The sequence below is a fragment of the Amycolatopsis sp. VS8301801F10 genome (assembly GCF_046195355.1).
GTDB lineage: Bacteria > Actinomycetota > Actinomycetes > Mycobacteriales > Pseudonocardiaceae > Amycolatopsis.
In genome coordinates this window covers 396,430-451,945 of record NZ_CP176065.1, presented here as the reverse complement: position 1 = coordinate 451,945, position 55,516 = coordinate 396,430, and the positions used below count along the sequence as shown (strand labels likewise).

Genomic DNA, 55,516 nt, shown 5'->3' with positions numbered 1-55,516 from the left:
GCCGCGCCGCGGACCTGGACGCGTCGGGCCAGTTGCAGGTCGACGTCCCCGACGGGCGGCGGCTGACCGTTTTCGCCGGTGATGTGGTGCACGTTCGCCCTGCTTGACCGGAACGGGCGCGCCCGCGCGAGGTCCGCGCCGGTACGGTGGATCCACCACATCGGCACACATTCGCAGGGGAGCGCCCGCCGTGGCCTATCCGGACGATTTGCTCAGCCAGAACGAACGCGTGGTGGTGCACAGCCACCCGCACTTCAAGATGCTGATCTTCCCGTTCCTGGCGTTCGTGCTCACCGTCGGAGCGGCGGTGTGGCTGCTCGTCATCGCCAAGGACTTCGCCGGGCCGTGGAACAACATCACGATGATCGCGGTCGCCGCGATCGCGCTGATCTTCGTGGTGTGGCTGTTCCTCGCGCCGCTGGTCCGCTGGCGCACGACGCATTTCATCGTGACCACCGACCGGCTGATCGCGCGCGAGGGCGTGCTCAAGCGCACCGGCATCGACATCCCGCTGTCGCGGATCAACAGCGTCCAGTTCGAGCACGGCCTGCTCGACCGGATCTTCGGCTGCGGCACGCTGATCATCGAGTCGGCCTCGGACGAACCGCTGCGCTTCGATGACATTCCCCACGTCGAGCACGTGCATACGGTCATTTACCGCGAAGTCAACGACAATCCCTACGACGACTACCACGGCGCGCCCGGCCCGCAGGACACCGAACCTCTGCCCCCGCGCGGCCGGGAACCGCGCGGAAGGAGACGCTGACGTGGGTGCTCGAGAGGTCGGCCTGCCGGAACGGGTCCCCGCGAGCGGGTTGCCGCCGCGGGTCGAGATCTGGGAGGTCGGGGCGCGCGACGGGCTGCAGAACGAGAGCTCGGTCGTGCCGGTCGAGGTCAAGCTCGAATTCCTGGACCGGCTCGCCGGCGCCGGGCTGAGGACCCTCGAGGCGACCAGCTTCGTGCACCCGAAGTGGGTGCCGCAGCTCGCCGACGCCGAACAGCTGCTCGCCGGGCTCGACCGCCGCGACGGCGTCCGCTACCCGGTGCTGGTGCCGAACGACCGCGGCCTCAACCGCGCGCTCGACGCCGGTGTCGACCACATCGCGATCTTCGCCAGCGCCACCGAGACCTTCGCCCAGCGCAACCTGAACTCGACCTTCGACGACCAGTTCGGCATGTTCGAACCGGTGGTCACCCGGGCCCGCAAGGAGGGCCTCGAGGTCCGCGGCTACCTGTCGATGTGCTTCGGCGACCCGTGGGAGGGCGTGGTCGACGTGCAGCAGGTCGTGCGGGCGGGCAAGCGGCTGCTCGACTTCGGCTGCTCGCAGCTCTCGCTCGGCGACACCATCGGCGTGGCCACCACGAACCAGGTCACCCGGCTGATCGAGGCGTTCGGGGACACCGCCGACGTCTCCAAGCTCGCCGTGCACTTCCACGACACCTACGGCCAGGCGCTGGCCAACACCGAGGCCGCGCTCCGCGCCGGGGTGTCCACTGTGGACTCATCGGCCGGCGGGCTCGGCGGCTGCCCGTACGCCGAGTCGGCGACCGGCAACCTGGCGACCGAGGACCTGGTCTGGCTGCTGGAAGGGCTTGGCGTGGAGCACGGCGTCGATCTCGGCAAGCTCGTGGAGACCAGCTCGTGGATGGCCGGGCAGCTGGGCCGTCCGTCGCCGTCGCGGGTCGTGAACGCGCTTGCCGGATAGCACTCCCGAGTTCGTCCCGCTCAGCGCGGAGACGTGGCCGTTGTTCGAGCAGCTCTTCGGTCCCGGCGGGGTGCAGGGCGGCTGCTGGTGCACGTTCTTCCGGCTCGCCAACCAGGACTACCGGGCCGCCGGTCGAGAGGGCCGCAAGGAGCACCTCCGCGCTGAGGCGCGGGACGGGAAACCGTTGGGGCTCTTGGGCATTGTCGACGGCGAACCGCTGGGCTGGGTGGCCGTGTCGCCGCGGAAGGACAATCCGCGGCTGGCCTCTTCGCGGGTGATGGCGTCGGACGAGCCGGGCGCGGTCTGGTCGGTGACGTGCTTCTACCTCCACCGCCGCGGCCGTCGGCGCGGGCTGGCGACGGCGTTGCTGCGGGCCGCCGTGGACTACGCGGTGGAACAGGGCGCGGAAACCGTCGAGGGGTATCCGGTGGAACCCGGGCCGCGGTCGACCTCCTCGGACCTCTACCACGGCACCACCGGCATGTTCGCCGACGCCGGGTTCGAGGTGGTCGAGAAGCGCGGCGCGGCCCGCGCGTTGGTGCGGCGGCGCAGCACCGTCGCCCGATAAGGTGGGTTTCCCGCCCGCCCGGAACCTTCCGCGGCGGGCGAGCGTCCGACCCGGTGCCGGCACGACCGAGAAGAGGGTGCCAGTGTCCGACCAGCCCGAACCGGCAGACACCGACGTCGCCACCGGCCCGGTGCGCGTGCCCGCCCAGTACGGCGGGCTGCTCGAACGCGGCTTCGACGAGGTGCCCACCCCGCCGGCGGGCACCGGCGTGCTGCCCGCGCAAAGCCGTCCGCCGGTCGGTTCTCCGCGCACCGACCGGGAAAGCGTGCTGGCGTTGTTCGCCGTGCACATGTTCCCGCTCGGGCATTTGCCGGTGGCCGCGGACCGTCCGGACCGGCAGTTGCCGCTGCCCTCGGACGGGGTGGCCCGGCGGCCGTTGTTCGACCATCCGGAATCGGCGTTGCTTGACGACACCGCGGTGCTCGGATACGTCAAGCAGGGCTTCCGCCGTTCGCCCGCGCCGCCGGTGGATCCGGAGCCGCCCGAGGCCGTCGTCAACGGCTACGTGCCGCCGGAGGGTCCCGAATGGGAGCGCCGGTTCGTGGTCGGCGCCGAGTACGTGTGGCCGCCCGCGGAGGGCTGCGTCGAAGAGCCGAATCCGGTGGTACTGCCGGAAAACACGTTGCTGGACCGCTTCGGCAGCGATCACGGCCGCGTGTTCGCGCCGGACGGCACGCCGTTCGCCCAGCGCGCGTTGCCGCCCGCCGCGCTGCGTTCTGGCTACCGCCGTTACCGAGTGCTGAAGCCAATGCCGGTGTGGCAGGCCACATCGGCGGAGTGGTTCGACGGACCGGGCGGCGGAATCCGCTACCGTGCGGTGCTCTCCGCGGACGAACTGGTCACGCTGGGATTCCTGGTCGACGTCACGCGGGAGGCACGATGAACACCCAGTCGATCCGGAAGTGGCTGGACGTCATCGGGGTGCCCGGGGAAGTCGTGTCGATCGGCCGGGAAGCGGACAACACGTGGTGCCTGCTGCCGATCTCCGACGGCGGCTGGGAAGTGTTCTGGCGCGAGCAGGGCAACCGCTACGACTGGGCCGCGTTCACCTCCGAACAGGTCGCCTGCCACTACCTCTTCGGCAGGCTGACCTGGTCGCAGGTGGCGCGCGGCGCGGTCGGCGTGCTGCCCGGGGCTCACTGACGGCGCAGCACGGCCAGCGCTTCGTCGTGCAGGAGGCCGTTGGTGGACAGCGCTGAACCGCCCTCGTAGGTCTCCGCGCCGGAAAGATCGGTGAACCGGCCGCCCGCCTCGGTGACGATCACCTGCGCGGCGGCGACGTCCCACGGATTCACGATGCACTCGGCCGCGACGTCCATCGCGCCCTCGGCGACGAGGCAGTGGCTCCAGAAATCCCCGAAGGCGCGGGATTCCCAGCACGCCTCGGTGAGCGCGAGGTACTTCTCGCGGGAGTGGTACTCGGTCCAGCTGTTCAAGTCCGTCGTGGACAGATAGGCGTCGCCGAGCGTCGCCACCTTCGACACCGAAATGCGGCGTTCGCCCGCCGCGTCGCGCAGGTGGGCGCCCTCGCCGAGAGCCGCCCACCAACGCCGGCCCAGCAGCGGCGCGCTGATCATGCCGACCACCGGCGTGCCGTCCTCGACCAGCGCGATCAGCGTCGCCCACACCGGGACGCCGCGCAGGAAGTTCTTGGTCCCGTCGATCGGGTCGATCACCCAGGCCCGGCCCTCGCTGCCCGCGGAGCCGCCGCGTTCCTCGCCCGCGACCGTGTCGCCGGGCCGTTCCGTGGCGAGGATTTCGCGGATCGCGTCCTCGACGGCGGTGTCGGCGTCGGTCACCGGCGTGCGGTCCGGTTTCGCGGACACCGCGAGGTCGAGCGCACGGAAACGGGCCGTGGTCAGCGCGTCGGCGGCGTCCGCCAGCCGGGTGGCGAGAGCGAGGTCATCCGAGTAGGCAGGCACGGTCACGATGGTTTCACGCCCGTTCGCCGTAAGGTTGGCCAGGTGAGCATGGTCCTACTTGCCGAAGACGATCCGGCCATCGCCGAGCCGCTGTCGCGCGCGCTGCACCGGGAGGGGTACGAGATCGAGGTCGTCACCGACGGCCCGGCGGTGCTCGCCGCGACCGCCGCGCACCGGGTCGACCTGCTCGTGCTCGACCTCGGGCTGCCCGGGATGGACGGGCTGGAGGTGTGCCGCAGACTGCGCGCGAGCGGCACCGAACTGCCGGTGCTGATGCTCACCGCGCGCACCGACGAGGTCGATTTCGTCGTCGGCCTCGACGCGGGCGCGGACGATTACGTGGCCAAGCCGTTCCGGCTCGCCGAACTGCTGGCGCGGATCCGCGCGCTGCTGCGCCGCCGGGTCCCGGAAGTGCTGGAGGCCGGCGGCGTCCGGATGGATCTCGGCGCGCGACTGGTCACTGTGGACTCGCACGAGGTGCAGCTGGCGAACAAGGAGTTCGAGCTGCTGCGCGTGCTGATGAGCCGGGCCGGGCAGGTCGTCAGCCGCGACGAGATCCTCGCCGAGGTGTGGAACGACCTCGAGTCCAAGACGTCGAAAACGCTCGACATGCACATGTCCTGGCTGCGCCGCAAACTCGCGGTCGCCGCCGACGAGGCGGCGGGCAGGCAGGCGAAACCGGCGCACTCCGACGCCGAACGGCGCATCGCGACCGTGCGCGGCGTCGGGTTCCGGTTCAATGTCGAGTAGCCGCCGATGAGCATGCGCCGCCGGATCCTGCTGGCGATCCTCCTCGCCGTGGCGGTGACCGCGGCCGTGCTGGGCATCCCGCTCGGCGTCACCGCGTGGCGGCTGGTGGAGAACCTCAACCGGGAGAGCCTGGCCGAACGGGCGCGCAACATCGCCGCGACGGTGGACACGCAGGTCGCGAACGGCCAGGAAATCGACCTGGAGCAGTTCCGGGTCGGCGTTCCCGACGGCGGCATGCTGATCGTGCGCGCCGAGGGCTTCAGCGAAAAGCACCTCGGCGCGAACCCCGGCCCGGACCCGGTGGTCGAATCGGTGCCGACCGCTCGCAGCGGCACGGTGCTGCTGGCGATCCCGAGCGGCCCGGTGCGCACGAAGCAGACGCAGGTGACGCTGCTGGTCGTGCTGTTGGTGGTCCTGTCGGTCGGCACCGGCACGGTGGTGGCGACAGTGACCGCGCGCCGCCTGGCGAAACCGCTCCGGCACGTCGCGGACCGAGCCTCCCGCCTGGGCGGCGGCGATTTCCGCCCCGACCCGAGCCGCTACCGCGTGGCCGAGCTGGACATGGTCGCGGAAGCATTGGATACGTCGGGGTCGGCTTTGGCACAGCTCGTGCAGCGGGAACGGCAGCTGGTCGGGGATGTCTCGCACCAGCTGCGCAGCCGGTTGACCGCGCTGCAGCTGCGGCTGGAACCGTTGACCAGCCACGAGGATCCGGACGTGGTCGAGGAGTCCCGTGCCGCGCAGGAACAGGCGGACCGGCTGGCCCAGGCCCTGGACGAACTGCTGGCCGCCGCCCGAGCCGCCCGCGAGGTCGACGCCGAGCCGGTGGATCTGCCGGTGACGCTGCCCGCGGTCGCGGAGGAATGGCGACAGTTGCTGCGGGTCGAGGGCCGGAACCTGCGACTGAAGGTCGCGGACGGCTTGATGGTGCGCGTGACCCCGGCGCGACTGCGCGAGGTGATCGGGGTACTGCTGGACAACGCCCTCCGCCACGGCGCGGGAACGGTCACGCTGTCCGCCCGCCGCGGTGATGCCGAGGGAACGGTAGTGATCGAGGTCGCGGACACCGGGTCCGGGGTGCCGGACGAAATCGCGCCGCACATTTTCGAACGCGGTTTTTCCGGCGGAGGTTCGACCGGGGTCGGGTTGGCTTTGGCCCGTGCCCTGGTCGAGGCGGACGGCGGACGACTGGAACTGTCGAATAAGCGACCGGCGATTTTCAGTCTGTTTTTGAAGGTGCCGCGCCCGGGCGAGGTGGGGAAATTGCAGTGGCCCGCGGAGCCGGTTCCTCGCTGAGGATCCGGACTGCTTCCCGCAGCTCGATCGCGACGCGGTGCGGCGGTCGACCTTGCGGCCACGCTCGATGATGGCTGATCCAGAGCGTGCGCAGCCCGACGTTGTGCCCGCCTGCGATGTCGAGGTCAGGGCTGTCGCCGATGACCCAATCGCCGGGAGTCAGCGTGGTCCCGCAGTTCTGCGCAGCGAGGCGGAAGATACGAGGGTCGGGTTTGCGCAGGCCGACGGCGGCGGAAACGCAGTAACCGTCGACTGCTTTCGCGAGGCCGGTGCGATGCAGCTTCGCTAGCTGATTGTCCTGCATCCCATTAGTGACGATGCCGATTCGCCATCCGGCGGCGCGCAGGGTGCCAAGATCGGCCAGTGCGTTCGGATAGAGCTGCACCAGTTGCGGAATTCTCGCGCGATAGCTCGCCCACAACTGTTCGGCAGGCTCGGCCAGAGCGAACTTCTGCCGGACTTCGGCGAAGAACCGGTCCATCGGACCTCCCCGCCGCGCCGCGATCAGCCAGCTCGCCGCGTCGTCGGGAAGCCGGTGCCGCGCGGCGAATTCCGCCGCCCAGCGGGAAAACGCGCCGCTGAGGTCGGTCAGCGTGTCGTCGAGGTCGAACAGCGCCAGCCGGGTCACCGGGGAAGCCGGGTGACCCCGTCCTTCCGCCGTTCCCCCAGCTCGTCCGGGAACACCCACTTCTTGAAGCCCCAGAACCGGAACACCATCGCCAGCAGCATGCCGATGATCGACCCGCTCGCGAAGTCCGCGACCTCCTGCACGAACCGCGACACGTGCGGCACTTCCAGGTGCATCCAGTAGCGCGAGATCAGCAGCGGAATCAGGTTCACCACCACCGCGACGCCGCTGATCAGGAAGAACAGCGTCGCCTCGTGGGCGCGTTCGCGGCCGCCTCGGGTGCGGAACGACCATTCGCGGTTGAGCACGTACGACACGATCGTCGCGACGATGATCGCGATCGCCTTCGCGGTGGTCGGTTTCGACTCCAGCACGCTGAGCTTCAGCAGGTACCAGACGCCGTTGTCGACCAGGAAGGTCGTGCCGCCCACGATCGCGAACTTCAGCAGCTCCCGGTGCTTCACGAGCACGGAGCGCAACGGCTCGGGCGTGCGGGCGAGCACGGTTTCGACGACGGTCACGTAACGCAGTCTAGAGAATTCGAGGTCACGCCAGGTCTCAGGCGGCCTTACGGTCCGGAATATCCGGATTGTCATTCCGCGCTGATTCCGGCCGGGCGCCCTCCGTGGGGAACACCCACTTCTTGAACGCCCACCAGCGGAACAGCGTCCCCAGCAATGTGCCCAGAAGCATCCCGCTGACGAAGTCGGCGGCCTCCTGCGCGACCAGGCTCACGTGCGGCGCCTGCAGCTGCAGGACGTAGCGCGAAACCCACTGCGGCAACGCGTTCAGTCCGAGTGCGACCCCGCTGATCAGGAAAAACAGCGCCGCTTCGTGCGCCCGCTCGTGGCCGCCGCGGGTGCGGAACGCCCATTCGCGGTTCGCCACGTAGGAGAAGATCGTGGCGATCAGCACACCGACGATCAGCGCCGTGACCGGATGGGTCCGCAGCACGGTGAACTTCAGGACGTACGTGATCGTCAGCGTGATGACGAAGCTCGTGCCGCCGACCAGGGCGAAACGGACCAGTTCACGGTGCTTCGCCAGGAGTTCGCGCACCTCGCGGACGCTACTCCGTGAACCAGCCGAAGAATCCCCGGGGTTCGACCGACGGCGGACGTTTGCCGTGGTTATCGGGTTTGCCGGGCTTTCCGTCCGAGCTGGGGTCCGGCGGCGCGCTCGTGGTGGCGGCCGGGCTGCTCGACGTCGGGTCCGGCGTGTCGTCCTCGTCGGACGGCGTGGACGGCGGCGTGACGCTCGGCTTCGGGTGCTTCGTCGAACTCGGCGTGTGGCTCTTCGAGGTCGACGTCGTGGGCGGCAGCGGCACCGACGTGGACGACAGCGGTCCGATCGTCGGGTCGTGGCACATGTTCCACCAGCAGCCGAGGTCCACCGGGACCGGTTTCGCCGACGCGCTGCCGAGCGACGCGTTGACGGTGACCGTGAGCGGGCCATCGAACGGCTTGCGGTCCACCGTCACCAACAGGTCCGCTTTCTCGCCTGGAGCCAGCGGTTTGGCACTGGTGCAGCTCGTGCTCGTCGCACCGGACGTGCAATTGAACTTCTTCAACCCAAGCTGCCAGGTGGTGCTGTGGTCGAACGTGATCGTGACCGGCTTCGTGCTCTGCCCGGTGTTGTACGCCGTGGCGTGGATCTCCGGCTGCAGCTTCCACGGCAGGCCGAGCGGCCAAGCGGTCAGTGCCAGAGCGTCCTTCGGGGCCTTGACCTTCACCTGCACGCTGACGGTGACGTTCACCGAAGCACCCGCGGTGACCGAACCGGTCACCGTGCCGCCGCTCGCGTTCTCGTCCGCCTGCAGCCGGAACATCAGCACCGCCGACTGGCCGGGCTGCAGTCCGCTGCCGGTCTTGCACGTGACCGTGCCCGTGCCGCCCGGGCACGCGACCTGCATCGGCCCGGACTGCGCGGCCGCTTCGCTGGAGTACGTGCCTGCCGCGCCGCCGCCGTTCGCCGGAACGGCCCGGACTCCCCGCGGCAGGTTCAACGTCGCCTGGACCGGATCGGACACCGAACCGCCGTTGTTGCGCACGGTGATCGGCAGCTCGACCGGCCTGCCGCCCGGCTGGAGTTCGACCCCGCTCGGCGGCATGGACGCGGACAGCTGCGGCGGCGCGGCAGGCGGCGGGTTCTGGGCCGGCGGCTGAGCGGGCGGAGCAGGGGGAGCCGCCGGGGGTGCCGCAGGCGGGGGCACCGCTGGAGGCGCGGGCTGGGCAGGCGGCGGTGCCGGGGGAGCGGGCGGCGCGGCCGGGGGTGCTGGGGGAGCAGGCTTCGGCGCCGGTGCGGGCGCGGCGGCCGGCGGCGGTGCGGGTGCCTGCTGAGCAGCCGGAATGGTCTGCGTTCCGCCGCCGGCAGCCAGTGCGACCGCCACGGCGGCCACCATCGCGGCCCCGGACATGGCGACCCCGGCGAACTGCCGCGGCGCGGACGCGGCCGCGGCCGCACCCGCCTTGGCCCCGCCTGCCGCGGCGGCTCCAGCACCGACCGCGGCGGCACCGGCGGTAGCCGCGCTCGCCTTGGCCGCACCGATCGTGGCCAGGTAGCCGAGAGCGGCGCCGCCGAGGACGATCGGGGCGATGATCGCGCGCAAGCTGCCGTTGACGTCGGCCAGCTCGGCCGCCAGCACCCGGCACTTCTCGCATTCGTCGAGGTGGTTCTCCACCTGCGAGCGCTCGCGTTTGGACAGTCCGTCGCGGGTCCAGGCCCCGAGCCGGTCGGCCGTCGCCCGGCAACGGTCGGCACCGGTTTCCTGCAGGTGGACCTGCAGGTACGCCTGGCGAAGCCCTTCCCGGGCGCGGTAGGCGAGCGCGGACACGCCGTTCGCGGTCAGCCCGAGCAGCGGCGCGACTTCAGCCGGGCTCTGCTGCTCGATTTCGGTGTGCCACAGCACTGCCTGCCAGCGTTCCGGCAGCCGCGCGAACGCCTTCGCGGCCATCGTGCGCTCGAGGCCCGCGACGGCGGTGTCGGAGAACGGCACGGTGAGCGCCTCGCCGGCGGCCCCGCCGACCTCGCTCATGTCCTCGTTGAGGTCGATCCGACGGTCACGGCGCGTCTTGTCGTACGCGGTGTGCCGCAGCGCGGTAAGGAGGTACGCGCGGAAGGCGCTGTCCGGGCCCTTTCCGCCGCGCAGCGTGTCCAGCACCTTCGAAAACGCCTCCGACACGAGGTCGTCGGCCTCCGAGCTGGACCGCGCGAGCTGGCGGGCGAGGTTGTGCGCGGCGCCGCTGTGCCGCTCGTAGAGCGGACCGTAGGACGCGATCTTTCCCGCGCGCACCTCTGCGATCAGCTCGGCGTCGCTCTTACCGGAGAGATCGGCGGGAACGGTGGACACGGGGCTCCTTTTTAATGCTGTGCGCGCGGCGGACTCCACGCGCTTTACTCCCTACAACGCACACCAAGTGTGACGGATGCGGCGACACTCGTCACGCCGTGGTCCGGCAGATGCCTCAGGAGGCGCAGCAAGTTCACCTCCTCGTCTGGTGATTACGCGAAAAAGATCGGGGAAAACGCGTCACGAGGACTACGCCGCGGCGTCCCCTCCGTGATTGGGGACAAGATCGACAGGTACCGGAAGGAGCTGGGGGTTCGGTGGACGTACCGGCTACCGGGGCGCGGTTCGGCTCCGCGGGCGACTCGTCGGGGGACGAGACGCGTGCGCGGTTCGAGCGGGACCGCCATTTGCGGGCATTGCGAGCTCGCTGGCGAACAGCCAGCCTCGCGGCCGGCTGGCGTTTCCCGAGCGACTGGGCACTGCCCGAGGTGGACGCGGTGTGCGCGGCAGTCGTCCGGCACGGTTCGACGGGCGCGGAAAACGCCCTGGCCGGGCTGGGCCGGGCACGGGCCGCGGCGGGAGCGGGACTGTCGGAAACGCTGTCCGACCTGGCCGCTTTGCACGCGGTGCTCGCCGATCCGGACGCGGTCGACGGATTCGTCGCACCGGACGTCGACGCCACTCCGGCTCGCCTGCTCCGCGTGACCGCGCTGGCCTGGGCGGATGTCGCGACCGACCAGCTCGTGCACACCGAGGTCACCGACCCGCTCACCGGCCTGCCGTCCGCGGCGTACCTGCGGACCCGGCTCGGCGAGATCTACCGCGGCGAGGTCAGCGAAGCGCACGTGCTGCTGACCGTGTCGCTCGACCTCACGTCGGTGTCCGGCTGGCCCCGGCTGACCGCGATGATCCTCGCTGCGGACGCCGTGCGAGCCGTGTTCGACACCGGCGAGTGCTACGCGACGCTCGGCCCGTCCGCGGTCGCGGTGCTGGCCGAACGCAACGAACGTCTCGCCACGCGCGGGGTCGCGCTGCGAAGGGCGCTCAACGAACGCCTTTCCGTGGACCCGCAACTGCGCGACGTCGCCCGTCCGCTCGTGTCGGCCGTGCGATTGCCCGGGACGCACGACCGGGCGTGCGAGCTGCTGACGGAATTGGCGCACAGCTGAGTGCCGGTCACCCTTCCTGACCAGCATTCCCGCCCTCGTGCTTTCCTGGTGTGGTGACCAGGACCGTACCCTCCGCTGCCGACGGCGAAGCTCCGGTGAATCGATCCGGGCAGCCCCGGCTGGCTCTGCGCCGATCGCTGGCGCGGCTGTCCGTGCGCCCGCGGTCGATGCTGATCTTCGCCGTGTTCCCGCTGCTGGCGATCGCGGTCGGGTTCTGGGGCTGGACGCACGACTGGAACCTGGGCGTGGACAGCGCGGTCTACCGGGCGGGCGCGCTGCAGCTGCTGCGCGGCGACAACCTCTACGACGCGAACACGCTGCCCACCGAACCGGGCTGGGCGCTGCTCCCGTTCACCTACCCGCCGACCGCGGCGCTCCTGTTCGCCCCCCTCGCGCTGGTGCCGGTGCAGGTGGCCTGGGGTTTCCTCACCGTGGTCTCGCTGGCCGCGCTCGCGCTGTCGATCCGGATCGCGATCGGCGCCCTGCCCCGCCCGGCCGCCGACGCCCCCCGCTGGTGGGCCTCGCCCGCCCGGTCGACCATCGTGTTCTTCCTGGTCTTCCTGGGTTTCGAACCGGTGTGGCGGACGATTTTCCTCGGCCAGATCAACCTGCTGCTGATGGCGATGGTCCTGCTGGACCTGCTGGTGATCTGCGCCCGAGGCAGCCGCTGGGGCGGCGTGCTGGTCGGCCTGGCCGCGGCGATCAAGCTGACCCCCATCGTGTTCATCGGCCACCTGCTGGTGACCGGCCGCTGGAAAGACGCCCTGCGCGGACTGGCGACGTTCGTGGGCATGCAGGCGCTGCTGTTCCTGGTCAACCCGCACGATTCGTGGAAATACTGGACCAAAACGCTCCCCGACACCGGCCGCATCGGCCCGGTGCACTGGGCGGGCAACCAGTCCCTGAACGCCCTGATGAACCGCGCCACGGACCTGGCCCCGTGGGCCTCGAGCGCGGCCATCGCCATCGGCCTGGTGCTCGCCGTCCCGGCACTGTGGCTGATGCTGCGCTTCCACCGGCGCGGGCAAGCGCTGGCCGCACTCCTCGTCACGGCGTTCTGGATCCTGCTGATCTCGCCGGTTTCCTGGTCGCACCACTGGGTCTGGGTCGCGCCGCTGGTGGTGCTCCTGGTGTCCCGGCTGCCGAAAACCACCCCGGCGACGGCCTGGAAACGGTGGCTGGGGACGTTCCTGGTGGCGTTCGTGTTCGTCAGCTGCGTGCTGCTGATCTTGCCGAACGGCCGGAATGTCGAACTGCACTGGAAGGTATGGCAGAACATCCTCGGCGACGCGTACATCCTGACCCCGGTGGTGCTGGCCCTCGCCCTGGCACTGCGGTGGTGGTTCCAGCGCCGGTCTCGCATCCGGACCGTCTCTTCTTAGCTGCCTTTGCCCTGGTGAGGGGCTTCGGTGCGGTTTTTTGTCGGTGGTCGTGGTTACTGTCTGGATCGCGGTGGTTACGCGGCCGTCCTGATTCGCGGACGGGCACGGCCATCGTTCTGGTCCGGCGTTGATTCGGGCAGATCAACCGAATAGTGAGCTATGTTCGCCGAGCTGCGGTGGAGGTTGGCCAGGGCTGCCTGGTGTTTTCGCCGGGCCGGTTCGGCGGGGCGGCGGGTGACTGTGCGTTCGCTCCCGTCGGGACCTTGGCGCCGCAGTTGGTTTCGTCGACCTTCGCCTGAGGGATGCGATCGCCGTGTCGAGGAACTCGCCTGATCCTCGATTTGCCGACCTCCGGATCCGTCGTTTTCGCCAGGCTTCAACCGGGGCCTCCGGAGGATGCGCTCGCCCGGCACCACCCAGCCGGTGCTGCCGATATCCGCCGCCTTAGCCGGTTCTCGCCGACCGGCATGCGGTCGTCGGCCTGACCCTCGCCAAGCCGATCCCTAGCTGCCTGCCATGCCGTCCGACAGCCGCCGTGTCGGGCGGGAGTCCGGTGTGGGTCGAGGTCACCTCGGGCACCGCAGCCACCTGGCCTGTCGTGCCGACCGACCACCGCCGGGTCGGCCGGGAGTCCGGTGTGGATCGAGGTCGTCCCGGCGCTGCCGTGCCGGTTCCGGATCGGTGGGTGGCTCCAGCTGTCTGCCACCCCAGCCGGTGCTGCCGATATCCGCCGCCTTAGCCGGTTCCCACCGACCGGCGTCCGGTCGTCGGCTCGATCCTCGCCGGGCCGACCCCAGCCACCTGTCTCGCCGTGCCGTCCGACAGCCGCCGTGTCGGTCGGGAGTCCCGCGTGGATCGAGGCCGTCCCGCACCGCCCCGCCGGTTCCGGAGCGGTGTGGGCGGCTCCAGCTGCCAGCCCCCCAGCCGGTCCTGCCGATATCCGCCGCCTCAGCCGGTCCCCGCCGACCGGCGTCCGGCCCGGCCCGCCCCTCGCCAGGCCGATCCCAGCCGCCCGCCGCGCCCACCGGCCACCACCGCCACCTCTGCCGGGTGTCCGCTGTAGACCGAGGTCGCCCCGCCCCCGCCCCGCCGGTCCCGGAGCGGCGCGGGTAACTCCGGCTGCCGCTGCCCCTCGCCGGAAGCCCGCTATGGATCGAGCCCGCCCAGCACCACCTAAGCCCCTCCCGTCACCGGCCGTCTCCGCCGCAGGTCGCCGGTGGTCCGCCAGTTCTCGCCCAGTAACCTGGACGGCGCTATGGACAAACGAACCGGTCTTCCCATCGTCGGCATGGTGGGCGGCGGGCAGCTCGCCCGCATGACGCAGCAGGCGGCGATTTCCCTCGGCCAGTCGCTGAAGGTGCTGGCGGCCGACGAGGGCGACGCGGCGGCCCTCGTGGCCAGCGACGTCGTCATCGGCCACCACACCGACCTCGACGCGCTGATCGATTTCGCCCGCCAGGTCGACGTGGTCACCTTCGACCACGAGCACGTGCCCGGCGAGCACCTGCTGACCCTCGCCACCGAGGGCTTCGTCGTCCGTCCCGCGCCGACCGCGCTCGGGTTCGCGCAGAACAAGCTCGTGATGCGCGAGATGATGGCCGGTCTCGGCGTGCCCGGCCCCGCGTTCGCCGAAGTGTCCACAGTGGACGAAGTGGTGGCGTTCGGCGGCGAGCACGGCTGGCCGGTCGTGCTGAAGGCGTCGCGCGGCGGGTACGACGGCCGCGGCGTCTGGATGCTCGACACCGCGCAGCAGGCCCGCGAGACCGTTCCCGAACTCCTCAACGCCGGCACCGAGTTGCTGGTCGAGGAAAAGGTCGCGATGAAGCGCGAGCTGTCCGCGCTGGTCGCGCGTTCCCCGTTCGGCCAGGGCGCGGCATACCCAGTGGTCGAGACGGTGCAGACGAACGGCATCAACACCGAGGTCCTCGCCCCGGCGCCGGGGCTGGCCGAGGCGCGCGTGCAGGAGGCGCAGGAGCTGGCCCTGCGCATCGCGGCGACGCTCGACGTCACCGGGCTGCTCGCGGTCGAGCTGTTCGAGACCGAGACCGGCCTGCTGGTCAACGAGCTGGCGATGCGCCCGCACAACTCCGGCCACTGGACCATGGACGGTTCGCGCACGTCGCAGTTCGAGCAGCACCTGCGCGGCGTCCTGGACTACCCGCTCGGCCGCACCGACCTGATCGCGCCGGCGTGCGTGATGGCGAACGTGCTGGGCGCGGACGTCTCGCCGCAGATGAGCCCGGACGAGCGCGTGCACCACCTGTTCGCGCGGTTCCCCGAGGCGAAAATCCACCTCTACGGCAAGCAGGACCGGCCCGGCCGCAAGCTCGGGCACGTCAACTTCATCGGCGACCGCATGGAGGACCTGCGCGATCGCGCGCTGCTGTCCGCGCACTGGCTGTCCCACGCCGTCTGGCTCGACGGCTACGAGATCCACTGAAGGGGAACACAATGGCGCCGCAGGTGGGCGTGATCATGGGCAGCGACTCCGACTGGCCGGTGATGGAGGCCGCGGGGCAAGCGCTGGACGAGTTCGGCGTCGAGTACGAAGTCGGCGTCTACTCGGCGCATCGCACCCCGCAGCGGATGCTGGACTACGCGAAGTCCGCGGCCGACCGGGGCATCCGCACGATCATCGCGGGTGCCGGCGGTGCCGCGCACTTGCCGGGCATGGTCGCGTCGGCGACGGTGCTGCCGGTGATCGGCGTGCCGGTTCCGCTGAAGTACCTGGACGGCATGGACTCGCTGCTGTCGATCGTGCAGATGCCCGCCGGCATCCCGGTCGCCACCGTGTCCGTCGGCGGGGCGCGCAACGCCGGTCTCCTCGCGGTCCGCATCCTGGCCGCCGCCGACCTGCAGCTGCAGGCGAAGCTGACGCAATTCCAGGAGGACCTGGAGCAGCTCGTTCTCGACAAAGACGCCAAGCTTCGCGAAAAAGCGGGCAAGTAGGTGCGCGCGGATGCCGGTCCGGCCCCGGCATCCGCGCACCCCGCCAGCTCAAGCCGGGTCAGGCAGCCGCTTCCGCAGCTCGCGCTTCAGCACCTTGCCCGCCGCCGACACCGGGATCTCCTCCACGAAATGCAGTTCCCGCAGGCGCTTGTACGGCAGCACCTTCTCGTTCACCGCCGCCATCAGCTGCTCGGCATCGACTGAGGAATCCGGCTTCCGCACCACGAACGCCACCGGCAGCTCGCCGACCTCCGGACTCGGCCGTCCGACCACCGCCGCGGACAGCACGCCCGGCGACGCGCTCAGCAGCTCCTCCAGTTCGCGTGGGAAGACGTTGTATCCCTTGTACAGCAGCATGTCCTTCTTGCGATCCACAATGGACAGATAGCCGTCTTCGTCGAGCACGCCGATGTCGCCGGTGTGCAGCCATCCGTCGACCAGCGCGGCCGCGGTCTCTTCCGGACGGTTCCGGTATCCGCGCATCACCTGCGGCCCGCGCAAGCACACCTCGCCCTCCTGCCCGGGCGGCAACGGCTCCTCGCTGCCGTCCGCGACGAGCTTGACCTCGGTGTCGAAGATCGGCCTTCCGACCGACCCGACCTTGCGGACGCCGGACCGGTAACTCGGCGAGATCACCGCGCCCATCGTCACCTCGGTGAGCCCGTATCCCTCGGCGATCACGACGCCGGGGAACCGCTGGTGCAGCGCCCGGATCATCTCGTGACTCATCGGCGCCGCACCGGAGCCGATGTTGCGCACCGACGACAGGTCGGCAGTGTGGAACGCGGGCGTCGCCAGCAGTGCCGCGAACAGCGCGGGCGCGCCGCCGATGGTCGTGACCTGCAGCCGTTCCGCGTCCGCGACGTACGCCGCCGGGTCGAACCGAGCGTGCAGCACGGTCGTCCCGCCGCCCAGCAACGGCCCGTTGAGCCCCGCGATCACCCCCATCGCGTGGAACCACGGCGTCAGGTTGATCGCGGTGCCGGTGCCGAGCCGGGTCGGCCATTCGTCCGGGCTGCCGATCTGGTCGATCGTCAGGTCGCCGTTCGCGTCGAGCGCCGGTACTGACCCCGTCGACCAGCAGGTGTGCTGCAGCGTGTTCGTGACGACATTGCGATGCGTGAGTTCGACCCCCTTGGACCGCCCCGTCGTGCCACCCGTGTAGGCGAGGTGGGCGAGGTCGCGGTCCACGTCGATCGCCACCTCCGGCCTGGTCGCGGGCTGGTCCGCGAAGAACTCGCGGAACTCGACGCTCCCCTCGCCGAGCTCTCCGGTCGGCGAGACGACGATCGTCAGCCGCGCCGGAATCCGGTCGGCGACCGCCGCGAGCGTGCCCGCGACCGGCCCGAACGTCACCACCGCGGCGGCCCCGCAGTCGGTGAGCTGAAAGGCGAGGTCGTCCGGCGGGAGCAGCGGGTTCGTCGGGCTGAACGTCGCGCCCGCCAGCAGAATGCCGTGGTAGGCGATCGGATACGCGAGACAGTTCGGCAAATGCACGGCGACCACGTCGCCCCGCCCGATGCCGCGGGCGAGCAACGCCTGCGCGAACTGGCAGGCGGCCTGCCAGGTCTGAGCGAAGGTGAGCTGGTCGTCGCCCATGGCGAACGCGACGCGGTCGCCGTAGCGCGTCGCGGCGCCGGCGAGCACCGAACCGAGCGGCACCTGGGGGTAGTCAAGGGAAGCGGGCAATCCGGGCGGCGGGGTCGACGCAGTGGCAGCCATCACTTGACCATACGAACGGTGAGGCCGAGGACACAAGCAGCGAGCCGCCGCGTTCGGAGTGAACGCGGGCTAACATCGGGGGACTTTCTCCCGTTTCGCTGCAGAAGAGGTGACTGAAGGTGGCCGAGGGCCTGTATCAGCTGGCCGAAGAGCACGAGGAACTGCGCGCCGCGGTCCGGGCTCTAGCCGAAAAGGAGATCGCGCCGTACGCGGCGGAGGTCGACGAGCAGGAGCGCTACCCGGTCGAGGCCAACCAAGCGCTCGTCAAGGCGGGTTTCAACGCCGTCCACATCGGCGAGGAGTACGACGGCCAGGGCGCCGACGCCATCGGCGCGTGCATCGTGATCGAGGAAGTCGCCCGCGTCGACGCCTCCGCGTCGCTGATTCCCGCGGTCAACAAACTGGGCACCCAGCCGATCATCCTGTCCGGTTCGGAGGACCTGAAGAAGCTGGTCCTGCCGTCAATCGCCTCGGGCGAAGCCTCGGCGTCGTACGCACTGTCCGAACGAGAGGCCGGTTCGGACACCGCGTCCATGCGCACCCGCGCCCGCCTGGACGGCGACCACTGGGTCCTCAACGGAACCAAGTGCTGGATCACCAACGCAGGCGAATCGTCGTGGTACACGGTCATGGCCGTGACCGACCCGAACGCGGAAAAGAAGGCCAACGGCATTTCCGCTTTTGTCGTGCACAAGGACGACCCAGGTTTCTCGGTAGGCCCGAAGGAAAAGAAGCTGGGCATCAAGGGCTCCCCGACCCGCGAAATCTATTTCGAAAACTGCACCATTCCAGCGGACCGCATCATCGGCGAACCGGGCACCGGCCTGAAAACCGCCCTGCGCACCCTGGACCACACCCGCCCGACGATCGGCGCACAAGCCCTCGGAATCGCCCAGGGCGCCCTGGACGCGGCTGTCGCGTACGTCAAGGAACGCAAACAGTTTGGCAAGGCAATCGCGGATTTCCAAGGAATCCAGTTCATGCTGGCCGACATGGGAACGAAAATCGAAGCCGCCCGTCACCTGGTGTACGCCTCCGCCGCAGCGTCCGAACGCGGAGACAAGCGAGCCGGCTTCACGGCGTCGGCAGCCAAGGCCTACGCGTCCGATGTAGCAATGTCGGTAACCACAGATGCGGTGCAGCTGTTCGGCGGCGCAGGCTACACGCGCGACTTCCCGGTGGAACGCATGATGCGGGACGCGAAGATCACGCAGATTTATGAAGGCACGAACCAGATCCAGAAGGTCGTCATGGCCCGGGCTCTGCTCAAGGGCTGAGCCTCCGGTACTGAAGAGCCCCGCTTCCCGGATCGGGTGGTGGGGCTCTTTTGCGCGCGAACACCCCGCCTCTAGGAGAGTGACTTGGCTACTGTTGTGGCTGGAGACCGTGAAGTCGCAGGGGGAAAGACCAGCACAAGGACACACCCGCGCTCGGGACGGAATTTTAATGGCCAAAGGACGAGAGTGGTGCGCTGGTTGCCGTCCTGTAGGTGTCGAAGCTTTCGAAAGGGCTCAGCGCGGTCTAAACGCGGCAACAACGGTGACAGACCTGATCGTCGCCAATCCAAAGCAGCGGTCGGGTAAGTGACCGCGAAGGCTCGCCTTGCCGATGAGGGCGTGGCCCGGTTTGCTCTGTTCGGCGTAGTGCACGGTGGGGTGAGTTCGCCGGTTTCCGCCACCCCGCTGTGAGCAGTTGGTTACAGTGGCAGCCGGAGGGTGTTGGCGGCTGCTTGCCTGGTCGGTAGGCAGCGTGCGATGCAGGGGAGGGCGGGCGTGGCTGAGAACGACCCGGGCAAAGCGATAGAAACGACGGGCTGGCTGACCGGGTTGCCGATCACTGTGGTTGGTACGGCGATGAACGTGGCCAAGGGTGTGTCGGACGCCGCCGCGGTGGCATCCGCCGTCAAGTCGGGAGCGGGATTCACCCTGAGCCCTGACGAAGCGCGCTCGCTGCTCGAGCGGGCAAAGCGGCTTCGCGACAACGCGGCAATGATGCAACCGAGCGCGGAAGCTCTGACCAGACTTACCCCGCCGGCGGAAGACCCCGGCAGTGTCGGATTCAACCAGCAGGCGGTCAACGCGTTCGAAGCAGGGAAGAGCGCCAACGAGAACATGCAGCGGTACATGGCAGAGCTGGTCAGTCGCCTGGAAAAGGCGTTGGGCATCGTCGGCGAATCTGATGGCCAGGCAGCCGCGGACGTCAAGGCCGCAGGCAAGAGCGAACAGGGTGGAGGACTGGCGGTATGAGGGCTCGGTTATTACCGTGGGCGGCAGCTACCGGGGCCGTGATTGCGCTGGTTGCGGGGTGTTCCGGCGGTCCCGCGCCTAGTCCGGCGTCCTCCTCGGGGGGTGTTCCGGCATCTTCCGCGGGTACCGGGAAGACGTTGCCGTATGCCGGTGCGCCCAAGGTCGACAGTCCACTTCCTGATTCGGCTTTGTCGGGGCATCCGTGTGATAGCGGGCTTACGCCGGATCAACTGGGACGGATTCTGAACCAAAAACCACAGGGCGTGCATGATGATGAGGCCGCGCTTGGTGCGCAGTGTCATTGGAAAAACAGCGACGCAGGCGCGATAGTGAGTGTTTTGTACAGCACGAAGACCGCCGATGGATTGAGCGCGGTCTATGCGAACACGAAGCCGAAATCCACGGTTTGGCGCCCCCTTTCCCCAGTGCAGGGCTTTCCTGCGGTTGCGCATTCGACATACAGTGCCGAAGGGTCGAAGTCTTTTTGCCAGGTGAGCGTCGGCGTCAGTGATCAGCACACCGTCGACGTGTCGATCACGCTTGGCAAGGCAAAAGTCGGGAAAACCGATCCATGCGACGTCACTGCCCAGGTCGCGGACATGGTGGTCACCAACCTGAAGCAGAAGGCCGGTGCGTGACCCATGGGGTTCTTCGACTTCATCGGCGAAGGTGCCAAGTGGATTGGTGACCGGATCAGTGACGCGGACGACTGGGTCAACGATCGGCTCAAAGACGCGGGGAACTGGTTTTCCGATTTCTACCACGGGAACCTCGGCGATCAGGCCGTTCCGGCTCCGGTGATTGTGCAGCAGGTTCAGCAGGGGCCGGGTACGTCTTCTTGGGACAGTGGCAGTTCCACGGTTCAGAAGATGATCCAGGAACATCACCAGAACAGCGACGACGCGCAGCAGATCACCACCATGCTGGAATCTGTCTGGACTGGCGACGGTGCGGATGCGGCTCGGGCGCGGCTCAGGCCATTGTCTGACGCCTCGTCTACTTCCGCGCAGGCTTATGTGGTCAATGGGCAGAAGCTGGTCGACACTACGCATGGCTATAACGACATGAAGATCGCCTTGCAGGCCATGCCTCCGGTGCCTCCGCACAAGAATCTTTGGGACCAGGGGACTCCCTGGGACACCGACACCGAGAAGCAGATCAACGAGTACAACGCTGCCGCCAATCACAACGTCGAGCGGTATCAGAAGTACGCTGATCAGGCCAAGACCAACGGCCAGGGGCTGAACAGCAATTACGGTCAGGTCGCTGGGTTCGACGGGCAGAATCTCAAGATCGATTCGGGTGGCGATCACGTCAACGGCAAGGACGGGTCGCACGAGAAGGCTTACCGGGGGCCGGGGGCCGACAGCGGGCCGGGGGCCAGCGGGGGACTTGGGAACGGGCCTGGGGTCGGCAGCGGGCCGGGGGCCGGTGGAGGGTTCGGGAGTGGACCAGGGAGCGGGCCTGGGACCGGCGGTGGGTCTGGGAGTTGGTCGGGCACCGGTGGGCCAGGTGCTACTGGCGGGCCTGGTGCGGGGGTGTTTCCGCCGGGCAGTGTCACGGTGCCGCCGGGGGCGCGGGACACGGACGGGACTTCTACGTCTGGGTGGACTCCGCCGTCGGTTGAGCGAGGGGCGCAGTGGTCTCCGCCGGCTCCGGCTTCCTTTGGGGCTGGGGGCGGCAACAGCGGGTCTGGCACCAGCAATGGCTGGGCTCCGACGCCGGGTGGGTTTGGGCCGTTCGGTGGAGGGGGCGAAAACCCGGGACGCAGCGGGGGGATCGCGGCGCGGCTCGGTGGCGGCACAGGGGCCGGGGCAGGAGCCGGGGTTGGCGCGGGCGAGGAAGGCGCCAGGGCCGCGGCAGCCGGGAAGGGTGCGGCTGGTGCCAAGGGCAGCCCGGGGATGGGCGGCATGGCCGGCGGTGGAAAAGGCAAAGCCGAAGAAGACAAAGAACACCAGCGCAAGTACGGCATCGAAGACGACTCCGCGTTCTCGCTCGTCGACGAGAACGGCGAGCGGGCCCTCGACCCCCGTACCGGGTTGCCTCCTACGCCTCCGACGATTGGTGGTTGAGGGGCTCGATGACGATCATCGACAGACCGCTGCGGATGCCGCGGTCGGTGTTTTTGGCGCTTTGGCACGAGGAAAAGCTCGGGAAAGCACCGGTGGTGGTCGAGGACACCCCGATGTACCTCACCGAGAAAGGCGCGGCCGAGCGGGCGAAGCGGACGCGGGATCTTCTTGCGCAGCTTGGGGAAACGGCAGCAACCGCAGTGCGCGGTACGTTGAAACTGCTCGCTACCGCGCGGCATGAGGTGTACGGGTGGACTGACTTCGGCACCCATCAGGAAGACAACGGCGCGATTCTCGTCGCGGCGACCAAACCGGAAGCCGTTCGGCTGATCACTGACGCGGAGTTCGTTCAGCTCGACCCGGTGTCGCCGGACGAGCTCGCCGCGTGTTTGGTCATGGCGATGCCGGAATGCCCGCCCGCCGCGGTTCGGGCGATGCGGGTCAGCCGGGCGTATTACGACGGGGGCGGCAGTTCCGATCCGCTGGCGGAGGAGGGCGGCGACGCGGACGAGCTGCGGTATCTGATGCGGGCGCCGCGGGACGCGGTGCATCAGTTGCACGCCGCGGTCCGGGACGGGCGGGGCGAGCGGAGGTACAGCTCGCCGTTGTCCGTGCTCGACCTCAGCGGGCGGGGGCGGGTGCTGACCTTCCAGAGCACCCGGGACGACGACGCGCAGATCAGTGTTTTCCCGGGAAACCGTGCCTCCTTGATCGATGCGGTAAACCGGAAACTCGTCAGTTTGCGATAAAAACCAGTAACCGCGTTTCCCTTTCTCGTGTTCCGCGTTAACCAAGGCGTCGGGTTCACAGAGAGGTGAAACGGAATGGGCGTACGCGCGTTCGGACGGGGCATGGTCCTCCTGGCGGCGACGGTGGTCGCGCTCGGCGGCGGGACGGCGGTGGCATCGGGGACGACCGGGAAAGAACCGACCGGTCCGGTGCAGCCGAACATCATCGCCGCGGCGATCTACTCGGTCGCGCAGCCGACGATCGCGCCGCCGGGGGCCAACGACTGGAGCTGCAAACCCTCCGCGGAGCATCCGAACCCGGTGCTGCTGTCCAACGGCACCACGGCCAACGCGTACGAGAACTGGGCGAACCTGTCCCAGCGGCTCGCCGACGAGGGGTACTGCGTGTTCGCCGGGAACTTCGGCGGGTCGCCGGGGGCGTTCCTGCAGACGGTCGGGCCGGTGGCGGGGACCGCGGGCCAGCTCGCGACCTTCGGGGACAAGATCCTCCAGGCCACCGGGGCCTCGAAGCTCGACATCGTCGGGCATTCGCAGGGCGGGATGAACCCGCGGTACTGGATCAAGTACCTCGGCGGGGCCAGCAAGATCGGGAAACTGATCGGGCTGTCTCCGTCCAATTACGGCACCAGCCTGTTCGGGCTGCTGACCGCGATCCAGGCGATCCCGCCCGCGCGCGACCTCCTCGGCGTTCCCTGCCCGGCCTGCAACGAGCAGTCCACCGGGTCCGCCTTCCTCAAAGACCTCAACGCGGGCGGCGACACGGTCGCGGGCGTCGACTACACCGTGATCCAGACCAGGTACGACGACGTGGTCACCCCGTACACCAACGCCTTCCTCAAGCCCGCGCCCAACGTGAAAAACCTCGTCCTGCAGGACGTCTGCGGGCTCGACTACACCGACCACCTCGGCATCACCTACGACCCGATCGCGCAGCGCGAGGTGCTCAACGCCCTCGACCCGCAGCACGCGAAGAAGCCGAATTGCGTGTTCGTGCCCCCGGTGATCAGCTGAGATACCCCCGCGCCGGGGTACAAACGCGAACACTTTCGCCGACTCGGTTGTGCCGGCTCCGGCTCCGCTGTCACAGTCGGTGACATGTTCTGGCTGCTCCCCGACACCTGGACGCCGCACGACGAGGCCGAGCTGGTCGCCGGATGGCGGCTCTGGCTCGAGCTGAGCGACCGCGCGTGGCCCACCGCGTCGTGGGACGGCACCCCGTCCGGCGCGGTGGGTCCGCTGCGCGAGCTGCTCGACGCGTGCGACGAAATCGAGCGCACGTGCCGGGAAACGGCCGAACCGTCCGCGGAGTTCACCGACCTCGTTCAGCCGCTGGTGCTGTGCGCGAGCGCGGTGCTGTGCCTGTGGTGGGACGACCACGCGCCGCTCGATTCGGCGCGCGCGAAGGCGCTCCACGAGGACCTGCGCCGGTTTTCGGCCCTCGCGGAGCGCGTTCTCACGCTGTTGTCCGCCCACGGCGGCTGGACGGAACTCGACGTGGCCCGCCGCCGCCCGGCTTGAGCCGGTATTCGGCGAAATTCGTGACTAGCGTGCCCTCGCCTTGGGTGAGGGCGGGCAGTGCCTGTTCCAGTTCGTGTGCCGAGGCGGCCGGGAGATGACCGTCCACAGTGCACCGGTCACCGGTGAGCATTGGCTCGCCGGGCACTGCGCGCAGTTCGACGAGTTTGCGTAATACCGCGCTGACCGCGGAGGCCGGGGCTTCGAGTTCGAAGGCGTGAACTGGTTCGTACACCCGGGTTCCGGCCTGGCGAAGAGCTTCCTGCAGCACTAACCGGGTCATGCCGCGGAAATCCCCGGCGGTGCTGACTGGCGGGTAGAACGCGGTGTCGGTGAGGGTGACTACGCAGTCGATCACTTCCCGGCCGTGCAAGCCTTCGCGCAGGATCTCGTGCACGGTGTCCTCAATGGCCGTGTGGAACGAAAGCGGCAGCGAGCCGAGTTCGACCTCCAACCGGTAGTCGGTGCCGGAACCGGGCGGACCCGGTTCTACGCGAAGGCCGACGGTGGCCCAGAAGAACACGCGCTCGTCCGGGGCGGGGTGGCGCACGCGGTGTCCAGTCCCGTGCAGCCGCTCGACCAGCAGCGGCCGCGATTCCTCGAATTCGGCGGTAATGCCGAATTCTTCGGCAAGGGTGGTCCGGATTACTTCCTTCTGCACTTCGCCGTACAAGCGGACGGTGATTTCCTGGTCGCGGCGGCGAATGCTGATCAATGGGTCCTGTTCGGACAACCGGGTCAGTGCGGTGTACAGCGCGCTGGTTTGGTCCGGATTTGCCGGGTACACCAGCGTTTCCAGGCTCGGCGGGGCGAAGAACCGGTCCTGGGAAAGATCGGCGCTTTCGCCCAACCGGTCGCCGATCCGGATGTCCGGCAGGCCCCAGACCCGTGCGACATCTCCCGCCAGCGCCTCGCCGGGCACCGGGTTCGCGCCGTGCTCGAACACCCGTACGGCGGAGGGGCGGCCGACACCTTCCGCGCCCACCCGTCGGAACGGTACTGGTCGCCGTGCGGCGAGCGAGCCGGAAAACATGCGCACGTAGGCGATTTTCTCGCCCGAACGGCCGCGTTCGATTTTGAAGACGGTGGCGTCGAGCGGTCCGTCTCCGCGGCGTTCGCGGGACGGCAGCAGTTCGTAAACCCCGGCGATGAGGTCGCGAACGCCGGCGCCGGTGACCGCGGAGCCGAAGAAGACCGGATACACCGAGGCGGCGGCGACCTGCCGGGTCAACGCTTCCCGGTAATCCACTGAGGACGCGGTACCGGCCACATAGGACTCGACGAAGGCGTCGTCTCCGGCCAGTGCGTCAGCGAGTCGTTCGTCGAAGGGCAGCGGCACCGGGTGTGCGTCAGCGGTGCCGAGGTCCATCACGGTGCTCATCGCGACACAGTGCGGGGAAAGCTTGGTACGCAAGGATTCCAGCAAGGAAGCCTCGCGCGCCCCGGTGCGGTCGATCTTGTTCACGAACACCAGCACCGGAATGCCGAGCCGGACGAGCGTGCGCATCAGCACGCGGGTCTGGGCTTGCACGCCTTCCACCGCCGACACCACGAGCACCGCGCCGTCGAGCACGCCGACAGCGCGTTCGACCTCGGCGATGAAATCCGGGTGGCCGGGGGTGTCCACGAGGCTGAGCCGGTGGCCAGGCGTGCTGACCGCTACGACGGCGGACTTGATCGTGATGCCCCGCCGGCGTTCGAGGTCGAGCGAATCGGTTTGGGTGTCGCCGTCGTCGACGCGACCGGCGTGGTCGATCACGCCGGTCTCGAACAGCAGACGTTCGGTGAGGCTGGTTTTACCTGCGTCGATGTGCGCCAGGATGCCGATGGTCAGTGCTTTCATGCGAGCGGAAGTCCTCGGATGCGGGAGACAGGCCGAACTGGGGTCGATCGGACTGTCGGCGCATCGGAACTCCTCGCGGGTCGGGAACACGAAAACACGGCCGCGAGCAGCGCACACCCGCGGTCAGCGGCACGGTACCGCCGGGCGCGGCCCGGTGTACAGCGAGTTTTCGGTGCCTGTCGGTTTCCTGTCGATCACTGGCTGACACCCCCGCGGCGGTGTTCAGTGCCTTACCGTGGGCCGGGTCAGTTGAATTTTCACCTATCGGGGAGCTGTCTCCATGTTGACTCGAGTCAAGGACGTCGCGCTGCTGCTCGGCCGGATCGGCATCGCGGTGGTGTTCTTCGCCCACGGCCTGCAGAAATGGAACAGCGGCGTGGGCGCGACCGCGGACATGTTCAGCCAGATCGGCATCCCGCTGCCGACCGTCTCCGCGTTCCTCGTGATCGTGCTCGAACTGCTCGGCTCGATCGCGTTCGTCGTCGGCTTCCTGCTGCCGGTGGTCGCCATCGGCTACGCGATCAACATGGCCGGCGCGCTGATCTCGGTGCACGCCGCGCACGGCCTGACCGGCGAGGGCGGCTACGAACTGGTGCTGGTGCTCGGCCTCACCGCGCTGGCGCTGGGCTTCAACGGCGGCCGGCTGTCCCTGGACCACGTGCTGTTCCGGCGTCGTCGCCAGGGCGCGGCCGAACTGCAGAACGCCTGAGGAGAACCGCCGCTCACGCGGTCAGGTCGGCGGTGGTGCGCTCGGCCTCGCGGCGGGCGGGCAGTTTCGCCGGGTCGGCGTTCGTGACCTGGACCAGGTGCGCGCTCGCGGCGAGCGGGACGAGCAGTCCGTCCAGTACGCCGTCCGGCACCGTCCAGTCCAGTGTGGACAAAACTCGGTCTGCCGCGGTCAGGCCGAGTTTTGCCGCGCGGGCAGTGGCTTCCGCCCATACTTCGTCCACTATGGAGGAACCGAGAGCGGGCGTGTCGCCGGGGGTCGGCTGCATCGGGACGAACTGGTCGCCGGACATCCGCGCCTCGGTGAGGTAGTCGAGCGCTCCGCCGGACGGCGGGGTCGGCAGGCCGCGGCCCATCGGGTCGAGCGACACCACCGCGACGGCCGGGGCGTCGATCTCCTCGTCCGGGCTGGTGAACACCACCCGCGCGCCTTCGGTCTCGGCGACCACGCGGGCCCCGCACCACCACGCGCCGAGCAGCACGCCCACGGTCTGCCAGTGCGCGGGCAGCCGCACCGCGACGGCGTCGCCCGGCTCCACGTCGAACTCGTCGACCAGCCAGTTCGCCGTTTTCGCGGCCCAGTTCTGCGTCGTCGCCACGGACAGTTCGACGCGGCTGCCGAGCCGGTCGTCGTAGTGCGTGATCAGCGGTTTCGCCGGGGAGGCCAGAAGCGGGCGCAGCAGCTGCTCGGTGAGGCTCATGCCTCCAGGCTAGTCGCGGGGTCAGTCGACGCAGGGCACGCCCGGGATTCCGGAATCCAGGCCCTGCGGCACCGCTCCGGCCGCCGCGCCGCCGCCTCCGGTGCCCGCCGGAGCGCTGCGTCCGGCCAGTCCGGCCACGAACTTCTGCACCGCGGCCGGGTCGATCTCGACGATGCTCTGTCCGTCCTCGCTGCGGCCGTTCGTGGTGATCACCGGGATCGTCGCGAAGGTCAGGTCGCCGGACGCGACGCCCTTGACCTGCTGGGCGAATTCGAGCACGTCGAGGCTGTCGTCCAGCACGAACGACCGGTGCACCGCGTCCATCAGGCTGTTCAGCGTGCTCGGGTTGGTGAGCGTGCCCGCGGACAGCACCTTGCGCAGCGCCGAGGACAGGAACGCCTGCTGCCGCTTGATCCGGTCGAGGTCGCCGTTCGGCAGGTTCTTGCGCTGGCGCACGAACGACAGCGCCTCGCCGCCGCTCACGGTCTGCACGCCGCGGCGGAAGTTCGCCCCGGAGTCCTTGTCCGACGTCGCGTGGTTGAGGCACACCGGCACGCCGCCGACGGCCTCGGTGATCAGGTAGAACCCGAGCAGGTTGACCTCGGCGTAGTGGTCGATGCGGGCCTGGGTGAGGTCCTGCACGGTCTGGACCAGCGCCCGCCGCCCGGCGGCGTCCGAATCGCGCGCGATCTTCGCCTGGTCGTGCTCGCCCCGCGCGCGTTCCTCCTGCTCGGCGTGCGCCTTGGCTACGCCGTACGCGGAGTTGATCTTCGCTTTGCCGCGGCCCGGCACGTCGACCCAGCTGTCGCGCGGGATCGACACCGCGGACGCCTTGCCGCCGTTCTTCGGGATCCGCAGCAGGATGATGGTGTCGGTGTTGATCCCGGCCTTGTCCTCGGTGCGCAGCGACTTCAGCATGCTCAGCGGCAGCGGATTGCCCTGCTGGTCGGTGCGCGCGTCGCTGCCGACGAGCAGGATGTCGGTGCCGCCGTCGTCGGCGGGCGGGGCCGGGGGCTCTCCCTCGCGCGGCGTGAGGACGTCGGCGGTCGCGACGTTGTCCTGCAGCTTGTCCTTGGTGACGTACGCGTAGCCCGTCCCGCTCAGCGCGAGCAGCGAGACCAGGCCGATCGCGACGCGGCGGGTGACCCGGGCGACCCGGCCCGTGCGGCGCCGCGGTTCCGGCGGCGCCGGGTTCGACGGCTGGGGGAGGTCGACGCGCGGGTGCGGCGAGGGTTTCCACTCGGAAGCGGCCTCGTCCTCGGCGGCGGCACTCTGGGTTGCCGGCTCGGCGTCGGTTTCCTCGGCGGCGGCGCCCTCGGTTACCGGCTCGGCCTCGGTCTCGGCGGCTGGCTCGGTTTCCTCGGCGGCGGCGGGTTCAGCGGCGGCGTGCTTCGGCTCCGGCTTTCCGTCGGATCCCCGGTTCGAGGCGTCGGAAACCGCCGGACTGTCGGCGGAATCCGCCGTCCGGTCCGGTTTGTCCTGGTTTTCGCTCACCCCGGCTACCTCCCCGCTCACCAGCGTACGGCCTGCGGCACGCCACCACGCTGGGTGCTCGACTCTAGTTGACGCAGGGAACATCGCCCGCCGTGATGAGCGGCGCGGGTGAGTTCGAGGGGCTGGACGAGGGCGGTCCGGACGGCGCAGACGAGGGCGGGGCCGCAGGGGTCGTCGGAGTCGTCGGAGTCGCCGGGGGAGCCGAGGACGTCGTGGCCGGCGCTGCGGCGGTGTCCCGCGCGTCCTTGCCGAGGATGACCCGGACGTGCCCGGCGGCGACGTCGGCGTCCGGCTCGGCCTGTGCGCTGCCGCCGAGGGCTTGGCGGACCAGGTCGGCGGCGGTCTCGTCCGACGGGTGGTAGCGCAGCACGGTCGTGGAGCGGGTGGACAGCTTCGTGCTCGTGCCGAGCTGGAAACCCTTGCCCTGCAACAGGCCCCGCAGCTGCTCGGCGGCGCCCGAACCGGAGCCGTCGAACAGTTCGACGGTGACCTGGCCGGCTCCGGGCAACGGCGCGTCGCTGGGCGGCGGGGCGCTGCCGTCCGAGGTCAGCCGGTTGACCTCGGCGCGGACCTTCGCCGGGTCGACGCGCAGCACGTCCGCGCCGCCGATGACCGCGTTGCCCTCGGTGGGGATGGTGTGGAATTCGACGTTTCCGCCGGTCAGCCCGCGCATCTGGGCGGCGAACTCGGACAGGTCCCAGCCCGAGGACAGCACCACGGACTTCTTCACCGCCTCGATGAGCTCCGCGATCCGCACCGGGTTGGCCAGCACCTCGGACGAGAGCACCTTGTTCGCCAGCCCGGACAGGAACGCCTGCTGGCGCGCGATCCGGTCGAGGTCGCCGTTCTGCAGGCCGTAGCGCTGCCGGACGAACGCGAGCGCCTGCACGCCCTCGATGGTCTGTTTCCCGGCGGGCAGGTCGACGCCCGACTTCTTTTCCTTGACCGGGTTCTTGAGGCACACCTGCACGCCGCCGATGGCCTTCGTGACCTCGTAGAAGCTGGCCAGGTTCACCTCGGCGTAGCGGTCGATCATGCCCGGTTTGCCGATGAACTTCTCGAGCGTCGCGACGAGGTTCTTGCGCCCGGCGAGCTTGGCCTTCTCGTCGACGTCCTTGAGGTCGGCGTTGCCCTTGGCCTGCAGCGTCTTGGCGGTGTCGTTGTAGGCGTAGACGTACGCGCTGTTCAGCTTGTGCTTGCCGAAGCCGCCGGTGATCTCGACGTAGGAGTCGCGCGGGAAGGAGATGGCGATCGCGTGCTCCCCGTTCTGCGGGATGTGCACGAGAATCATCGTGTCGGTCTGCTTTTCGCCGTCCGATTCGCCGGCGTGCAGCATGTCGAGCACCTCGCGGGGCAGCGGGTTGCCCTGCGCGTCGGTGCGGCTGTCCTGGCCGACCAGGAGGATGTCGATCGCGCCGTCGAGCGGTTTCGCGTGCGCTTCCTGCTCGCCGAAGATCGCCGTGGTGGAGAAGCCAGCCCGCGGGTCGCCGATGAACTGCCAGCCGTACCAGGTCAGCGCCAGCACGACCACGGACACGACGGACAGCAGGATTTTCCCGCCGCGCCGCAGCACGACGACCGCGCCGCGACCGCGGTGCGCCGGCAGCGGCGTCCCCGGCCATTCGGCCACTTGTTCCTCCCCAGGATGCCCAGCGCGTTTCGCGCTTTGCCGAACTCTACCGAGCCTCAGGTAAGCCACCCGTAGGCTGGTGGCGAGATTGCCCGGTCGGGCGGAAGGGTGGATGAGGGATGCGGGTCCTGGTCACCGGCGGTGCCGGGTTCATCGGTTCGCACTACGTGCGCCAGGTGTTGTCGGGGGCGTATCCGACCCTGGCCGATGCCGAGGTCGTGGTGCTGGACAAGCTCACTTACGCGGGCAACGAGGCGAACCTCGCGCCGGTCGCGGACAGCCCGCGGCTGCGTTTCGTGCGCGGCGACATCTGCGACGCCGCACAGGTCGCCGAGCTGATGACCGGCGTCGATCTGGTCGTGCACTTCGCCGCGGAGTCCCATGTGGACCGCTCGATCCTCGGGTCGGCGGACTTCGTGCTCACCAACGTGCTCGGCACGCAGACCTTGCTGCAGGCCGCGCTGGAGGCGCGGGTCGGGAAGTTCGTGCACGTCTCGACGGACGAGGTGTACGGGTCCATCCAGGACGGTTCGTGGTCGGAAGACCACGTACTGGAGCCGAATTCGCCGTACTCGGCTTCGAAGGCGTCGTCGGATCTGATCGCCCGCTCGTACTTCCGGACGCACGGACTGCCGGTGTGCGTCACGCGGTGCTCGAACAACTACGGCCCGTACCAGTTCCCGGAGAAGGTCATCCCACTGTTCGCGACGAACCTGCTGGACGGCAGGAAAGTCCCGCTCTACGGCGATGGTCTGAACATCCGGGACTGGCTGCACGTGGACGACCACTGCCACGGAATCCAGCTGGTCGCCGACGGCGGCCGCCCCGGCGAGATCTACAACATCGGCGGCGGCACCGAACTGACCAACCGGGAGCTGACCGAACGCCTGCTCGCGGCGGTCGGCGCCGGCTGGGAAATGGTCGAACCGGTGGCCGACCGCAAGGGCCACGACCGGCGGTACTCGGTCGACATCACGAAGATCAGCGGCGAACTCGGTTACGCTCCGCGGGTGTCGTTCGAGGACGGTCTGGCGGAGACGGTGCGCTGGTATGCCGACAACCGCGCGTGGTGGGAGCCGCTGAAGGCCCGCGCCGCGCTCGGCACGTCCTGAAACCCTTGTCGCAGTAGTCGAAGTAGTCGCAGTAGGGAGGTACGCCGGTGCGGCTGGCAGTGCTCGTTCCCGGCGGTTCCGGCCAGGTCGGCCGGGACCTGGTGAACACCGCGGGCCCGGAAACGGAGGTGCTGGCGCCTTCGTCGGCGGAACTGGACGTCACGGCGACGGGCCAGGTGATCGCCGCGGTCGGGGAGCTGGCCGAGCGGGCCGCGGCTGCCGGTGCGGTTCCGGTGGTGATCAACGCCGCGGCTTATACGGCGGTCGACGCCGCGGAATCGGACGAGGCACGGGCGTTCGCGGTGAATGTCGACGGGCCGCGAGTGTTGGCGGCGGCTTGTACTTCGCGACGCGTGCCGTTGATTCACCTCTCCACGGATTACGTTTTTCCCGGGGACGGGGATCGGCCTTATGAAGTGGATGACGCTCTGGGGCCGAAGAATGCTTACGGGCGGACCAAGGCCGCAGGAGAGGATGCGGTACTCGGGTCGGGCGCGTCGGCTTGGGTGGTGCGGACCAGCTGGGTTTACGGGAAAACCGGGGCCAATTTCGTCGAGACCATGCGGCGGTTGGAGTCGGAGCGGGACGAGCTGTCCGTGGTGGACGACCAGGTGGGAGCGCCTACCTGGTCGGCTGATCTGGCTCGGGGGCTCTGGGAGCTTGCCGGAGCGATTGCCGCCGGCCGGGGGCCCGCGGGGAAGGTTTTGCACTGCACCGGCGGCGGCGAGACTTCCTGGTACGGATTCGCCCGCGCCATTTTCGAGGAGCTCGGCGCGGATCCGGACCGGGTCAAGCCGTGCACTACCGCGGAATTCCCGCGTCCGGCCGCTCGCCCCGCTTACTCGTTGCTTTCCAACGCTTCTTGGCGGGACGCGGGACTGACTCCGCTGCGGGAGTGGCGGACGGCCTTGACCTCGTATCTCCACGGCTGACCGGAGAATGCCCCAGCGGCATTCTCCGGCTTAAGACTCGGTTGCCTGCCGGTATGCGTCCAGAGTGCGCAACGCCGTGTTGTGCCAGGTGAAGCTCGCCGCGTGGTTTCTGCGGGCGGTGGACGTCGCCAGGCCGTGCGGGTCGGTGACGGCTTGGCGGAGTGCTTCGGCGAGGCCGGCTACGTCGTCGTAGGGGACCAGTGTGGCGCAGTCTCCCGCTACTTCGCGCAGGGCGGGGATGTCGGTGCAGACGACGGGAACATCCGACGCCATTGCTTCCAGCACCGGCAGTCCGAAGCCTTCGTCCCTGGACGGGAGAACCAGGGCAGCGGCACCGGCCACTACCGTCCGAAGGTCCACATCGGACAGATAGCCGGTCTGTCCGGACCTCGGCAGCCTCGGGAACGGGCCGGGGCCCGCGAAAACCAGCGGCGGCAGATCCGGCGCGGCGGCATGGGCGGCCGCCAGCCAGTCCAAGCCCTTGCGCGGTCCGGCAGCACCGGCGAACAGCAGGTATTTGTCCGGCAACCGCAGCTTCGCCCGCACCCCGTCGTCCGGCGGGCGGGCGGTGAACCAAGCCGGATTCACCCCGAGCGGAGTGGCGATGATCTTCGACCGGTCGACGTCCAGCTTTTCCGCGACCAAGTCCGCGACCGCCTCGGTGGGGGTGCAGATGACGTTCGCCCGGTGCGCACCCCGGCGGACCAGTTCCGGCAGCGTCCGGTCGGAGTGGGCCAGTTCCTGCGGGGCGTCAAGGAAAGCCAGGTCGTGGATCGTCAGAACTCCGGCGGCGCGGAGGCGGCCGGGGAGGACGAAGTTCGTGCCGTGTACGACATCGGTCGGCCCGGCGAACAATTCGACCGGCGGCAGCTGGGTGCGCAGCCAGGTAGCCCGCAACAGCCTCGCCGAAACCGGCATTCCCCGCGCCTGCACTCCATGCGGCAACACATGACGCAGTTTTCGCCAGCCCCGCAAGGTGAACGCGACCGCGCGAAGGTCCACTTCGGACAGGGAAGCCAGCTCTTCGCTCAGCGCGGCGGTGTACCGGCCGATTCCGGTCCGGGAACCGAGCAGGGGAGTGCCGTCTAGCAGGACGCGCAGCGGACGGTCAGCCACGGCGCAACCGCTCCCGCGCCACCTTCGTGACCCGCCCCGCCGCTCGCCTCGCCAGTTCGCCGGGGCCGCCAGCGGCGAGATATTCCCGTACCAGGGCCAAATCCCGCCGGACCATCGCGGTGCCGCGCACTGGTTCGCTGACGGTCAGGTCCGCACTCCCGGGCAGCCGGTCCGCGGCCGGACGCGGGTTGCGGCAGAACTCCACCAGCGGCTTCAGCGCCTCCGGCCAGGCGTACCGCTGCGCGACGACCCGGATTCGTTCGACACAGGCGTCGGCGAATTCCCTGTCGTACAACGACTTTTCCAGTGCGTCCGCCAGCGCGCCGGCGTCTTCGGCGGGGACGACCACGCCCAGGCCTTCCGCGCGGACCAGGTCGGCGAACGCGTCCCCGTCCGTCGTCACGATCGGCAATCCGGCCCACAGGTAGTCGAGAACCCGGGTGCGGAAAGCGAAAGTCGTCTCGACGTGTTCGTAATGCGTTGTCACCCCGCAGTCCGCGTCGAGCAGCCAGTTCTGCCGCTCCGAATACGGGACCCATTGTTCGTTGAAGAAAACGTTCTTGTCGGTGAGGCCCAGCGAATCCGCGAGCCGGATCGTCCGGGCGCCGATGTCCATCTCGGCGACCTCGGGGTTCGGGTGCTTCATGCCGAGGAACACGAGACGGGCGTCGTCGCGGCGGTGGCGGAGCAGGTCGAAGGCGCGGATCAGGGTCAGCGGGTCGAACCAGCTGTAGACGCCGCCCGCCCACAGCACGACGCGGTCGGATTCGCCGATGCCCAGCGCGGAACGCAGGCCGGGGCCGGTGCGCGTCGGGGCTTGCGGGGAGAGGCCGAACGGGACGACGGCGAGCAGCGACTGGGTGGTCGGGTCCGCGTCGTAGAGCCGAGGGGACAACCGGCCGAGCGCGGCGAGGTGGCCCAGCCAGAAATGGCGCTGGCGTTCCGAGGCGCACAGGAAGAAATCGGCGCGTTCCAGCTGGGCGTCGAGGACGCGGGTGACCCCGGCGAGGTCGAGCGCGCGCTGGTCGTCGGGGGCGTCCTTGCCCTGTTCCAGCAGCTCCAGGTGCATCGGGTCGTACACGTCCGCGACCACGATCTTGTGCTCGTGCTGCTTCTTCAGCGACGGCGCCAGCTCCAGCACGTGTCCCTGCAGGATCACGACGTCGGCCCATTCGATCGGGCCGTCGAGGTCGCGGTGTTTGCCCGAGCTGACCTGGAAGGGCGCGGGCGGCGGCGAGACCAGCGGGTTGGTGGTGATGAGGTGCACGTCGTGCTCGGCCGACAGCGTCGAGGCGATGTTCCACGCCCGGATCGCCGGGCCCGCCATCCGCTCGGTGATCGAATCGCCGGTCAGGACGAGGATCTTGCGCCGCTGTCCGAAGACGTCCTTGATGCCGAACGCTTCCACCAGGATTTCGTGCGCCCGCAGGTAGTCCGGCAGCGGGTACGCGGGCTCGAGTGCCTTGCGCAGCAAGGGAAGCAGGTCGGCATCGGTACGCACGCGCGCGGCCTGCTCGACCGCCCGGGACTCCGCCAGCGAAGGCATCATCTCCACGAACCGGTCCACCGCCAGCACTCCGGCGAGCGTGGTGCGCGGGACCGAGATATCCGAGGTGTCGACTGGGCCGACGCCCTTCTCCAGGTCCAGCTGATCCGGGTCGATGCCGCCGCGTGCGGTCGCCCGGCGGACGGCCAGCGCGAGCGCCGCGGGGAGGGCGCGCGCCAGGGATTCGTCGGAGAGGTTTTTGTACAGCGCGGCCAGCGCGTTGCGTTCCAGCAGGAAGGTCTCGCGGCCGGTGTCCGGCGCGTCGACGGCGGCCATGGTGCCGTGGTGGCGGTGGTAGGTGAGCGATTCCGGCACGTAGCGGACGCGCCAGCCGCGCAGGTTCAGCCGCCAGCCGAGGTCGACGTCCTCGTAGAACATGAAGAAGCGCTCGTCGAAACCGCCGAGTTCGGCGAACACCGACGCGCGGACGAACAGCGCCGAGCCAGTGCCGAAGAGGACGTCCTTGGCGACGTCGTGCTCGGCTTCGGGCACGTCCGCGAGGGGGCTGCCCGCGTGGCGTTTGTAGCCCATGCCGAACCAGGTCAGACCCGCGTCCACGAAGTCGGTGCCGGTGCCGTCCCAGTCGAGGACCTTGCTCGCCACCGCGGCGACGGTCGGCTGCGCGCGCAGCTCGGCGACGGCCGCCGAAACCCACGCCGGAGCGGGCCGCGCGTCGTTGTTGAGGAAGCCGAGGACGGTGCCGTTCGCGTGGTGCGCCCCGAGGTTGCAGCCGCCCGCGAATCCGGTGTTGACCGGCGATTCGATGAGCCGCACGTCGGGCACCGCGGCGCGGATGCGGGCCGCGTCGTCGCCGCCGGAAGCGTTGTCGACGCAGATCAGCTCGACATTCGCGTAGTCCAGGTCGGTTCGCAGCGCCCGCAGGCAGGTGATGGTGTCGTCGGCGCCGCGGTAATTCACCACGATCACCGAGACGAGCGGTTGCGGGTCCCCCACTGCCAAGACGAGCTCCTCCGTCGAATTTCCGCCCAGCTTAAAGGCCAGCCCAGGCATCCCAGATCGCGCCTCGGCCCAGCGCCGAGATCCGGCTTACGCGACCGCGTTCCCGCAGCGTGCGGGGGAGCCGGAGAATGACCTCCGCCAGCACCCGCAGCCGCAGCGCCGGGTCGAAGTTCGCCGCGTCCGGACGGCGCCGGCGCAGCGGAAGCACCGCGGTGAGCGCGGCGAAGCGGGCCAGCTCGCGGACCGCGACGGCGGCGGGGGCGCAGCGCAGCAGCATGAGCAACCGGTTGCGTTCGTTCCAGCGGTGAAATCGCGGTGAACCGGGCTTCGTGCTGGCCCCGTGCAGGTGCTGGACGCGTGCCTTCGGCGCGGCGGCGACGTGCCATCCGGCCAGCCGCAGCCGCCACGTGGTGTCGGTGTCCTCGTAGTAACAGAAGAAGCTCGCCGGGACCCCGCCGACCGCGCGCACGGCGTCGGTGCGCAGCAAGGCGGCACCGCCGCAGAAGCCGAACACCTCGTCGCTGGGTTCGGTGAGGTCGGCGCCGTGGCCGTCGGCGGTGAGCCGGACGCCGATGGACTGCGTGCTGCCGTCGGGCAGTTCGAGCCGGGAGGTGACGGCGGCGGCGAGCGGCTGGGCGTCGAGGGCGTCCTCGAGGTTGGCGAGCCAGTCCGGTTCGGGGGCGGCGTCGTCGTTGAGCCAGGCGACGCGCGGGGTCTCGATCCGGTCGAGGGCATGGGCCATCGCGCCGGCGTATCCGGTGTTGCGGCGCAGCCGGAGCACCTCCGGACGGCTGGGGTGCGCGGCGAGAATCCTTGCGGTGCCGTCGGTTGAGGCGTTGTCCACCACGAGTGTCCGATGTGGACGGTCCTGGGCGGCGAGCGCGTCGAGGCACGCGGCGAGGTGGTCTTCCCCACGCCAGGTCACCACGACGACGGTGGTGCCGGATTCCGCGCTGGTCACCTGCGAGAGAATAGCGGCGTGCCCGAACTGGTCGTGATCGCCGAGCAGCTGCTCGCCCCCGTTCCGGGTGGCACCGGCCGGTATACCGCCGAACTGCTGCCCGCGCTCGCCCGCACCGCGCCGCCCGGCTGGACCGTGTCCAGCGTGGTCGCGCGGCACGCGGACGTCTCCGCGGCCCGGATCGAGGGCGTCGAGGGGCCGCGCGTGCTGCCGTTGCCGCCGAGGGCGCTGGTCGCGCTGTGGCAGCTGGGCCTGCGCTGGTGGCCGGGAGGTGCCGCGGTGCACGCGCCGACCCCGTTCGCGCCGCCCCGTGCCCCGGCCGGACGAACACTGACCGTCACGGTGCACGACACGGTGCCGTGGACGCATCCGGAGACCCTGACCGCGCGCGGCGTCAGCTGGCACCGGTCGATGATCGCGCGAGCGGCGCGGCGGTCGTCCGGGCTGATCGTGCCGACCCGGGCGGTCGCCGACGAGCTGGCGGTGCTGCTGGACGTGGACGTTCCGGTGCGCGTCGTGCCGCACGGGGTGACGGTGCCGGAGGGGACCGCTGAGCTCGACCTGCCGTCGCGGTACGTGCTGGCGGTCGGGACGATCGAACCGCGCAAGGGCATGGACGTGCTGGTCGACGCGGTGGCGCAGCTCGACGGCACGGACGAGGTCGGCGACGTCGGCCTGGTGCTGGCAGGCCAGCCCGGCTGGGGCGGCATCGACCCGGTGCGGCTGGCGGCCGACCGCGGCCTGAAATCGGTGCGGGTACTGGGGAAAGTGACCGACGCGCAACTGGCGACGGCGCTGCGCGGGGCGAGTGTGCTGGCGATGCCGAGCCTCGCCGAGGGCTTCGGGCTGCCGCTGCTGGAAGCGATGGCGATCGGGGTGCCGGTGGTGCACACGGACGTCCCGGCGCTGGTGGAGGTCTCCGGCGGAGCGGGGCTGGTGGTGCCGCGCGGCGACGCGGACGCGCTGGCGTGGGCGCTGAAAGAGGTGCTGCGGTCGCCGGACAAGGCGGCGGAGCTGGCGAAACTCGGCCGGGAGCGGGCACGGACGTTCACCTGGCGGGCCGCGGCGGAGGCGGTTTGGGCAGCGCATCGGCGGTCTGGCTGACGGCGTGGTCGGGGGCGGCGGCTGGGCGGATCGCTTCGGGTGGCGCGCGAAGGGTCCGGCGGTATCGGGCAGCTGCACCGCGGGTCGAGCCGGTGGGTTCGGGCTGCGATCGAGGTGACACGGATGGGTGAACCCAGACGGGTGAGCGCAGGTGGGCGAGGGTGGCGGCGCCTGGAGTCGGCGGCAGTTTGCCGGTTCCTGACCTGTGCGGTGGGTGACCGCCGTACTCTGCACTCGTGACCGGTGATCCCCGTGTGCTGATCGACGCGACCGCGGTGCCCGCGGATCGGGGCGGGGTCGGTCGTTACGTGGACTCGCTCGTCGGTGCGCTCGACCAGGACGGGGCTCGGCTGACGGTGGTCTGCCAGCCGCGTGACCTGCCGCTTTACGGTCAGCTCGCGCCCAGTTCCCGCATTGTCGCCGCCTCGCCCGCGACCTCGACGCGCACTGCCCGGCTGACCTGGGAGCAGGCCACCTTGCCCCGGCTCGTGCGCCGGCTCGCGGCCGACGTCGTGCACTCGCCGCACTACACGATGCCGCTCGCCAGCCCGGCCGCTTCGGTGGTCACGCTGCACGACGCGACGTTCTTCACCGACGCGGTCCTGCACTCGTCGGTCAAGGCCCGGTTCTTCCGCGCGTGGACGGCCACCGCGCTGCGCCGGGCGACACTGTGCGTAGTTCCCAGTCACGCGACCGCGGTAGAGCTGGCTCGGGTGACCCCGGTGCGGCGGGCGGAGCTGGAGATCATCCACCATGGCGTCGACAGCGAGCGGTTCCATCCGCCGTCGCCGGAGGAGGTCGCGGCGGCGCGCAAGGCGATCGGGCTCGGCTCGACGCCGTACATCGCGTTCCTCGGCGCGCTCGAACCGCGGAAGAACGTGCCCGCGCTGATCCGCGGTTACGCCCGCGCGGTCGCCGGGCAGCGGGACGCTCCGGCGCTCGTACTCGCTGGTCAGCCGGGTTGGGACACTCAAGTCGAGCGTGCGCTGGACGCGGTGCCGCACCGGCTTCGCGTGATCCGCGCGGGTTACCTGCCGTTCGGCACGCTCGCCGGATTCCTCGGCGGCGCGGAACTCGTGGCGTATCCGAGCCTCGGCGAAGGCTTCGGACTGCCGGTGCTCGAAGCGATGGCCTGCGGGGCCGCGGTACTGACCACGCGCCGCCTTTCCCTGCCGGAGGTCGGCGGCGACGCGGTCGCGTACTGCGGCGTCGGCGCGGGCGATGTCGCCGCGGCGCTGACGGAATTGCTGGCCGATCCGTCGCGTCGCTCGGTGCTGGCTTCCGCGGCGCAGCGGCGGGCCAAGGAATTCTCGTGGACGACAACGGCGGATCGGCACCGCGAGGCTTACGGAAAAGCCTGGCACCAGCATTTGCGCAACCGTTAACGGAGCCGGTAAAGGGCTTCCGCGTTGGCGTGCGCGATCTTTTCCCGGTCTTCCTCGTTGGGCAATTTCTCCAGGAATTCCGTGACCGCGGTGGCGTTGACCTGATGGAACGGGTAATCGCCGGACAGCAGGATCCGGTCGGCGGTCGTGTATTCGAGTGCGTTGCGCAGCATTCGGGGCACGAGCATTCCGCTGGTCGCCAGGTGGATATTGGTGCGGAAATACTCGGAGACGCGCCGCTCGAGATGCGTGGCCGTATGCGACATTAACGCTGAGGAAGACCGTACCGGCCCGCGATCGTGAACGTCAATAGCGGAAGTGAAGGGGCTTAACTACACTGCCCGGAGAGGAACGAAGGGAACCAGCCGATGGCCGAACAGGCACCGCGGGAGCGCTACCGCGCGCAGGTCCGCGAGGAGATCAAGCAGCACGCGCGACAGCAGATCGCCGAAGCGGGGCTGCCCGCGCTGTCGCTCACCGCGATCGCCAAGCAGATGAGCATGACCGTCCCCGCGCTGTACCGGTACTACCGCGGCCGGGACGAGCTGATCACCGCGTTGATCCGGGACGCGTTCCGCAGCCTCGCCGACACCGTCCGGGCGGCGGCGGATTCCGGGGCGGACCTGCTCGCCCTGGCGCACGTCATCCGGGATTGGGCCAAGGCCGATCCGCAGCGCTACTTCCTCCTCTACGGCACGCCGGTGCCCGGCTACCACGCGCCGCCGGACACGACGGCGATCTCCAGCGAGGTGATGGAAGTCCTGCTCGAGGCGAGTGCGCGGGAGGGCGAACCGGAGTCGACGCCCTTCCAAGCCCACCTGGAAACCCATCGGGAGTGGGTCGGGCGCGACACCGTCAGCACCGGCGCGGCACGGCTCGCGCTGGCCTTCTGGACCCGCCTGCACGGGGTGCTGTCGCTCGAATTGGCCGGCCACTTCACCGGGATGAAGTTCGACCCGGGCCTGCTGATCGACGACGAACTGGCGCAGTTGAGAGGTCACGGCGGGTGACCGGGTCGGTGGGCTGACGTAGCCGTCCGTGAGCAGTGGACAATGGCGCGGTGACTGAGCAGCGCACGTATGGTGACCGCGTCGGCGTCGTGACCGTGACCTACTTCCCCGGCGAAACGCTCGAGAAGTTCCTCGACACGCTCGACAAGGCGACTGACCGCGACGTGCACGTCGTCGTCGCCGACAACGCGTCCACCGACGGTGCGCCGGAGAAGGCCGCCGAACGCGAGAACGTCACGCTGGTCAGCATCGGCGAGAACGTCGGCTACGGGACGGCCGCCAACCGCGGCGTCGCGGCGCTCGACGACAGCTACGGCTGGGTCGTCGTGGTCAACCCGGACCTCGAATGGGAGCCGGGTTCGCTCGACGCGCTGCTCGAGGTCGCCCAGCGCTGGCCGCGCGGGGGCGCGTTCGGGCCGCTGATCCACGACCTCGACGGGACCGTCTACCCGTCCGCGCGGCTGCTGCCGTCGTTCGGGCGCGGGATCGGGCACGCGGTGTTCGGCAAGATCTGGCCGGGCAACCCGTGGACCCGCGAATACCGCCAGGAGAACGCCGCGCCGACCGAGCGCACGTCCGGCTGGCTGTCCGGCTCCTGCCAGCTCTTCCGGCGCGAAGCGTTCGACTCCGTCGGCGGCTTCGACACCCGCTACTTCATGTACTTCGAGGACGTCGACCTCGGCGACCGGCTCGCGAAGGCGGGCTGGCAGAACGTCTACGCGCCGTCGTCGAGCGTGATGCACATCGGCGGCCACTCGACGGCGCGCGCGTCGGCGAAGATGCTGCGCGCCCACCACGCGAGCGCCTACCGCTACCTCGCCGACCGGCACCAGGGACTGCGGTGGAAGCCGGTGCTGGCGGCGGTGAAGCTGGGGCTGGCGCTGCGGGTGAAGCTGGAGACGCGCAAGGGCTGAGGTCCGCAAAGGACACCCGGCCTTCCGGATGCTCAGCCGCGGCAACCCTTCGCCGTCGTCAAGATCAGCCGCGGAACCCCGCGAAGATCACAGCCCGTCGAGCCGGCGGGACAGATTGGACCGTCCGCTGTTCTGCTTGATCGTCGGGACCAGGCCGGTCATTTCCTCCTCGGCCGGTTCCTTCAGCGGGCTCGCCACCGGCTTCGCCTGCGGGCGCGGGACCAGCGGCGTCGTCGGCTGCGGACCGGCCGGGCTCGGCACCGTCGGCTGCGGCGCGGTGTTCTGCGGGCCCGGGACCTCGAGCGGCCGCGTCGGCGTCGGCTGGGCCAGCGGATGCGGCGACGGCTGGGTGCGCGTGCCCGCGGCCAGCGGATGGTCGTTCTCTTCGATCAGCGACGCGGGCAGCTGCGTCGTCGTGTCCGGGTCCAGCCCGGAGACCACCGAGGCGGAGATCTGCTGGGTGCTGGAGGAATCCATCGGAGACGTCATGTTGTCCGGCGTCACCACGAAGGCGCCGCGGGATCGTGCGCGTGCGAGCAGAGCGTCCGCGCGATCGCGGGGGTCCATTCCCCTCGGCCTCCCGACTGACCCGGGGCCTCTCGGGAAAGGCCCGCCTGTTTCCTGTCTAGGGTAGGCCCTCGGGGCCCGCGCCGCCCACGTTTCCCGCGGCTTGTCGCTCAGCGGTGCGTGATACAAAGGAGATTTCTGTGACGTCCGAGGTCGAGGTCGACGCCGTCGTACTGGTCGGCGGCCAGGGCACGCGGCTGCGCCCGCTCACGCTGTCCGCGCCGAAGCCGATGCTGCCGACGGCGGGCACGCCGTATCTGAGCCACCTGTTCTCCCGCATCCGCGCGGCCGGGATCCGGCACGTGGTGCTCGGCACGTCGTACCGGGCCGAGGTGTTCGAGGAGTACTTCGGCGACGGATCCGCGCACGGTCTCGACCTCGAGTACGTGGTGGAGGAAGAGCCGCTCGACACCGGCGGCGCCATCCGCAACGTCTACGACCGGCTCCGCGCCGACCACGCGATCGTCTTCAACGGCGACATCCTCTCCGGGGCCGACCTGCACGCCCAGCTGCGCACCCACCTCGACTCCGGCGCGGACGTGACGCTGCACCTGCAGCGCGTCCCGGATCCGAGCCGGTTCGGTTCGGTGCCGACCGACCCCGACGGGCGCGTCACCGCCTTCCTGGAGAAGACGCCGAATCCGCCGACCGACCAGATCAACGCCGGCTGCTACGTCTTCCGCCGTCCGGTGATCGAGACCATCCCGGCCGGGCGGCGGGTGTCGGTCGAACGCGAGACTTTCCCCGGGCTCCTCGAAAACGGCGCGCATCTGCACGGATTTGTCGACGCTTCGTACTGGCTCGACGTCGGCACCCCGGAGGCTTTCGTCCGCGGCAGCGCCGATCTGGTCCGCGGCGTCGCGCCGACGTCCGCGCTGACCGGCCCGACCGGCGAGTTCCTGGCGTTGGACGGAGCTTCCGTCGCCGCCGGAGCGAAACTCGCCGGCGGGACGACGATCGGTGCCCGGGCCGTCGTCGGGAAGGACGCGACGGTGTCCGGTTCGGTCGTGTTCGACGACGCGGTGATCGGCCCGGACGCGATTGTGGAGAATTCGGTGCTGGGCCGCGGCGCGCGGGTCGGCGAGGGTGCGGTGCTGCGCGGCGTGGTGCTCGGCGACGGCGCGTCGGTGGGCGCGCGCTGCGAACTGCTCGACGGCGTGCGGATCTGGCCCGGCGTTTCGGTGCCGGACGGCGGCATCCGGTTTTCGAGCGACGCGTGATGGAGTGGCGTCCGGGGTTTCCGGTGGATCTGGCGCAAGTGCTGGGTCCGCTGAGCCGTGGGCGCGGGTCGCTGAACTTCCGGCGCGAGCGCGGCGTCTGGTGGCTGGCCGCGAACACGCCCGGCGGCAAGGGAACGCTGGCGCTGCTGCACCGGCCGGACGGCGTCGTCGAGGCCGAGGCTTGGGGCGAGGGCGCGGAGTTCCTGCTCGACGGCGTGCCCGCGCTGCTCGGCGCGGACGATGACGACACCGGATTCGTCGCGCACCACGACGTGATCGCCGCGGCTCGCCGCGATACGCCAGGGCTGCGGCTCGGTTCGACCGGCCGGGTGTGGGACGCGCTGGTGCTGGCGGTCCTCGAACAGAAGGTGAGCGGCAAGGAAGCGATCCGCTCGTGGGCGGAGCTGTGCCGGTGGTTCGGCACGCGCGCTCCCGGGCCGGGCCCGGACTTCCTGCGGGTGCCGCCGGACCCGGTCGCCATTCGGTCCATTGTGGACTGGAACTGGCACAAGATCGGGGTGGACGTGAAGCGCCGCTCGGCCCTGATCGAGGCGGCACGGGTCGCTCCGCGGCTCGAAGAAGCGGTGCAGTTGCGCGGGCTCGAGGGACGCGCGTGGCTGCGGAAGGTGCGCGGCATCGGCGTGTGGACGGCGGCGGAGATCGCCCAGCGCGCGTGGGGCGATCCGGACGCGGTCAGCTTCGGCGACTACAACATCCCGGCGGTGGTCGGGCACACGCTGCTCGGCCGGAAGATCGACGACGCGGAGATGGCGGAGGTGCTCGCGCCGTACGCACCGCAACGACAGCGAGCGATCCGGTACCTGGCGGCAGCCGGGGCTCGGCGGCCGCGGTTCGGGCCGCGGATTGAGCTGCGGGATTACCGGGCGATGTGAGTGCCTGACCGGCGTGTCGCGGTCTGACTACCGACCGGGGCCCTGCGGCGGGTACGGATACTGCGGGTTCTGCGGCGGGACACCGGGCTGTGGCGGGTACTGGGCACCGGGCTGCGGCGGGTACTGCGGGCCGGGCTGCGGATAGCCGGGGTAGTTCTGGACGGGATAGCCCTGCTGCGGTCCCGGCGGGGGATTGCCCTGGCCGGGCGGCGGATAGCCCTGCTGCGGCGGGAAGTAGCCCGGCGGCGGGCCTTGCTTCTTCTTGGCCGAAGCGCGCACGATCGCGAATACCAGGCCTGCTATCAGCAGCAGGATGATGAGATGCCACGGTTGTACAGCCATGAAGACCCTCCCCTGGTCAAGGCTTTGTCGCAGGACGAAGCGGGTCAGCCCTGCGGATTCTGCGGCGGATATTGCTGCCGCGGGTGCTGGCCCTGCGGCTGCTGACCATACGGAGCACCGGGCCCCTGCTGCCCCGGGTACTGTCCCGGCCCAGCCTGCGGCGGCTGCTTAGGCCGCCCCACCGTGAATTTCAGGATCAGGACGACCACCAGCAGCAGGACGAGCGCGCCCGGCAGGACGTAGTTCAGCATGAGGTTCCCATCGGGTCGGGCACGGACAAAACCAGATGCTAATTCCTCGCCGCGATCAGCGCAGGGCTGCCGCCGCGATCGCCACGCCTTGTTCTGCTGACAAGCCCAACCCCCGGATCACCTCGGCGTACGTGGCCGCGGCGGCTTGGGCTCGGGAGAGTGTCTCGTCGCCGGTCGCGCCGACGAAAGTGCCTGCTCTGCCTCGGGTTTCCAGCAGACCGGCTTCCTCCAGTTCGCGGTAGGCGCGGGCCACCGTGTTCGGGGCGATGCCCAGTTCCGCGGCCAGTCCGCGCACCGTCGGGAGTTTCGTGCCGACCGCGAGGGTGCCGTCGTTGATCTGGTTGGCCAGCGACGTCCGGACCTGTTCGAACGGCGGAACGGGCGAAGCCGGGTCGTAGGTGATGCTCATCGTTGCCGCCGTTTCTTCCGGATGCTCACCACAATGCCCAGCGCCAGCAGCGCGAACGCCACCGCGAAGCCGATCAGCACCACCCATCCGCTGATGGCCGCGCCCGTGTCGCCCGGGTGCAGGTGCGGTCGCGCCAGGTCCATGCGTCCAGGTTAACGGGCCGCCGCGAGCAGTTCGGCCAGATCTTCCGAACCCGCGGGCAGCGCGTCCACCGGCCACCAGCGCAGGTCGTCGGACTCCTCGCTGCGCACCGGTTCCGCGCCGGGCGGTGCGTGCACGACGTATCGGACGTCGAAATGCCTGGTCGGGACGCCGAGGGAGCAGGTGATCGGGTGCACGTCCAGGTGCACCGGCGTTTCGCCGATGACCAGGCCGCTCATGCCGGACTCCTCGGTCGCCTCGCGCAGCGCCGCTTCGGCCAGCGACGCGTCGGACGGTTCGCAGTGCCCGCCGAGCTGCAGCCAGCGGCCGACGCGCGGGTGCAGGGTCAGCAGGACCTGCGTGCCGGTCGAGTCGAGGACCACCGCGGACGCGGTCAGGTGCCCGGCTTCGCAGGAGCGCTGGCAGGTGTCCGGCCGCGAAGCGAGAAAGCCGAGAAATGCTTGCCGCAGCGACTCTTGCGCCGGTTCCGCCGGCTTCCAGCCGCTCAGCTCGGCGACGGCGGATTCGTGCAGGGTCATCGTTCGATCAGCCAATCGCCGGTGGTCAGCGGTCCGCGTGGGGGAGCGGGTTCGGCCGCGTGCCCGATCGCGACCGCGCCGAGCGGATGCCACTGGTCGTCCAAGTCCAAAGTGGACCGGACGAGGTCGGCGGCGAAAATGGTCGAGCCGATCCAGCACGAGCCGAGGTCCTCGGCGGCCAGCGCGACCAGCAGGCCCTGCACGGCGGCACCGGCGGCGACGGTGAACATGGTGCGCTCGTGCCGGTTTCGCCGGTCGTCACGATAGGTGTGCGCGCCTTCGGGCACCAGGAACGGGATCACCAGTTCCGGCGCGCGATAGAGAATGTCGCCGCGGGACAGGCGTTTCGCGATTTGCTCCGGGGTGAAGCCGTCGCTGGTCAGGTCGGCTTCCCAGGACGCGCGCATCGCGTCGAGGAGTTTGCGGCGCAGGCCTTCGTCGCGCAGCCAGAGGAACCGCACCGGGTGCGTGTGGTGCGGCGCGGGCGCGGTGAGCGCGGACGCGACCGCGCGGCGCATCGCTTCCGGATCCACCGGCTCGTCGCTGAACTGCCGGACGGAACGCCGGTGCGGCACGGCTTCCCGGCGGCCCTGCGCGAGGGCTTCATTGGTGCCCAAGCGAAAGAGGTCGGTTTCGATCGGGCGGATCAGGTCGCGCGCGGTGGAGCCGTCGTCGTGGATCCGCAGTCCGCGCACGACCGCCACCGGCAGCCCGCCGAGCTTGCCCTTGACCAGATCCGCCGCGGCGGCGATCTCGTCCGCGATCGCGATTTCCGTGACCGCCAGCTCGTTTCCCTGCGAATCGACCTGTCCGGCGTACCCGTGCAGCACGCGCAGTCCGGACGCGCCGATCGCGGCGTCGGTTTGGCCGACTCGCCAGGCCCGACCCATGGTGTCGGTGACGACCACGGCCACCTCGACGCCCAGCCGTTCCCGCAAACCGTTGCGCAGTGCCAAAGCGGACGCGTCCGGGTCCGCGGGCAGCAGCGCCACCTCGTCGCCGCGCACGTTCGACGCGTCGATCCCGGCCGCCGCCTGGACGATGCCCAGCTGGTTCTCGGTGATCATCGTGCGCGCGATCCGGGCGACCACCCGCACCGATTCTTCCTCGACCAGCTTGCGCCGCGCCGCGTCCCGGGCCTCGGGATCGCTCGGCACGCGCACCAGCCGGCCCTCGATCTTCGAAAACGCCTTGCTGGTCACCACGACCACGTCGCCGGAACGCAGCCACGGCGCGGCGGCCACGATCGCACCGGTCAGGTCGTCCCCGGGACGGAACTCCGGCAGTCCGGGGACCGGCAGGATCTCGATCTTCTGGGAAGCGTGATCAGGCCGCGCCGAATCAGACACTAGAAACTCCAGCCACGTCGAGCGCCGCGCGGACCATGTCCGCCGTCGCGTCCACATCGGACATCAGCAGCGGCACCGCGCGCACGTCCACGCCGGGCACCGTGACCTCGTGATCCTCTGGCGCGACGAGCCAGCCGTCGAGCACGCCGCCTTCCGAACGCGCGCCGTAATGGCGGCCGACCGCCTCCGCCGAGGTTTCCACGCCGATCGCGGTGAGGCACGCGTCGGCCATGCCGCGCAACGCTTTCCCGCCGATGATCGGCGACACCCCGACGACCTTCGCGCGGGACTTCCGCAGCGCGTCGCGCACCCCGGGCACCCCGAGCGTCGTGCCGACCGACACGACCGGGTTCGACGGCGCGAACAGCACGACGTCCGCCTCGGCCAGCGCTTCGAGCACGCCCGGACCGGGCTTGGCCTCGTCGTTGCCGACCGCGACGATCGAATGCGCGGGCACGCCTGCCCGGTAGCGCACCCACCACTCCTGGAAGTGCACGGCCTTGCGCTGCTCCGGGTTCTCCGGATCGTCGATCACGACGTGGGTCTCGACCCGGTCGTCCGTCATCGGCAGCAGCCGCACGCCGGGCTGCCAGCGGTCGCACAGCGCCTCGGTGACCTGGGACAGCGGATAACCCGCGCGCAGCATCCGCGACCGGATCAGGTGCGTCGCGATGTCCTTGTCGCCGAGCCCGAACCAGGTCGGCTCCGCGCCGTAGGCGGCGAGTTCCTCCTTGACCGTCCAGGTCTCGCCCGCGTGTCCCCAGCCGCGTTCGGTGTCGATGCCGCCGCCGAGGGTGTACATGCAGGTGTCGAGATCCGGGCAGATGCGCAGGCCGTGCATCCACACGTCGTCGCCGGTGTTCACCAGCGCGGTGATCTCGTGCGGAGACTCGGCCGACCCTTCCGAGCCGATCGCGGGCAGTCCGAGCGCGGTCTTGACCCCGAGCAGGAAGCGGGCGCCGCCCACCCCGCCAACCAGTACGACGATCTTCACGACTGGCGATCCTCGCACGTCCGCGGCGCCGGGCCCCAGTACCGGTACCTGTGGTGCTCCGAACAGCCCAGCGCGGAATACAACGCCAGCGCGCCGGTGTTGCCCACCGCCACTTGCAGGACCCACTTATCGGCGCCGTGCGCGCGGCCCCAGTCGGCGAGCGCGTGCAGCACCGTGGTGGCCAGACCCCGGCGGCGAAACGCCGGTGCGACCGCGAGGCGGGCGACGTGCAGCCAGCCGTCCACGATCGCGCCGCGCACCACCCCCGCGGTCGTCCCGTCGGCTGTCACGACGCCGTAGCCGACCTTTCCGGTGGTCACGACGTGCCGCTGGGCGGGACTCGGCTCAGTGGTGTTCTCGGCCAGTTCCCACCATTCCGGCGTCGCCTGGTCGAGCACCTCGGCGCCGCGCGAAGGCCCGGACGGCAGCGGACCGGTCAGTACCGAAACCCGGTATCCGGCGGCGTGCTCGACCTGCTCGCGCCAGCCCGCCGCGGCCACCTCGCGCTCCAGTTCGCTGTCCTCCAGCACCTGAACCGCGGGCGGAATGCCGCGGGCGTGGGCGAAGTCACACACGGCCTCGAGCGCTTTCCGGACCGGGCGGCCGGGGTCGCCGACGGCGAGTGCGCTGTTCGCGCGCCCGGTGAAGCCGTCCGCCCAGCGCAAAGTCCATTCCCCGAGCGGCTCCTCGACCACCGCCGGCCACGCTTTCGCGCACACGATTTCGAGCTTTTCCCGGGTGTTCACGGTTAGATTGTGACGGAGAGAGCTGTCCCGTTCCGCAGGAGAACCCATGAGCTACGCGCGCAAGGACGACCGGCACAACGATGAGCTTGTCGACGAGATCGCCGACGGGTTCAAGCGGACTCTCGAGGAGAAACGCGAGGACGGCAGGCCCGCCGGACCCGCCTTCACGATTACCGGCGATGCCCGGAACGCGCCGAAACCGCGTCGCCGGGACCGCTGAGCGGCGCGGATCCGCCCCGTTTCCAGGGGTGGGATAAGGGTCGCCTAACCACCACCGGGGGCCAGGGAAGCGCGTAATGTCCGCACCGACCGGCCCAGCAGGAGAAGCCAGGAGTACGCAGTGACCTACGTGATCGCCGAGCCCTGCGTCGACGTGCTCGACAAGGCGTGTATCGACGAGTGCCCCGTGGACTGCATCTACGAGGGCGAGCGGATGTTGTACATCCACCCGGACGAGTGCGTCGACTGCGGCGCCTGCGAGCCGGTCTGCCCGGTCGAGGCCATCTACTACGAGGACGACGTCCCGGACAACTGGTCCGACTACACCAAGGCGAACGTCGACTTCTTCAACGAGCTGGGCTCGCCCGGCGGTGCCTCCAAGGTCGGCAAGACCGCGCACGACCCGGGGTTCATCAAGGCTCTGCCCCCGCAGGGCGAATGACCCGGCTGCCCGACTTCCCCTGGGATTCGCTCGCCGAGGTCAAGGCCCGCGCGCAGGCGCATCCCGGGGGCATCGTCGACCTGTCCGTCGGCACGCCCGTCGACCCGGTGCCGGACTCGATCCGCGCCGCGCTCGCGTCGGTGTCGGAGATCCCCGGCTACCCGGCCACGCACGGCACGCCTGAGCTGCGCGAAGCGGCCGTCACGGCGGTGCGGCGGCGGTACGGGATCACCGGGGTCGAACCGGACGCGGTGCTGCCGACGATCGGTTCGAAGGAGGCCGTGGCCTGGCTGCCGCGGCTGCTCGGCTTCGGACCGGGCGACGTGGTGGTCATCCCGGAGCTGGCGTATCCGACGTACGAGGTCGGCGCGCTGCTCGCGGGAGCCGAGGTGGTGCGCGCGGACGGGCTGACCCAGCTCGGCCCGCGCCGCCCGGCGATGATCTGGCTCAACTCGCCGTCGAACCCGACCGGCCGCGTGCTCGGCGTCGACCACCTGCGCAAGGTGGTCGAATGGGCGCGCGAGCGCGGCGCCGTCGTGGTGTCCGACGAGTGCTACCTCTCGCTCGGCTGGGAGGCGGAACCGCTGTCGGTGCTGCATCCGTCCGTCCACGGTGGACAGACGGACGGCCTGCTCGCGGTGCATTCGCTGTCCAAGTCGGCGAATCTCGCGAGCTATCGCGCCGGTTTCGTGACCGGCGACCGGAAACTGGTGAAGACCCTGCTGGAGGTGCGCAAGCACGCCGGCATGATCGTGCCGCGTCCGGTGCAGCAGGCGATGGTGGCCGCGCTGACCGACGACGAAGCCCTTGCCGAGCAACGCGAACGCTACCGCGCGCGGCGCGTGGTGCTGCGGAAGGCGTTGCAGGACAACGGGTTTGAAATCACGCATTCCGAGGCGGGGCTGTATCTCTGGGCCACCCGAGGGGAATCCGCGCAGGCCACGGTGGAATGGCTCGCCGAGCGCGGGATCCTGGTCGCGCCGGGCACCTTCTACGGTCCCGCGGGCAAGGAGCACGTGCGGGTCGCGCTGACGTCCACGGACGAGCGCATCGAGGCCGCCGCGGAGCGGTTGGCGCAGGGCTAGCGCCTGCGCAGTCCGTGCGGAGAACCCTGGGAGGGTGTTGCGGAACCTGGGTGGTTAGTTGTTGCTTCTGCTGGGCGGCGGGCTGCTTCGGTTTCGATGGGCCGTGGGGTTCGATGTGTTCGTCGGCGAGGCGAGCGGCCATCAGCCGGATCTTCGCGAACTGGATCATGGCCTCGGCGTGCGCTGTCTTGCGTTCGTAATCGCGGGTCAAGCGTCTCCCGCCTCGTCAGCCAGCTGACGGTTCGTTCCACCACCCACCGTCGGGGCAGCACCTGGAAGCCTGCCAGATCGGCGTTGTGCGGCACCGCCACGATCTCGACGTTCTCGTTCTCTCGAGCCCAGGCCACGAGCGTGGCGTCTTTCGAGTTGACGCAGCCGCCGTCCACCCACACCAGGCCGGGCAGCGGAAACCGTGCCCGGATCCCGCCCAGGATGCGGCGGTCTCCGGGCCGGTCCTGCACCGCCGCCGAGGGCTGCGGGTCCCGCTCGTCGCGCACGCGGACCGCGTCGCGCAGCACGTCGTGGATCCGCTGCCAGATGCCGTCCGCGGTCCAGGCCGCGAACACCCGGTACGCCGTGGTCCACAGCGCGAGATCACGCGGTGCCATCCGCCACGCGCACCCGCTGGCCAGCACATCACTGATCGTGTCGATCACCAGCCGACGCGAATGCACCCGCGGCCGCCCGCCAGACCCGGATGAGCCCTCGGCAGCAGCGGCTCGAGCACCGCCCACTGCGCATCGACCACCACACCGAACCGGCTACCACCATCGACACACCGAGCCGATCATCAAGTTTCACAACACCCTCTGCGGGAAACTGATTCGCCCCAGGGCCCCCGCATGCACTTCGCGGGAGCCCAGCCCTCCAGCGCGCGCTCGCCTCGCCTGGGGTTCTCCGCGGCGGCTCTCCCCCGCGACGCGTGCGCCTCTCCCCGACCTCGGCATCCCGCCGGTCCGGCCTCAGTAGTCGCGGCCGGTGAAACCGCGGTAGACGAACCGCGTCAGCGCCTCCACCGCTTCCTCGTCCGACGGCGGGGTCCAGCCCGCGGGCGGCGGGCTCATCAGCCACATCTGCGCGAAGTTGTGGATCAGCTGGTACATCATCGCGATGCTGAGCTGGGGGCTCGCCGGGAGCCGGTAACCGGCCGCGGTGACGTATTCGAGGTGGCGTTCGACGTCCACGGCCTCGCTGACGCCGAAGTTCGCGTAGGTGGCGGCGAAGTCCTCGTTCACCATCGCCGCCTGGTGCAGCGCGACCATGGTGGGCGCGTTCGCGCGGTAGAAGTTCCAGTACTGCCGCACGTGCCAGCGGACCGCGGCCGGGTCGCTGAAGTCGGACAGGTGGTCGTCGCGCGTGGCCTGCTCGTCGCTGGCCGCGGACAGGTCGGCCAGCAGCGCGACCAGCAGTTCCTCCTTGCTCGCGAAGTGGTTGTAGAACGACCCCGCGGCGCGCCCGGCTTCCTTGGTGATGTCGGTGATCTTCGTGTTCAGGTAGCCCTTGGCCGCGAACACGCGCTTGGCCGCTTCCTTCAGCGCCGTTTCCGTTTCGGCGGCTTTGTCCCGGCGGCTCGTCGCAGTCATCCCGCACCTCCCTTGACGCGAACGCTATCAGCGGGCACTCTGAATCCAGATTCACTGAATTCTAATTCACTGACAAGAGGCGAGGACATGACGGTGCTGGTGGCGGGAGCGGGCCCGACCGGGCTCACGCTGGCGATCGAGCTGGCGCGGCGCGGGGTCGGCGTGCGCGTGGTGGACAAGGCGGAGGAGTACTTCATCGGCTCGCGCGGCGACGGGCTGCAGCCGCGCACGCTGGAGGTGTTCGAGGATCTGGGGGTGCTGGACGCGGTGCTCGCCGCGGGTGCGCCGCCGTTTCCGATGCGGGTGTACCTGGACGGGGAGTTCACCATGGCGCGGCGGATGGCCGAGCCGGTCGAGCCGACCCCCGCGGTGCCGTATCCGAACGCCTGGGTCCTCGGCCAGTCGCAGACCGAGGGGATCCTCCGGGACCGGCTGGCCGAGTTCGGCGTGCGGGTGGAGCTGAACACCGCGCTGACCGGGTTCGCCCAGGACGAGGAGGGGGTCACCGCGGAGCTGTCGACGGGAGAGACGGTGCGCGTGGACTACCTGGTCGGCGCGGACGGCGGGAAGAGCTTCGTGCGCAAGGCGCTGGGGATCGCGTTCGAGGGGACCACTGACGAGTCGATCCGGATGCTGCTGGGCGACGTCTCGGCGGAGGGGCTCGACCCTGCCTCGGGGTACTGGTTCGCGAAGGCGGACGAGCCGATGTCCGGGGTCGCGTTCACGCCGCTTCCGGGCACGCCGTACTTCCAGTTCGCCTCCCCGCTCGGAGACGGCGACGCGGGAACCTCGCTGAGCGCGTTGCAGGAGCACCTGGACCGGGTGTCCGGCGGCGGGGTCCGGCTGCTCGACCTGGCGTGGTCCACGGTGTGGCGGCCGAATATCCGGCTGGCCGCGGCCTTCCGGCAGGGCCGGGTGTTCCTCGCCGGGGACGCCGCGCACGTCCACCCGCCGACCGGCGGACAGGGGCTGAACACCGGCGTGCAGGACGCGTACAACCTCGGCTGGAAGCTCGCCGACGGATCGCCGGAGCTGCTCGACAGCTACGAGGCGGAACGGCGCGCGGTCGCGGCGCGGGTGCTCGGGGTGAGCAGTGCGTTGCTGGAGAAGTACAAGGAGGGCGCCGAGGACGCGCACGAACGCGGTCCGGAGACGCTGCAGCTCGATCTGACTTACCGGGGCGGACCGCTGTCCCCGGCCGGCACGGGGGCGTTGCAGCCGGGCGATCGGGCCCCGGACGCGCCGCTCGTGGACGCGAACGGCAAGAACGTGCGGCTGTTCGAACTGTTCCAGGGTCCACATGCGACAGAACTGGTCTTCGGCGACGGGCCGCTCGGGACGGAGCATCCGGCGTATCGAATTCTGCCGAAGGGGGCCACGGGGGAGTTCGTGGACGCGGGCGGGCACGCGTATGCCGCGTATGCGGGTGCGCTGGGGAAGCGGGTGCTGGTGCGACCGGACGGGTACGTGTGGTCAGTGTCGTGAGTGTTCATCCCGGTTAGAACCGGGATGAACACTCACAAGACCGCGTGCTCGGCGGCTTCGATGCGGTGCCATACGTCGAGCCAGGTGGCGCGGGCGCGGGCGCGTTTGGCGAGTTCGTGCTCGACGATCCGGCCCGCGACGAAGCCGATCTCGGCGTCCGCGTTGGCCAGCACGCCGCGTACCTTCTCCGCGGCGAAGACCGCGTCCTGGTGCTCGCCCAGCACGGTCTGGAATTTGCGGGTCGCCTTGATCAGCTCGGCCAGCTTCGCGGCCTGCTTCTTCTTCGCCGCGGACCGGGCCAATTCGGCGGTGTAGCGGAGTTTCTTGCCGTGGATGCGCAGCGCGTGCAGGTCGTCGTCCGGGGGATTCGGGGGAAGGGCGGCGACCGCGCGGGCGAGTTTGCGGTACGGCTTGCGCACGTCGGCGGTCAACCCGGGCTTCTCGGACGGCGTCTCGTCGATCTCGTGCTCGGCGGTGCGGGACAGCTGGGCGATGCTCTGCAGCAGGGTCGCGTACCGGGGGCTCGACAGCGCCCGGTTCAGCCGGCGGCGGGCGGTGGCGCGTTCGGAGACGAAGCGGGACACCAGCCGTCGGCCGGCGGGCTGGTCGCGGACGTCGAACTCGGCGATCACCTCGCGCAGGTGGCCGATCAGCACGTCGTAGTCGCGGACCTCGCCGAGCACCTGGCCCAGCCAGCCGAGGTCGGCGCGCACCGGTTCGGCGGTGGGTCCGACCAGCGCGCTGGTCGATTTCAGCACGCTCCGCATCCGCCGCTGCGCAACGCGCATCTGGTGCAGTTCCTCCGGATCGGCCCCGGCCCGGGCGCCCGGTTCGCGGGCCAGCAGTTCGCGCAGTTCGTGATCGAGTTTGGCGCGGACGTGCGCGGCCGCCGGGGCCCCGGGCCCCGCCTGCACCGGTTCGGCGGGGAGCCCGAGAGCGGCCGGCGTCGTCGGTTCCGGAGTTCGGCGGCGGCTGGTCGCTTCGGAAGTCACCTGGTCAATGGTAGGTGAACGACGTTTCGACAGAGACCGCCGAAACAGCGAGAGGGTGCGCTTCCGCAGGGGGAGGCGCACCCTCTCGAGGGCTGGTTCAGTTGGCGTGCAGTGCCTCGTTCAGCTGGATGCCGACACCGCCGCGCGGCACGACCTCGACCGCGCCGGTCGCCGAGTTGCGCCGGAAGACCGCGCCGGAGATGCCGGACAGCTCGCGTGCCTTCACCGTCTTGCCGTCGACCTCGACCTTGGTGCCCGCGGTGACGTACAGCCCGGCCTCGATCACCGAATCGTCGCCGAGGGAGATGCCCGCGCCGCCGTTCGCGCCGATCAGGCAGCGTTCGCCGATCGAGATCACCTCGGTGCCGCCGCCGGACAGCGTGCCCATGATCGACGCGCCGCCGCCGACGTCGCTGCCGTCGCCGACCACCACGCCGGCCGAGATGCGGCCCTCGACCATCGAAGCGCCGAGCGTGCCCGCGTTGTAGTTCACGAAGCCCTCGTGCATCACCGTGGTGCCGGACGCGAGGTGCGCGCCGAGCCGCACGCGGTCCGCGTCGGCGATGCGGACCCCGGCCGGAACGACGTAGTCGACCATCCGCGGGAACTTGTCCACGCCGTACACGGTGACCGCGCCGCGCGACCGCAGCCGCAGCCGGGTCTGCTCGAAGCCCTCGACCGGGCACGGGCCGTGGTTCGTCCACACGACGTTGGCCAGCAGGCCGAAGATGCCGTCGAGGCTCTGCCCGCGCGGCTGGACCAGCCGGTGCGACAGCAGGTGCAGGCGCAGGTAGACGTCGTGGGCGTCGGCGGGCGCGGTGGCCAGGCTGCCGATCGTGACGCGCACCGCGACGACCTCGAC

Annotated in this window: 58 protein-coding genes and 1 pseudogene (2 of these 59 running past the window's edge); 32 read left to right on the top strand and 27 right to left on the bottom strand. The window is 70.0% G+C overall.

Features of this window, described 5'->3' with window-relative positions; genetic code table 11:
* The 6 genes from F9C11_RS02130 to F9C11_RS02105 form a co-directional block, all read left to right on the top strand.
* Positions 1–107, top strand: partial view of a biotin--[acetyl-CoA-carboxylase] ligase gene (locus F9C11_RS02130; RefSeq protein WP_409183276.1) — the end only. Its footprint begins 703 nt before the window's first position; only the last 107 of its 810 coding nucleotides appear in the window; its start codon lies beyond the left edge, outside the window; the stop codon is at positions 105–107.
* Between the two features lie 83 nt (positions 108–190).
* Positions 191–766, top strand: coding sequence for a PH domain-containing protein (locus tag F9C11_RS02125; RefSeq protein ID WP_409183275.1), 576 nt, complete (start codon positions 191–193; stop codon positions 764–766).
* A gap of 1 nt (position 767) precedes the next feature.
* Positions 768–1,706 carry a hydroxymethylglutaryl-CoA lyase gene (locus F9C11_RS02120; RefSeq protein ID WP_409183274.1) on the top strand — a complete coding sequence of 313 codons (939 nt, stop codon included), beginning with the start codon at positions 768–770 and terminating at the stop codon, positions 1,704–1,706.
* The gene (locus F9C11_RS02115; protein WP_409183273.1) at positions 1,696–2,274 is read left to right on the top strand and encodes a GNAT family N-acetyltransferase; all 579 of its coding nucleotides are present in this window, start codon (positions 1,696–1,698) and stop codon (positions 2,272–2,274) included. Before F9C11_RS02120 ends, F9C11_RS02115 begins: the two co-directional genes overlap by 11 nt.
* An 82-nt stretch (positions 2,275–2,356) precedes the next feature.
* Complete coding sequence (locus tag F9C11_RS02110) at positions 2,357–3,157, top strand: TNT domain-containing protein (protein WP_409183272.1); 801 nt, start codon at positions 2,357–2,359, stop codon at positions 3,155–3,157.
* Positions 3,154–3,417 (top strand): hypothetical protein, encoded by a 264-nt coding sequence (locus F9C11_RS02105; RefSeq protein ID WP_409183271.1) that lies wholly within the window; start codon positions 3,154–3,156, stop codon positions 3,415–3,417. Before F9C11_RS02110 ends, F9C11_RS02105 begins: the two co-directional genes overlap by 4 nt.
* Here F9C11_RS02105 and hisN read toward each other — a convergent pair.
* Positions 3,411–4,202, bottom strand: coding sequence for a histidinol-phosphatase (gene hisN / locus F9C11_RS02100; RefSeq protein WP_409183270.1), 792 nt, complete (start codon positions 4,200–4,202; stop codon positions 3,411–3,413). The genes F9C11_RS02105 and hisN overlap by 7 nt on opposite strands.
* Positions 4,203–4,244: 42 nt before the next feature.
* Here hisN and F9C11_RS02095 point away from each other — a divergent pair, with 42 nt between their 5' ends.
* Together F9C11_RS02095 and F9C11_RS02090 are read left to right on the top strand one after the other, a co-directional pair.
* Positions 4,245–4,946: a response regulator transcription factor gene (locus tag F9C11_RS02095; protein WP_009072764.1), complete on the top strand. Its 702-nt coding sequence runs from the start codon at positions 4,245–4,247 to the stop codon at positions 4,944–4,946.
* A 12-nt stretch (positions 4,947–4,958) separates the two neighbouring features.
* Positions 4,959–6,242 carry an ATP-binding protein gene (locus F9C11_RS02090; protein WP_409186789.1) on the top strand — a complete coding sequence of 428 codons (1,284 nt, stop codon included), beginning with the start codon at positions 4,959–4,961 and terminating at the stop codon, positions 6,240–6,242.
* On the opposite strand, the gene F9C11_RS02085 is transcribed toward F9C11_RS02090, so the two are convergent.
* From F9C11_RS02085 to F9C11_RS02070, 4 genes are read right to left on the bottom strand one after another with little or no spacing between them, the layout of a single operon-like run.
* Positions 6,166–6,870, bottom strand: coding sequence for an HAD family hydrolase (locus F9C11_RS02085; protein WP_409183269.1), 705 nt, complete (start codon positions 6,868–6,870; stop codon positions 6,166–6,168). The genes F9C11_RS02090 and F9C11_RS02085 overlap by 77 nt on opposite strands.
* Positions 6,867–7,391 carry a GtrA family protein gene (locus F9C11_RS02080; RefSeq protein ID WP_409183268.1) on the bottom strand — a complete coding sequence of 175 codons (525 nt, stop codon included), beginning with the start codon at positions 7,389–7,391 and terminating at the stop codon, positions 6,867–6,869. Before F9C11_RS02080 ends, F9C11_RS02085 begins: the two co-directional genes overlap by 4 nt.
* 37 nt (positions 7,392–7,428) lie before the next feature.
* The gene (locus F9C11_RS02075) at positions 7,429–7,929 is read right to left on the bottom strand and encodes a GtrA family protein (RefSeq protein WP_409183267.1); all 501 of its coding nucleotides are present in this window, start codon (positions 7,927–7,929) and stop codon (positions 7,429–7,431) included.
* A gap of 10 nt (positions 7,930–7,939) precedes the next feature.
* Positions 7,940–10,219: a sigma-70 family RNA polymerase sigma factor gene (locus F9C11_RS02070; RefSeq protein WP_409183266.1), complete on the bottom strand. Its 2,280-nt coding sequence runs from the start codon at positions 10,217–10,219 to the stop codon at positions 7,940–7,942.
* Positions 10,220–10,476: 257 nt separating this feature from the next.
* Here F9C11_RS02070 and F9C11_RS02065 point away from each other — a divergent pair, with 257 nt between their 5' ends.
* The 4 genes from F9C11_RS02065 to purE all read left to right on the top strand — a co-directional run bounded on the left by F9C11_RS02065 (position 10,477) and on the right by purE (position 15,659).
* Positions 10,477–11,328: a GGDEF domain-containing protein gene (locus F9C11_RS02065; RefSeq protein ID WP_409183265.1), complete on the top strand. Its 852-nt coding sequence runs from the start codon at positions 10,477–10,479 to the stop codon at positions 11,326–11,328.
* Between the two features lie 53 nt (positions 11,329–11,381).
* Positions 11,382–12,710, top strand: coding sequence for a glycosyltransferase 87 family protein (locus tag F9C11_RS02060; RefSeq protein WP_409183264.1), 1,329 nt, complete (start codon positions 11,382–11,384; stop codon positions 12,708–12,710).
* Between the two features lie 1,255 nt (positions 12,711–13,965).
* Positions 13,966–15,150 (top strand): 5-(carboxyamino)imidazole ribonucleotide synthase, encoded by a 1,185-nt coding sequence (locus F9C11_RS02055; RefSeq protein ID WP_409183263.1) that lies wholly within the window; start codon positions 13,966–13,968, stop codon positions 15,148–15,150.
* 11 nt (positions 15,151–15,161) lie between these two features.
* Complete coding sequence (gene purE / locus F9C11_RS02050; RefSeq protein WP_101435814.1) at positions 15,162–15,659, top strand: 5-(carboxyamino)imidazole ribonucleotide mutase; 498 nt, start codon at positions 15,162–15,164, stop codon at positions 15,657–15,659.
* Positions 15,660–15,707: 48 nt separating this feature from the next.
* Here the strand turns inward: purE and F9C11_RS02045 are convergent, their stop codons facing one another.
* Entirely contained in the window at positions 15,708–17,381 is a 1,674-nt protein-coding gene (locus F9C11_RS02045) for a class I adenylate-forming enzyme family protein (protein WP_409183262.1), read from the bottom strand.
* A gap of 119 nt (positions 17,382–17,500) precedes the next feature.
* On the opposite strand from F9C11_RS02045, the gene F9C11_RS02040 reads away from it, so the two are divergent.
* The 7 genes from F9C11_RS02040 (at position 17,501) to F9C11_RS02010 (ending at position 23,966) form a co-directional block, all read left to right on the top strand.
* Positions 17,501–18,658, top strand: a complete 1,158-nt coding sequence (locus F9C11_RS02040; RefSeq protein ID WP_409183261.1) for an acyl-CoA dehydrogenase family protein — start codon at positions 17,501–17,503, stop codon at positions 18,656–18,658.
* A gap of 495 nt (positions 18,659–19,153) precedes the next feature.
* Positions 19,154–19,627 carry a hypothetical protein gene (locus F9C11_RS02035; protein ID WP_409183260.1) on the top strand — a complete coding sequence of 158 codons (474 nt, stop codon included), beginning with the start codon at positions 19,154–19,156 and terminating at the stop codon, positions 19,625–19,627.
* Entirely contained in the window at positions 19,624–20,265 is a 642-nt protein-coding gene (locus F9C11_RS02030; protein WP_409183259.1) for a DUF3558 domain-containing protein, read from the top strand. Before F9C11_RS02035 ends, F9C11_RS02030 begins: the two co-directional genes overlap by 4 nt.
* A gap of 3 nt (positions 20,266–20,268) precedes the next feature.
* The gene (locus tag F9C11_RS02025) at positions 20,269–21,699 is read left to right on the top strand and encodes a hypothetical protein (protein ID WP_409183258.1); all 1,431 of its coding nucleotides are present in this window, start codon (positions 20,269–20,271) and stop codon (positions 21,697–21,699) included.
* An 8-nt stretch (positions 21,700–21,707) separates the two neighbouring features.
* Positions 21,708–22,448: an ESX secretion-associated protein EspG gene (locus tag F9C11_RS02020; protein WP_409183257.1), complete on the top strand. Its 741-nt coding sequence runs from the start codon at positions 21,708–21,710 to the stop codon at positions 22,446–22,448.
* A gap of 75 nt (positions 22,449–22,523) precedes the next feature.
* Positions 22,524–23,459: an esterase/lipase family protein gene (locus F9C11_RS02015; protein WP_409183256.1), complete on the top strand. Its 936-nt coding sequence runs from the start codon at positions 22,524–22,526 to the stop codon at positions 23,457–23,459.
* Positions 23,460–23,543: 84 nt separating this feature from the next.
* Entirely contained in the window at positions 23,544–23,966 is a 423-nt protein-coding gene (locus tag F9C11_RS02010; protein ID WP_409183255.1) for a hypothetical protein, read from the top strand.
* Here the strand turns inward: F9C11_RS02010 and F9C11_RS02005 are convergent.
* Positions 23,902–25,806 carry a GTP-binding protein gene (locus tag F9C11_RS02005; protein WP_409183254.1) on the bottom strand — a complete coding sequence of 635 codons (1,905 nt, stop codon included), beginning with the start codon at positions 25,804–25,806 and terminating at the stop codon, positions 23,902–23,904. The two genes, F9C11_RS02010 and F9C11_RS02005, sit on opposite strands and share 65 nt — an antisense overlap.
* Before the next feature lie 280 nt (positions 25,807–26,086).
* On the opposite strand from F9C11_RS02005, the gene F9C11_RS02000 reads away from it, so the two are divergent.
* Positions 26,087–26,515, top strand: coding sequence for a DoxX family protein (locus F9C11_RS02000; RefSeq protein ID WP_409183253.1), 429 nt, complete (start codon positions 26,087–26,089; stop codon positions 26,513–26,515).
* Between the two features lie 13 nt (positions 26,516–26,528).
* Here the strand turns inward: F9C11_RS02000 and F9C11_RS01995 are convergent, their stop codons facing one another.
* The 3 genes from F9C11_RS01995 to F9C11_RS01985 form a co-directional block, all read right to left on the bottom strand.
* Positions 26,529–27,233: a TIGR03089 family protein gene (locus F9C11_RS01995; protein WP_409183252.1), complete on the bottom strand. Its 705-nt coding sequence runs from the start codon at positions 27,231–27,233 to the stop codon at positions 26,529–26,531.
* Positions 27,234–27,254: 21 nt separating this feature from the next.
* On the bottom strand, positions 27,255–28,727 hold the full coding sequence (locus tag F9C11_RS01990) for an LCP family protein (protein ID WP_409183251.1): 1,473 nt from the start codon (positions 28,725–28,727) through the stop codon (positions 27,255–27,257).
* Positions 28,728–28,791: 64 nt separating this feature from the next.
* Positions 28,792–30,357, bottom strand: a complete 1,566-nt coding sequence (locus tag F9C11_RS01985) for an LCP family protein (RefSeq protein WP_409183250.1) — start codon at positions 30,355–30,357, stop codon at positions 28,792–28,794.
* A 119-nt stretch (positions 30,358–30,476) separates the two neighbouring features.
* On the opposite strand from F9C11_RS01985, the gene rfbB reads away from it, so the two are divergent.
* Both rfbB and rfbD read left to right on the top strand, forming a co-directional pair.
* Complete coding sequence (rfbB, locus tag F9C11_RS01980) at positions 30,477–31,469, top strand: dTDP-glucose 4,6-dehydratase (protein ID WP_409183249.1); 993 nt, start codon at positions 30,477–30,479, stop codon at positions 31,467–31,469.
* A gap of 47 nt (positions 31,470–31,516) precedes the next feature.
* On the top strand, positions 31,517–32,401 hold the full coding sequence (rfbD, locus tag F9C11_RS01975) for a dTDP-4-dehydrorhamnose reductase (protein WP_409183248.1): 885 nt from the start codon (positions 31,517–31,519) through the stop codon (positions 32,399–32,401).
* A gap of 30 nt (positions 32,402–32,431) precedes the next feature.
* Here rfbD and F9C11_RS01970 read toward each other — a convergent pair whose 3' ends face one another.
* The 3 genes from F9C11_RS01970 to F9C11_RS01960 are packed head-to-tail and all read right to left on the bottom strand — an operon-like array spanning position 32,432 to position 36,984.
* Entirely contained in the window at positions 32,432–33,517 is a 1,086-nt protein-coding gene (locus F9C11_RS01970) for a glycosyltransferase family 4 protein (protein WP_409183247.1), read from the bottom strand.
* Positions 33,510–36,023 carry a glycosyltransferase gene (locus F9C11_RS01965; protein WP_409183246.1) on the bottom strand — a complete coding sequence of 838 codons (2,514 nt, stop codon included), beginning with the start codon at positions 36,021–36,023 and terminating at the stop codon, positions 33,510–33,512. Before F9C11_RS01965 ends, F9C11_RS01970 begins: the two co-directional genes overlap by 8 nt.
* A gap of 31 nt (positions 36,024–36,054) precedes the next feature.
* Positions 36,055–36,984, bottom strand: coding sequence for a glycosyltransferase family 2 protein (locus F9C11_RS01960; protein WP_409183245.1), 930 nt, complete (start codon positions 36,982–36,984; stop codon positions 36,055–36,057).
* 18 nt (positions 36,985–37,002) lie between these two features.
* On the opposite strand from F9C11_RS01960, the gene F9C11_RS01955 reads away from it, so the two are divergent.
* Both F9C11_RS01955 and F9C11_RS01950 read left to right on the top strand, forming a co-directional pair.
* Positions 37,003–38,088 (top strand): glycosyltransferase family 4 protein, encoded by a 1,086-nt coding sequence (locus F9C11_RS01955; protein WP_409183244.1) that lies wholly within the window; start codon positions 37,003–37,005, stop codon positions 38,086–38,088.
* 254 nt (positions 38,089–38,342) lie between these two features.
* Entirely contained in the window at positions 38,343–39,473 is a 1,131-nt protein-coding gene (locus F9C11_RS01950; RefSeq protein WP_409186788.1) for a glycosyltransferase family 4 protein, read from the top strand.
* On the opposite strand, the gene F9C11_RS01945 is transcribed toward F9C11_RS01950, so the two are convergent.
* Complete coding sequence (locus tag F9C11_RS01945; protein WP_409183243.1) at positions 39,470–39,739, bottom strand: amidohydrolase family protein; 270 nt, start codon at positions 39,737–39,739, stop codon at positions 39,470–39,472. The genes F9C11_RS01950 and F9C11_RS01945 overlap by 4 nt on opposite strands.
* A 102-nt stretch (positions 39,740–39,841) precedes the next feature.
* Here F9C11_RS01945 and F9C11_RS01940 point away from each other — a divergent pair, with 102 nt between their 5' ends.
* Positions 39,842–40,483 (top strand): TetR/AcrR family transcriptional regulator, encoded by a 642-nt coding sequence (locus F9C11_RS01940; RefSeq protein ID WP_409183242.1) that lies wholly within the window; start codon positions 39,842–39,844, stop codon positions 40,481–40,483.
* Positions 40,484–40,533: 50 nt separating this feature from the next.
* On the top strand, positions 40,534–41,397 hold the full coding sequence (locus tag F9C11_RS01935) for a glycosyltransferase family 2 protein (RefSeq protein WP_409183241.1): 864 nt from the start codon (positions 40,534–40,536) through the stop codon (positions 41,395–41,397).
* Positions 41,398–41,484: 87 nt separating this feature from the next.
* On the opposite strand, the gene F9C11_RS01930 is transcribed toward F9C11_RS01935, so the two are convergent.
* Complete coding sequence (locus F9C11_RS01930) at positions 41,485–41,964, bottom strand: hypothetical protein (protein WP_409183240.1); 480 nt, start codon at positions 41,962–41,964, stop codon at positions 41,485–41,487.
* Positions 41,965–42,104: 140 nt separating this feature from the next.
* Here F9C11_RS01930 and F9C11_RS01925 point away from each other — a divergent pair, with 140 nt between their 5' ends.
* Together F9C11_RS01925 and F9C11_RS01920 are read left to right on the top strand one after the other, a co-directional pair.
* Complete coding sequence (locus F9C11_RS01925) at positions 42,105–43,184, top strand: sugar phosphate nucleotidyltransferase (RefSeq protein ID WP_409183239.1); 1,080 nt, start codon at positions 42,105–42,107, stop codon at positions 43,182–43,184.
* A complete protein-coding gene (locus F9C11_RS01920; protein ID WP_409183238.1) occupies positions 43,184–44,077 on the top strand; it encodes a DNA-3-methyladenine glycosylase family protein in 894 nt (297 codons plus the stop codon). Before F9C11_RS01925 ends, F9C11_RS01920 begins: the two co-directional genes overlap by 1 nt.
* A gap of 27 nt (positions 44,078–44,104) precedes the next feature.
* On the opposite strand, the gene F9C11_RS01915 is transcribed toward F9C11_RS01920, so the two are convergent.
* Genes F9C11_RS01915 through F9C11_RS01880 form a run of 8 tightly spaced genes read right to left on the bottom strand, consistent with a single transcriptional unit; the run spans position 44,105 to position 48,848 of the window.
* Positions 44,105–44,419, bottom strand: a complete 315-nt coding sequence (locus tag F9C11_RS01915) for a hypothetical protein (RefSeq protein ID WP_409183237.1) — start codon at positions 44,417–44,419, stop codon at positions 44,105–44,107.
* Between the two features lie 44 nt (positions 44,420–44,463).
* Positions 44,464–44,670: a hypothetical protein gene (locus F9C11_RS01910; protein ID WP_409183236.1), complete on the bottom strand. Its 207-nt coding sequence runs from the start codon at positions 44,668–44,670 to the stop codon at positions 44,464–44,466.
* 55 nt (positions 44,671–44,725) lie between these two features.
* The gene (locus F9C11_RS01905; protein ID WP_409183235.1) at positions 44,726–45,079 is read right to left on the bottom strand and encodes a GntR family transcriptional regulator; all 354 of its coding nucleotides are present in this window, start codon (positions 45,077–45,079) and stop codon (positions 44,726–44,728) included.
* Positions 45,076–45,222, bottom strand: coding sequence for an LPXTG cell wall anchor domain-containing protein (locus F9C11_RS01900; protein ID WP_409183234.1), 147 nt, complete (start codon positions 45,220–45,222; stop codon positions 45,076–45,078). Before F9C11_RS01900 ends, F9C11_RS01905 begins: the two co-directional genes overlap by 4 nt.
* Before the next feature lie 9 nt (positions 45,223–45,231).
* A complete protein-coding gene (locus F9C11_RS01895) occupies positions 45,232–45,759 on the bottom strand; it encodes an NUDIX hydrolase (protein ID WP_409183233.1) in 528 nt (175 codons plus the stop codon).
* A complete protein-coding gene (locus F9C11_RS01890; protein WP_409183232.1) occupies positions 45,756–47,165 on the bottom strand; it encodes a coenzyme F420-0:L-glutamate ligase in 1,410 nt (469 codons plus the stop codon). Before F9C11_RS01890 ends, F9C11_RS01895 begins: the two co-directional genes overlap by 4 nt.
* Complete coding sequence (cofD, locus tag F9C11_RS01885; protein WP_409183231.1) at positions 47,101–48,102, bottom strand: 2-phospho-L-lactate transferase; 1,002 nt, start codon at positions 48,100–48,102, stop codon at positions 47,101–47,103. Before cofD ends, F9C11_RS01890 begins: the two co-directional genes overlap by 65 nt.
* On the bottom strand, positions 48,099–48,848 hold the full coding sequence (locus F9C11_RS01880; RefSeq protein ID WP_409183230.1) for a GNAT family N-acetyltransferase: 750 nt from the start codon (positions 48,846–48,848) through the stop codon (positions 48,099–48,101). Before F9C11_RS01880 ends, cofD begins: the two co-directional genes overlap by 4 nt.
* A 46-nt stretch (positions 48,849–48,894) precedes the next feature.
* Between F9C11_RS01880 and F9C11_RS01875 the strand changes: the two genes are divergently transcribed.
* From F9C11_RS01875 to dapC, 3 genes are all read left to right on the top strand, one after another.
* Positions 48,895–49,068, top strand: coding sequence for a hypothetical protein (locus F9C11_RS01875; protein WP_409183229.1), 174 nt, complete (start codon positions 48,895–48,897; stop codon positions 49,066–49,068).
* Between the two features lie 120 nt (positions 49,069–49,188).
* Positions 49,189–49,509, top strand: a complete 321-nt coding sequence (gene fdxA, locus F9C11_RS01870; RefSeq protein WP_009072848.1) for a ferredoxin — start codon at positions 49,189–49,191, stop codon at positions 49,507–49,509.
* Complete coding sequence (gene dapC, locus F9C11_RS01865) at positions 49,506–50,594, top strand: succinyldiaminopimelate transaminase (protein ID WP_409183228.1); 1,089 nt, start codon at positions 49,506–49,508, stop codon at positions 50,592–50,594. Before fdxA ends, dapC begins: the two co-directional genes overlap by 4 nt.
* Here the strand turns inward: dapC and F9C11_RS01860 are convergent.
* Both F9C11_RS01860 and F9C11_RS01855 read right to left on the bottom strand, forming a co-directional pair.
* Positions 50,591–51,345, bottom strand: a pseudogene (locus F9C11_RS01860) (transposase). The gene dapC and the pseudogene F9C11_RS01860 overlap by 4 nt on opposite strands.
* A 211-nt stretch (positions 51,346–51,556) precedes the next feature.
* Positions 51,557–52,177 carry a TetR/AcrR family transcriptional regulator gene (locus F9C11_RS01855; protein ID WP_409183227.1) on the bottom strand — a complete coding sequence of 207 codons (621 nt, stop codon included), beginning with the start codon at positions 52,175–52,177 and terminating at the stop codon, positions 51,557–51,559.
* A gap of 87 nt (positions 52,178–52,264) precedes the next feature.
* Between F9C11_RS01855 and F9C11_RS01850 the strand changes: the two genes are divergently transcribed.
* Positions 52,265–53,662, top strand: coding sequence for an FAD-dependent monooxygenase (locus tag F9C11_RS01850; protein ID WP_409183226.1), 1,398 nt, complete (start codon positions 52,265–52,267; stop codon positions 53,660–53,662).
* A gap of 32 nt (positions 53,663–53,694) precedes the next feature.
* Here the strand turns inward: F9C11_RS01850 and F9C11_RS01845 are convergent, their stop codons facing one another.
* Both F9C11_RS01845 and dapD read right to left on the bottom strand, forming a co-directional pair.
* On the bottom strand, positions 53,695–54,654 hold the full coding sequence (locus tag F9C11_RS01845; protein ID WP_409183225.1) for a CHAD domain-containing protein: 960 nt from the start codon (positions 54,652–54,654) through the stop codon (positions 53,695–53,697).
* Between the two features lie 97 nt (positions 54,655–54,751).
* Positions 54,752–55,516 carry the 3' portion of a 2,3,4,5-tetrahydropyridine-2,6-dicarboxylate N-succinyltransferase gene (gene dapD, locus F9C11_RS01840; RefSeq protein WP_409183224.1) on the bottom strand. The gene runs 216 nt beyond the window's last position, so 765 of the gene's 981 nt are visible here — the last part of the coding sequence; the start codon falls outside the window, past its right edge; it ends in the stop codon at positions 54,752–54,754.

What these genes read in the sequence shown, in the direction of transcription:
- F9C11_RS02105 (WP_409183271.1), top strand. Translation starts at nt 3,154, where the DNA reads ATGAACACCCAGTCGATCCGGAAGTGGCTGGACGTCATCGGGGTGCCC.
- F9C11_RS02095 (WP_009072764.1), top strand. Translation starts at nt 4,245, where the DNA reads ATGGTCCTACTTGCCGAAGACGATCCGGCCATCGCCGAGCCGCTGTCG.
- F9C11_RS02090 (WP_409186789.1), top strand. Translation starts at nt 4,959, where the DNA reads ATGCGCCGCCGGATCCTGCTGGCGATCCTCCTCGCCGTGGCGGTGACC.
- F9C11_RS02055 (WP_409183263.1), top strand. Translation starts at nt 13,966, where the DNA reads ATGGACAAACGAACCGGTCTTCCCATCGTCGGCATGGTGGGCGGCGGG.
- purE (WP_101435814.1), top strand. Translation starts at nt 15,162, where the DNA reads ATGGCGCCGCAGGTGGGCGTGATCATGGGCAGCGACTCCGACTGGCCG.
- F9C11_RS02045 (WP_409183262.1), bottom strand. Translation starts at nt 17,381, where the DNA reads ATGGCTGCCACTGCGTCGACCCCGCCGCCCGGATTGCCCGCTTCCCTT.
- F9C11_RS02030 (WP_409183259.1), top strand. Translation starts at nt 19,624, where the DNA reads ATGAGGGCTCGGTTATTACCGTGGGCGGCAGCTACCGGGGCCGTGATT.
- F9C11_RS02025 (WP_409183258.1), top strand. Translation starts at nt 20,269, where the DNA reads ATGGGGTTCTTCGACTTCATCGGCGAAGGTGCCAAGTGGATTGGTGAC.
- F9C11_RS02020 (WP_409183257.1), top strand. Translation starts at nt 21,708, where the DNA reads ATGACGATCATCGACAGACCGCTGCGGATGCCGCGGTCGGTGTTTTTG.
- F9C11_RS02015 (WP_409183256.1), top strand. Translation starts at nt 22,524, where the DNA reads ATGGGCGTACGCGCGTTCGGACGGGGCATGGTCCTCCTGGCGGCGACG.
- F9C11_RS02010 (WP_409183255.1), top strand. Translation starts at nt 23,544, where the DNA reads ATGTTCTGGCTGCTCCCCGACACCTGGACGCCGCACGACGAGGCCGAG.
- F9C11_RS02005 (WP_409183254.1), bottom strand. Translation starts at nt 25,806, where the DNA reads ATGAAAGCACTGACCATCGGCATCCTGGCGCACATCGACGCAGGTAAA.
- F9C11_RS02000 (WP_409183253.1), top strand. Translation starts at nt 26,087, where the DNA reads ATGTTGACTCGAGTCAAGGACGTCGCGCTGCTGCTCGGCCGGATCGGC.
- F9C11_RS01995 (WP_409183252.1), bottom strand. Translation starts at nt 27,233, where the DNA reads ATGAGCCTCACCGAGCAGCTGCTGCGCCCGCTTCTGGCCTCCCCGGCG.
- rfbB (WP_409183249.1), top strand. Translation starts at nt 30,477, where the DNA reads ATGCGGGTCCTGGTCACCGGCGGTGCCGGGTTCATCGGTTCGCACTAC.
- F9C11_RS01945 (WP_409183243.1), bottom strand. Translation starts at nt 39,739, where the DNA reads ATGTCGCATACGGCCACGCATCTCGAGCGGCGCGTCTCCGAGTATTTC.
- F9C11_RS01940 (WP_409183242.1), top strand. Translation starts at nt 39,842, where the DNA reads ATGGCCGAACAGGCACCGCGGGAGCGCTACCGCGCGCAGGTCCGCGAG.
- F9C11_RS01930 (WP_409183240.1), bottom strand. Translation starts at nt 41,964, where the DNA reads ATGGACCCCCGCGATCGCGCGGACGCTCTGCTCGCACGCGCACGATCC.
- F9C11_RS01920 (WP_409183238.1), top strand. Translation starts at nt 43,184, where the DNA reads ATGGAGTGGCGTCCGGGGTTTCCGGTGGATCTGGCGCAAGTGCTGGGT.
- F9C11_RS01915 (WP_409183237.1), bottom strand. Translation starts at nt 44,419, where the DNA reads ATGGCTGTACAACCGTGGCATCTCATCATCCTGCTGCTGATAGCAGGC.
- F9C11_RS01910 (WP_409183236.1), bottom strand. Translation starts at nt 44,670, where the DNA reads ATGCTGAACTACGTCCTGCCGGGCGCGCTCGTCCTGCTGCTGGTGGTC.
- F9C11_RS01905 (WP_409183235.1), bottom strand. Translation starts at nt 45,079, where the DNA reads ATGAGCATCACCTACGACCCGGCTTCGCCCGTTCCGCCGTTCGAACAG.
- F9C11_RS01900 (WP_409183234.1), bottom strand. Translation starts at nt 45,222, where the DNA reads ATGGACCTGGCGCGACCGCACCTGCACCCGGGCGACACGGGCGCGGCC.
- F9C11_RS01895 (WP_409183233.1), bottom strand. Translation starts at nt 45,759, where the DNA reads ATGACCCTGCACGAATCCGCCGTCGCCGAGCTGAGCGGCTGGAAGCCG.
- F9C11_RS01890 (WP_409183232.1), bottom strand. Translation starts at nt 47,165, where the DNA reads ATGTGGACGCGACGGCGGACATGGTCCGCGCGGCGCTCGACGTGGCTG.
- F9C11_RS01875 (WP_409183229.1), top strand. Translation starts at nt 48,895, where the DNA reads ATGAGCTACGCGCGCAAGGACGACCGGCACAACGATGAGCTTGTCGAC.
- dapC (WP_409183228.1), top strand. Translation starts at nt 49,506, where the DNA reads ATGACCCGGCTGCCCGACTTCCCCTGGGATTCGCTCGCCGAGGTCAAG.
- F9C11_RS01855 (WP_409183227.1), bottom strand. Translation starts at nt 52,177, where the DNA reads ATGACTGCGACGAGCCGCCGGGACAAAGCCGCCGAAACGGAAACGGCG.
- F9C11_RS01850 (WP_409183226.1), top strand. Translation starts at nt 52,265, where the DNA reads ATGACGGTGCTGGTGGCGGGAGCGGGCCCGACCGGGCTCACGCTGGCG.